The organism is Ornithinibacillus halotolerans (genome assembly GCF_014637405.1).
GTDB lineage: Bacteria > Bacillota > Bacilli > Bacillales > Amphibacillaceae > Ornithinibacillus > Ornithinibacillus halotolerans.
Window position 1 is genome coordinate 1 of the sequence record NZ_BMEY01000029.1, and the last position, 41,670, is coordinate 41,670.

Sequence of the window (41,670 nt, forward strand, 5' to 3'; positions counted from 1 at the left end):
AATTAATAGAGGAGGAGCTCTGGTTGCCTTGAAAATTTGTGGATATATTTTTCTTATAATACGTGGTATAATTTTCATAGAAAAAGTATGCCTTTCTATTTGGTTGTTTTGTTTGGCGATAAAACAACACCATAAAATAGAGCATACTTTTTCTTTTTTTGTGTATTATTTATGAATCTTCATTACATTATTATGGGTTTGGGTTTTTAGGTTTTGAGCCATCGCAAAGCGATTTCGTTCTTCTTGCGCTTCAATCAGTCTCTTTAAATGCTTTAAATGATGAGAATTAAGGAAAGAATCTATTCCTCCCTAACTGACCAAAAATTAAATCATTATTAAGAAGAAGTAACCTATTCTAAGCTTTATTGATTGGAAGAAGGTTACTTTTTTCTTTATTTGCAGAAAGAATTTAAACCTATATGTAGCATAAGTACCGTCCCCATGTTCAAACTTTTAACTGTGGACGTATCCCATTTTGTGATTGAAAAACAAGTGCAGCGGACGGCGTGGTGTTTGTTGATGGGGGTAGAACGAAGGGAGTGTTTGTTGGTGGTGGAGGCCAGTATTATCTAATTTAAGTTAAAATCATAAACCCAGTTAGTGTCAATTAAATGGTATGAGTCCTGTTAAGTATCGAACTCATACCATGCTAATTGCTTTATTATTGATGCCTACCTTTTTGGGTATATTTATGCTTCCCTTATTGCTAAAATTCATATGCGTAGTGACAAGCAACTAATTGCTTATTTACTTTACTCTCAAGTTCTGGCTCCACTTCCCGACATAAATCTGTTGCTAACGGACATCTTGTACTGAATCGGCAACCTTTTGGGGGATTTATAGGACTTGGTAAGTCGCCTTTTAAAATAATACGTTCTCTTTGGCGCTGCTCCCTTGGATTAGGTACTGGAATTGCTGATAATAGCGCTCTTGTATAAGGGTGGGCTGGATTTTCATATATATCTTTTGTATCACCCAACTCTACAATTTTGCCGAGGTACATAACAGCTACACGATCGCTAATATGACGTACCACCGATAAATCATGAGATATAAACATATATGTTAACTGATACTCTTCTTGTAAATCTTGGAGCAAATTAACAACTTGAGATTGCACTGATACATCTAGAGCAGATACAGGTTCATCACAAACTACAAATTTTGGATTAATGGTTAAAGCACGAGCTATTCCGATTCTTTGTCTTTGTCCTCCTGAGAACTCATGTGGATACTTGGAATAGTAATGTGTTTCTAATCCAACACGTTCTAATAAAGATTCAACTTTATCCTTTCTTTCGGCTGACGAACCAGCTTTATTTACTCTCAACGGTTCACCAACAATTTCACCTATCTTTAACTTAGGGTTCAATGAGGCGTATGGATCTTGAAAAACAATTTGCATTTGTCTTCTAAAACTTTTTAGTTTCCCATCGCTGAGATTAGTAATATCCTGACCATCAAAAACGATATTACCTGAAGTAGGTTTTTGTAGTCTTATAATATTTCTACCCAATGTAGACTTACCACAACCTGATTCTCCAACTACCCCTATTGTTTCTCCTTCTCTTATATTGAAAGAAATCCCATCAATTGCTTTAACTTCTTGACCTGAGCTTTTAAAGAAAGATCTACTTACCGAAAAGTATTTTTTTAAATCCTTTATTTCTATTAGAGTTTTTTCATCTTCCGGAATTACTACCTTTTCTTCAGCAAGCAATTAAATCACCTCTTTCTTTTTTAGCTCTTTATAATTCCAACATGCTACTTTCCTACTCTCATCAATTATTTCTAATGTCGGTTCCGTTTCTTTACACAAATCAGTAGCAAAAGGACAACGCGGATGAAAGCGACACCCTTTTGGCAAATTTGTAGCATTTGGAATTGTACCCTCTATAGTTTTCATTCGTTCAATTGCACCATCGACCGAGGGCATAGCTTCTAATAAACCGAGTGTATAAGGATGCAATGGTTCCTCAAAAATTTGCCATACATCTGCTTCCTCAACAACAGCACCAGCATACATAACTACGACCCGATCCGCAACATCCGCAACTACTCCAAGATCATGTGTTATAAATAGAATAGACATATTGGTATCTTTTTTTAATTCCTTCATTACCTCTAGAACTTGGGCTTGTATCGTTACATCAAGTGCAGTTGTTGGTTCATCTGCTATAAGCAACCTTGGATTACAAGAAAGTGCCATTGCAATCATAACCCTCTGTCTCATACCACCTGATAATTGATGTGGATATTCATGAATCCTTTGTTGAGGGGATGGTATTCCAACTTTCTCTAATGCTTTAACAGCATATTTTAGTGCCTCTTTTTTACTCATCTTCCTATGATAACGCAGACCTTCTGATACTTGATCTCCAATGGTATACACAGGATTCAACGAAGTCATAGGCTCTTGGAATATCATTGCCATTTCTTGCCCACGGATATTACGCATCTCTTTAGAAGACTTTTCTAATAGATTCTCTCCGTTTAACAATATTTCACCTGTCTCAACAGTACTGATTTGTTTCGGTAACAATCCCATAATACTAAGTGATGTAACACTTTTTCCTGAACCGGATTCTCCAACAATACATACAGTTTCTCCTTGATTAATTGAAAATGTAGCGTTGCTAACTGCTGTTAATTTTCCATTTTCTGTTGAGAAAGAAACAGTTAAATCTTTTACTACAAGTGTTTCATCAGACATAGGATTATTTCCCCCTTGATTCAATCGGCATGGACTCTGTAATTAATTGTCCTGGTTCAGTTGGCCAATAGCGGTGACCAAGTGCTGCAATATATGAATTATCTTCAGGACAATATATTTCCTCCACAACCTTCCCAAATAGGTTCATAATTGATCCAATTTTATCACCTTTATTTAGAATATCTCCAACATTGCACTCTGGAACGAATAACCCACCTTCTTTTGTAAAAACAAAGGAGGCATTCCCAACAATCAAATATTCATCCAGTTTCGGTGGTTCACCAGGAATCATTTCATAAGCTTGCATAGCGTACTTGATGGATTTCTTAAAAAGCTCTTCATGTTGTTCCGTTACGTTTCCGCCACCACATTCAACAGTAACAGTAGGGATGTTTAAATCCATCACACTTGCAGTGATAGTACCTCCAGTTCCTGATTCTCCTTCAGAGCGCCAAATAAATTTCGACCCTAATTTCTTTGCTAAATCCATTGATTTTAAAGCTGTTTCCGTTTTATCATCATCAATAATGACATAGTATGGTACCTCTGCTCCGATTCCACCTGAATGGAAATCAAGAACCACATCTGCCGTTTCACGGATAACTTGAATTAACTCATAAGCTAATCTATGACTATATGAACCGTTTGGGTCTCCAGGAAAAATACGATTTAAGTTGGCACCGTCTAACGGCGAAATGCGATTCCTATCTTTAAAAGAAGGAAGATTGACAACTGGAACCCCAACAAATGTTCCTTTTAAACTATTAGTATCTAACTCTTGAAAGTACCGAATAATAGAAGCCGCACCACCATACTCTTCACCATGGATACAGCCATGCACCCATAGAGTTGGTCCATCTTCTTGTCCTGCAGCTACTAATACAGGGATGAGAAATGGACTGCCATCTGTATCTGTCCCTACTTGAATATACCCTTTCTTTTTTTCACCCTTTATAACTTCAACTGTACCAACTTTCATTAATTGAATACCTCCTAATGATAATTTTCGGGAAATCTAGTAATAAACACTAGATTTCCCTTCCATCTTTAAGTAGACTAACAGTTTAAGAATATGTTTCTGCTATTAGTCTCCCCATCTCAGTTGGCCAATAGCGATGGCCAGTAGCAGCTAGAAAAGAATTGTCTTCCTTACAACGAATTTCTTCTAGTACTTCACCATGTAAATTAATAATCGTACCAATTAAGTCACCCTTATTTAATTTCGAACCAGCTTCACAAGCAGGAACAAACAATCCACCAGCAGGCGAGAATATAAAATCACCTTTTGTATATACTTCATATTCGTCAAATTCAACTGGGTCCCCATCTAACATCTCTAATGCTTTCATTCCATTTTTAATCGACGTTTTAAATAGTTCCTCGTGTTCTTCCGTGACTACTCCGCCACCAACCTCTACGGTAACCGTTGGAATGCCAGCATTCATCACATAGTCTGTAACCGTCCCATTAACAGAGTTGGTTGAATCGGTTACCCATACAATCTTTGTTCCCATACGTTCAGATAACCAGCGGGATTTCTTGGCAGCTTCACTATCTCCACCTTTACAAATTGTAAAAAATGGGCAATAAAGAGCAATTCCTCCTGAATGTAAATCAAATAGGTAATCTGCATGATTAATGATCAATTCTTGTATTTTATCAGCCAACCTCAAACTATACGTACCATTTGGATCTCCTGGAAATACACGATTTAAATTTGCGCCATCCAATGGAGAAATGCGACTACGGTCTTTATAAGATGGTAGATTCACAACTGGGACCCCAATAAATGTTCCTTTTAGACTATCTACATTTAACTCCTGAAAAAAGCGAATGATAGATGCAGCACCCCCAAATTCATCTCCATGGATACAACCTTGCACCCAAACAACTGGTCCATCTTCCTTTCCCGTGGCTATTAGAACAGGGATTTGAAACGGTGAACCATCTATATCACTTCCAAATTGTATATATCCCTCTGTCTTTTCCCCAGGTAGAATTTGCGCTGTTCCAATTTTATTCATATTTCTCCTCCTATCAGTTATTTTTTGTAAAATGCATCCCGTACGATGATGTACTCATCTAATCGCGGGGCAAACCCTTGTACTCCTTTTCTTACCCCTACCATATGAGGTTCATAATATAGAGGGAAAGTTGGTTTTTCTTCATATAATATCTTTTGTATTTGCTTAAATAACTCTATTGCTTCTTCATCATCCATGGTTTTAATTGCTTCATCCATCAAAGCATCTACTTCTGAATTGGAGTATCCACCTTCTGCAGTATCAGAGTAATAATATCCTTTCCAATGTGTTAGTGGGTCAATTGTCAAGTCAGCAACACCAATGTAATAAATGTCATATGCCAATTCATCCATCTTTGGAACGTAGGAACTAAACTCTAGCGTTTCAAGTTCAACATTTATTCCTGCAGCTTCTAGCATCCCTGCTGTTGCTTCGACTATTTGTTGGTCCATTGCATAACGGCCGACAGGTCCACCCATTTTTATCACTGAACCATCATAACCAATTTCATCTAGTAAAGCTTTGGCCTTTTCAACATCTGCTTCTGGAATTGATAAACTATCCTCGAATCCAATAGTACCTGGTGGGGAAACCGATGAACCAGCAATAGTATTTCCACCAAGGATGTTATCTACTAGTGCTTGTCGATCAATTGCTAAAGAGATTGCATCTCTAAATTCTTGCTTAGCCATCCATTCATTGGCGTAATTAGCAACAAACATGTTAACACGTAATGTTTCAGTAATGTGCATTTCTAGATTCGGATCATCAGATACTGTATTTACTTTATCCGCTGAAATATTTTCTGCAATGTGTATGTCTCCTCGCTGAAGAGCTGCTAAACGGACAGCATTCTCAGGCATGATACGAAACTCAATATTCTCTGTCACACCTTTTTCTCCCCAATAATCGTCAAATCTAGTTAGCTTAACATTATTATTAGCAACATACTCTACAACCTGATAAGGACCTGTCCCTACAGGCTCTACATTAAAACGATCCCCTAAATCTTTCACCGCATTTGGTTCTACTATAGGAACTTGAGTCAAAGAACTAAGCAATCCACGAGTAGGTGTTTTCGTTTTAATGTAAAGAACATAGTCACCTTCTGTTGTAATTTCATCGATTTCACTCAACCATATGGTCATTGGTGTATTAAATGAAGGATCCAGTATAGATTCAAAGGTAAATTTAACTGATTCAGCAGTTAAAGGCTCTCCATTATGGAATGTAACACCTTCTCTTATAGTAAACTTCCAAGTTAAATCATCCACGTTTTCAAAGGACTCTGCTAATATACCTTCAATTGATACTTTTCCATCTTCTATTTTTCTAAACACTAGCGGCTCAAAAATATGAGAGTTAATACTATACCCTGGTCCTGACCATGTTTTACGAGGATCGAGCGATGTAGGGTCTGCACCAGTACCAACAATTAGCGTGTCTGTTGCAGCAGTCTCTCCTCCATTAGAATCATTGGAATTAGATTCATCACCACATGCAACTAATAGTACTGCAAGTAATAGGGAAAAAATAAACGGAATAAATAATTTTTTCTTCATAGAAATACCTCCTCGTTTATATTTATTCAAAACAAAAGTCGTTACTCTACCCCACGCCCCCTCTTTCGTAAAGTTTACTTGCTATATATCTTTATATTGCAACTATAATTAATCATTTTGGATCGAGTACATCTCGTAACCCATCACCAAACAAATTAGCACTTAATGCAACGACCATTAACATTAATCCAGGAAAGATTGCAATCCACCATGCGTCAGTCATATATTCTCTTCCATCTGCTAACATGCCTCCCCATGTAGGAATACTAGATGGTACTCCTAATCCCAAGAAGCTTAAGGAGGATTCTGCTATGATTAACGTGGCAACTTGAAAACTTGCCACAACGATAAATGGTGAAATAATATTTGGTAAAATGTGTCTCGTCAGTATAGAAACAGTGTTTGTCCCTGCCGCTTTTGTTGCTTCGATGTATTCCAAATTTTTTATTGATAATACGGAGCTTCTAACTACCCTTGCATAACTTATCCAACTTGTAATCGAAAGAACTAGTACAATATTGATTATGCTTGGTCCTAATACTGCTACCATAGTAAGAGCAAGTAGAATAAAGGGAAATGCTAGCTGAATATCTACTAATCTCATTAAAAGATTATCAACACGTCCACCAATATAGCCTGAAACGAGACCAACAATTAGTCCTATTAATCCTCCTATAAATACAGCTCCTAATGCTACCATGATAGAAATACGTGACCCATAAATTAAACGACTTAAAACATCTCTCCCTAATTGATCCGTTCCTAAAAGGTGAACTAAACCTTCTGCATTTTCCCAACCAGGTGGCATAAGACGTGCTGTTATATTCTGGGTGTTTGGATCCATGGGCGCCAGTACTGGTGCTAGTATCGCTACAATGATAGCTATGATGAGCAAAAGAAACCCAACTAGAACAGTCTTTCTTCTGGCCAATCTTCTTAAGAACAATCTCATTACACCACTACCTCCTCTATGAATCTACTACAATTCTTCTATCAATAATTACGTACAGAATATCAATAATAAGGTTGATTAGCACAAACACAATCGCAGCAATAATGATGAGTGACTGAATCATTGGGTAATCTCGAAATTGTATAGATTGTACTGTAAGGAACCCTAAGCCTGGCCATGAGAAAATAAATTCTGTGATAATAGCTCCACCTAACAATTGCCCTGTCTGCAAGCCTATCATCGTAATGGTAGGAATTAATGAATTTTTCAATACATGTTTAAACATTACAATCCTACCTGGTAAACCTTTTGCATGTGCAGTTCGTATGTAATCATTGCTCAATACATCTAATGTACTTGAACGCATTAACCTAGCTATTAATGCAAGTTGGTAAACTGCTAAAGTAAAAGCAGGCAAGATAACGTGTGCACCTGTTCCATAACCTGAAGTTGGTAGGAGATTTAATTGTACAGCGATGAATAATATTAACATCATACCTAGCCAGTAACTTGGTACAGATTGCCCTAATAGTGCTAGCACACTAACAACACTATCTATGAAGGTATTTTTTCGTGATGCAGCTATTAAGCCCAATGGAATCCCTATTACAATAGCAATTATCATAGCCCAGAAAACAAGATACATAGTTGCAGGTAAGTGAGAAAGAATCAATTCCATTGATGGAAGGCCCCTACTGATTGAATCCCCAAAGTCAAAGGTTAACATTTGCTTAATATACTCTAAGTATTGAAGAATAATAGGTTCATTTAATCCCATCTCTTCACGCATTTGTTCAATTTCTGCTTCTGTAGCGTTTTCTGATAACATCATTGAAGCTGGGTCTCCCGGAATAATCCTTAATAAGACAAAAGCTATGGCGGAAGCACCTATTAATACAATGAAGGCTTGTAATACCCTACGGACAATAAATCTCCCCAACTTGTTCACCTCGATTAAATAGTTTTAGTATTATTTAATTATTTTCAATAAAATTAAGTAATACTTGATTTTTATGATAATTTTTAATAAATATTACACTATATTATTTTAAATTGCAAGTATATTTTAAATATTTATTAAAAAACAATTTTAAAGAATATATAATACATATTAGATTAGAAAGTTGATTTTGCTTTCTATATTTTACCTTTCTACAATCCTTGCTTTAATTATTATTAGAAATAAAAAAAGAGCCTCAATCTAACTTGAGGCTCTCTCTACTCTTGTTTCTGGTCTGTATTTATAATTGGAGGACTAGCCGCCCATAGAGTAACTGCTCTGGCATTTGATTCATTTACCCATCCGTGTGGAAGACTACCTGGGAAATATATACTATCACCTGCTTCTACTTCATAGGACTCATCCCCAAGTAATAACGTTAACTCTCCTTCTAGAATGTACCCTACTTCCTCTGTCTCATTAACATATAGTTGATCACTACGACCACCTGGTTCAATGATAATCATATGCATTTCAATATCTTTTTTAATATGACTTGGACTTAATAAATAAACTTCTGACTTTTCAGAAGGACTATGAAGTTTTATTCTATCACCTTTTTTAACAATAAAATCTTCCCTTTGCTGAGTTGGTTCCTCAAAAAAACTAACTAATGGAACCCGTAAGACTTCACTAATCTTTTTTAAAGTATTTATCGATGGATTAGCAACATCTCTCTCTATTTGACTGATAAAACTTGGTGTACAGTTTGATAGCTCTGCTAACTCTTTTAATGACATATTTTTTTCAGTTCTTAATTCCCGAATTTTAATACCAATATTCACAATAAACTACCATCCCTTTCACTTACTTTACCCATATTACTCTCTTGTTTTTCTCTCTAAACCATTTATTATTTAATAACACTTTAATTTTAACACTAATTTTATAAAAATAAATAATTATTAATTTTTTTAGAATTTGATTTTATTATTAAATAATACTTAAACATTTGCATGGTAAAAAATAAGTGCTTGTAATTCACCTATTTAAAGGTAACTTACAAGCACTTTATAGAAAGGGGAGATGCGATTATAGTTTTTCTCTTGATTCAACAGGAATAGATTCTGCCATTAACTGTCCTGGTTCAGTCGGCCAGTATTTATTTCCGACTGCTGCAATGTACGAGTTATCCTCAGGACAAATTAATTCTTCTACAATCTGACCATATAAATTCATAATGGAACCAATTTTGTCTCCCTTATTTAGATAGTCACCTACCTTACATGCAGGAATAAATAATCCTCCTTCTTTTGTAACAAAGAACGTTGCATTACCAATAATAGTGTATTCCTCCTGTACTGGTGGTTCTCCTGGTAGCATATTACATGCTTGCATGGCATATTTTATAGCTTTTTTAAAATCACGCTCATCTTCATCAGAAAGGGTACCACCACCACACTCCACTGTAACAGTAGGTATTTTCTCCTGTACAAGACTTGCTGAAACAGTTCCACCAGTACCTGCTTCGCCTTTTGCACGCCAAATAACCTCTGATCCCATCCTTTTCGCAATTCTCATTGATTCTTTCGCGGTATCGGATTGGTCATCTTTAACGATCATATAAAAAGGTACATTAGCATCAAGGCCACCAGAGTGAAGATCTATAACAACATCTGCTGAATCTTTCATTACTTCTAATAATATATGTGCTAGCCTATGGCTGTACGTTCCATTTGGATTTCCCGGAAAGATTCGATTAAGATTTTCCCCGTCTAATGGTGAATTACGGTGGCGTGCTTTAAAAGCTGGTAAATTTGTTACTGGCACACCTACAAACGTACCTGATAGCTCACTTATTTCTAATTCATGAAAATAATTGATAATAGATGCTGCTCCTCCATATTCTCCACCATGAATACATCCATGGACCCAAAAAGTAGGTCCCTCTTTCTCCCCTGATGCGATTAATACAGGTATATGAAAAGGAGTACCATCGATGTCAGTACCAGCTTGTATACTCCCCATTGTTTTTTCCCCTGGAATTACCTGAGCTGTTCCTATTGTCTTCATTTAAACTTCCTCCTCATTTTTTATATTAATTTATAGTAAACTCCATATGTAGTTGACATAAATAGAGTATCTGTATCTGTACTATAATTACGATTACGGTATTGGAAAGTGTAAAACACTATACTTTCCTTTTTCACCTTGAGGTAAATAAAGCATTACTTCCTAATTTATTTATTCAGCATTTGAACATGAAGATGAAATGAGCATCCGTTTGGTGGATTCATTGGACTAGTAAGCTCCTCTTTCAAACACGATACATTTAAGTATCTTTTTCTAACATTGCCTCTTTTTAAGTATAATTTAAATATTATAGACAATCATACAATATAAATTAAATAATTACAATATTTAATTTATATTTAAATTATATAATATTCAGTATTATCTTGGGGTAACTGTAATGACAGGCTTTTTCCCGCCATTTTTAGAACTATCTTACTTACGTTAGATTTAAGTAATAATTCATTTGCAATTTAGAGATTACTTACATGTTAATAGATAATAGAAAAATAAACTGAGTAGTAAGACCATATACTCTCTCTTACTTACACAGTTTATTCTACACTCAAAAAAAGTGAGCGTGGGGAAAGTCACAACGCTCACTAACTTATTTTACTGTAATTAAATAGAAGAATTTTCAATGAAGCTCTCTCAATCTACTGCTTCCAATATCCATATTAGTAGCTCTGGCTCAAATATCATTGGTTCCTGATATTCTTCTTAAAGGGACATAGGGACAGGATCCTTGTCTCTATATCCATTAATAAACACAAGAACATTCTCTCTGTTTTATATCATAATTTCGGGACGTGGTGCCTGTCCCCATGTCCATTATTTAAAAAATATTCCTGCTTTCATTTATATAATCGAACGAACCTGGGAAAAAGGGGCATATCATTGCATGAATTTTTCATTTTAATCATAGATTTTCATGTGATGTTGAATCGTTTCTAAGTGATGATGTGAGTTGTTATGAGGCCCTAAGTGGGGATGAGATGTCGGGAAAGAGCCATGGTGCCTATCCCCTTGTCCATAAAAAAAGACACCCTGCTTAAACAAGATGTCTATGGCTTGTATTCTATTCCACTTTCTATATATCTTTCTACAAATTGGAATGCTGCATCTAATGTGTGAACATCATAATTATCTTGTCGTTGTCTCCAATCTCCTGGTACATGGTGATGATGATGTGGTTCTGTATTAACTCTAAGTTCTTCAGGTGTACTTGGATCGTTGTGAGGATCATTTCCCCAAGCTGATATATGGCTGAAAAGCTTACCTTTTTTTGGAATGATGATTTTCCATTTATATTGATACCTTGTCACTAAACCATCTTTATATTTCTCATATGCCTCTAGTCCAGTTATTCCATGAACTGGATGTTCTTTCAGCGGAAATAAAATAGAAAGTTTATTATTTGTCTGTTTGTAACTATCAAATATAGAATCACGTTCTCTTAAGTTGACATAGTTTTGAATAAATGGGCGTATTTATCGGTGATTTCTTCAATATCGGCAGGATAGAGTTTGATAGATTGGTGAATGTTAGATTGTAGGTTTTTGCTCAAGTCAAATGTCCTCCATCAACTTTGCCAACAACATTTCTTTTTCGTCTTCTAAATCTTGCCAATCATAATAATCCGCACGATCTTCCATTTCAACGATATTATAATCTCCAAATGCTTCCTGCCAAGTTCTCACTCCATACTTTAATTGTAGCTCTAATAACTCTTCATTGATTTCACTAATACGCTCTTTAGGAGACTGATTTTGTAGTTTTCTTTTTTGTGCTAACGCCTTCACTTTAATTGTATAGGATGTATCTTTCCATAATTGTATCGCATGTTTGGGAATCTTTTTATGACTATTTGTATCTACTTCTTCCAATCCTTGTTTTATATATTTGTTTATTGTTACTGTCGATACACCAAGCTCTTTTGCAGCTTCCGTTGGAGTCAATAGATAATCTTTATGATAGTTGAATGTGATTTGCTTCCCACCAATCTCATAGTACCAATACTCTAGATTGTGTTTAAACTTTCCGAATTCGAAGTCAGAACAAGGGTTATTTATTTCGTCAAAAACAGTTAGCCAAGCATTTAACTTTTGGAGATTTTTTTGTGAACTGACATAAGAATGATTGTAATCAACAGGCTTGATCTTAATGTCTGTTAATCGATCATCAAAAATGTCTCTCATTGTAACGATTAAATAATTCAGAATATAACTCGTTTCCTTTTCAATCTTGGCTATATTATTACTATGAAATGCTTCATGGATGTCTTTTTTTGTCTCTTCTAGAACAGCTACACTCATAAAATCCATCCTCCCCTCACCTCCATTATAGTTATTGGTTTATGATAAATCAATATAGTTAATTAACGATATATGATTATCATTAAGATATTATAACCATTCCCATAAAAATTAGTTCCTATTCATCAGAAAAACAAACATCATCAACACAGCCAAACGCTTCATTCGGTAATCTGATGGAAGGTTCCCTCTTATTCGATGTTTAATTTGTTTCTAATTGAAGATGTAGGTTGTTATGAGGCCATATACGGGGAGAAGAAAGGGGACATCGAGTACGGTTTAATGTCCCTAGGCAGATTATGGTTCAAACTCAAATTTTCAGATAAGTCAGCTTATTACCTATGAATTAACACGAGATTATGGTTTAATAAAATTTGTATTCACTAAAGTACTTATAAAATATTGAGTAGGTGTTTATATGGATATTTTCTTTCAAATTCTAGTAAATGTTATAATACCTGTCTTTTTCTTAATAGGTGTAGGTGCTATCCTTCACCGAATATTTAACTTCGATATCAATACGTTATCCAAGTTGAATATGTACTTATTTCTGCCTACATTATGTTTTGTGAATATCTATGAAAATAAGATCGAAGGCGATACATTATTATATATTTTCATATTTTTAGTCTTACAATCTGGCGTTCTAATGATATTAAGTGCATGGATATCAAAGATAGCTAAATTTGATAGTGGAACTACTTCCGTTTTTAAAAATAGTGTTGTACTGATTAATTCAGGAAATTTTGGAATACCAGTTAGTCAACTTGTATTTAGTCATAACCCACTGGGAGCTTCTATTCAAATTACGGTGATGATATTTCAAAACCTACTTACCTATACATACGGTTTATTCAATTCGATTTCAGCAGACAGTAATAATAGATTAAAAGCAATTGTTGAATTTTTAAAAAATCCGGTGATCTATGCCTTTATATTAGGTCTTGGTCTACATGCACTGAATGTAAAAATTCCAGGTTTTATTTGGGTACCTATTAACAATATCTCTGATGCCTTTTTGGCAGTGGCACTTATCACATTAGGAGTTCAAAGTGCTTTTATAAAAATTAATCGCTTTCCGTTACCATTAATACTTAGTTTATTTGGTCGCTTAATCCTTGCGCCAGCAATAGCCCTTCTTATTATTTTTGTTTTGAACCTCGAAGGCACAACAGCACAAGCATTGTTTATAGCTAGTTCATTTCCAACCTCTAGAAATAGTGCTCTTCTAGCCTTAGAATATAAAAATTCTCCAGAATATGCTGCTCAAACAGTATTAATGTCTACGATATTTAGCATGATTACTGTATCAATAGTCGTTTATTTATCAACGATACTATTTTAAAGAATGCATTCGACAAAAACCAACAAACTTCGGGAGGTGTCAGGCACCTTCCGAAGAGGCACCACTATAAAAAATATGGATAGTCCTCAATTGAAAATTTCTATTTTACCCCCCTGGGTTCTTTGCCTATAATCAAAATGAGAGCGCTATCAAATTAAAGGGGGATATACAATTTGAAGAAAAATCTATTTCTTATCGCAATATCATTAACCATATTATTAATACTTGGTGCATGTAGTGATAGTAGCAGTGGAACAACCGATGGAGAGTGGACTCCTGAAAAATCCATTGAGATTGTAGCACCATCTGGCGCAGGCGGTGGCTGGGATACAACAGCTCGTATGGCTGCAAAGGTATTTGACGAAGAAGGAATTATTGATCAGAACATTGGAGTAGTCAATAAAACCGGTGGCGGAGGAGCAGTTGGTTGGGCTTATATAGCTAACTATGATGGTGACCCATATCACCTATTTGTTGCATCTCCACCAATCATTGATGTGCCATTAAGTGGACAATCGGAGTATGACCATACTGATTTTACGCCAATTGCAAACATCATTGCAGATTATGGGGCGTTTGTCGTTAAAGCAGATGCAAAATGGGATACATTACCGGAATTATTTGATGATCTGAAAGAGGATCCTTCGAGCATAACAGTAATTGGATCGTCTTCCCCTGGAAGTATGGACCATTTACAGTTTGTACGTTTTGCGAAAGCTTATGGTGTAGATGTTAAAGATATTAAATATGTTTCAGAACAAGATGGTGGAGAATTGACTGCTCTTCTAAATGGAAGTGTTGACGTCTTCTCAACTGGGGTTGCAGAAACAGTTGAACAAGTTCGGGCAGGAAATGTAAAAGTACTTGCTGTGACTTCCGAAGAAAGACTTCAAGGTGATGTTTTCTCTGATTTCCCAACGGCGAAAGAACAAGGAATTGATGAGACATTTGTAAACTGGAGAGGTTTCTTTGGACCACCTAATATGGATGAAGAGGCAAGAAAATATTATGAAAATGCCTTTAAGGAACTTAGTGACAATGATGCATGGAAAGAAATCCGAGCACAATATGGTTGGGATGAAATGTTTATGGGAAGTGAAGAGTTTGCGAAATTCTTAGATGAGCAACTCGACGTTACGAAAGAACTCCTAGATGAACTAGGGCTGACTGAATAAGAACATAAAATCTCACTTAATAAGAGGAATGACTTATGCATTCCTCTTATTTAAATGGAGGGAAAGTTAATTGATAAAATCAAAAAATAAGCTAGCAGCAACTATTATCTTCGTCATATCCATTGTATATATGTTTTTCGCAATTAGATTACCTGCGTACGATTTAGTACCTGTTGATTCGGATGTCGTTCCCTATGTATTAGGAGTGTTACTTTTAATATTGTCTATTATTCTATTTTTTGAAAAGGATCCTAAGAGCGAAGACGAGGAAGGCGCTATTAAGATTGATAAAAGCGCATTAAAGATGCTTACCTTCATTGCTGTAATTTTTATTCTATATGCTATTCTTTTTGAAGTACTTGGATTTATCGTTTCATCCACTTTATTTATATTTGTTAGTAGCCTTGCTCTAGGGTATAAAAAGACAATGGTAAACGTTATTGTTTCCATTACTACTCCTATTGTATTTTATTATATTTTCGACTTACTACAAATTTCATTACCTAAAGGGATATTACCATTTTTGTAGGAGATTAGGGGGAAAAGAATGGACATTTTAAATGGCATATCGCAGGGACTTCAAGTAGCTTTAAGTCTTGAAGGAATATTATTTGTATTAATCGGTGTCCTAATAGGTACCTTAATTGGGATGATTCCAGGACTTGGTCCAATTACTGCTATAGGTGTAATGATTCCAATTTCTTATGGGATGGATATACACCTTGCACTTATTATGATGGCAGGAGTATATTATGGAGCTGTATTTGGCGGGTCAACATCTTCTATCCTACTAAATGCTCCTGGTATTGAAGGAACTATTGCAACTTCTTTTGATGGTTATCCAATGGCTCAACAAGGAAAAGCTGGGAAAGCATTGGCAATTGCAGCTATCTGTTCTTTTGTAGGTGGGACGGTTGGAATTATTTTATTAATGTCTTTAGCACCTGCATTAGCTACGGTCGCAATCGCCTTTGGACCAGCTGAATATTTTGCCTTAATGCTTCTAGCACTCATGGCGATTACAAGTCTATCGGACGGATCCATGTCTAAGGCATTAATATCAGGAGTATTAGGTTTTATGGTTGCCACCGTAGGGATTGATGGACAAACAGGAACGCCTCGATTTACGTTTGGAAATATTAATCTATTAGATGGAATTGAATTTTTAGTTATCGGTCTCGGATTATTTGCGATTGCAGAGGTAGCTATCTTAATTATCAATCGGAATAATAAATCGCAAACAAAACTGCATAAAATTGGCTCCCTTCGTTTAACAAAGCAGGACTTTAAAGAAATGAGAGGACCAATGTCTAGACAATCATTAGTTGGATTTCTAATTGGTGTCTTACCAGGTGCAGGTGCAACGATTGCCTCCTTTATTGGATACACATCCGAGAAAAAACTAGCGAAAAAACCAGAAGAATTCGGAAAGGGATCGGTAGCTGGGCTAGCAGGACCGGAAACAGCCAATAATGCCGCAACTAGTGGAGCATTTGTACCGCTGTTAAGTCTTGGTATTCCCGGTTCTGGAACAACCGCTGTCATGTTAGGAGCATTTCTTGTCATGGGAATTCAGCCAGGACCATTACTTATGACAGAACAACCGACATTGTTTTGGGCAATCATTATTAGTATGTATATCGGAAATATTTTTCTATTAATCTTAAATCTACCATTAATTCCGTATATATCCAAAATATTATTAATACCACGTCCGATGTTAATTTCTTTAGTTATCTTTTTCTGTGTGATTGGAATCTATACACTAAGCTTTAACGTATTTGATTTATATTTATTACTATTCTTTGGTGTTATTGGATTTTTGATGAAATTAGTCAAGATTCCACCTGCCCCCTTCATCCTAGCATTCATTTTAGGAGATATGATGGAGCAGTCACTTAGAAAGGCACTTACTATTTCAAATGGTAACTTATCCATTTTTGTTGAAAGACCAATTGCAATGTCTCTATTAATTGTATCTTTATTATCGTTAGTTATCCCACCATTATTTAGGTACTTCAAGAGAAAAAATGCAAGTGCATAAAGAACAATTAAATTGGTTGCTAACTATTTTGCAGAACAGTCTTTTACTGGAGGAATACAATTGAAGAACATACTACTAATTACGTTAGGTGGAACAATTTCTGCACAGGGAATGAATAGATTAGATTTAAAGGACTATACATCCGGTTCAATTCAAGGGGATTTTTACTTGGAAAATATCCCTGAGATAAAGGACATAGCCAACATTGAGGTACTGCCTGTTGATAATGTAAGTAGTACACAAATTAATGGTACACATTGGATCCAACTAAAAAAGGATATTGAATACTATTTAAATGAAAAAGAATTTGATGGAGTTGTCATCACTCATGGGACGAATACGTTAGAAGAGACAGCATATTTTCTACATTTAGCGGTTAACACTTCTAAACCCATTGTTCTTGTTGGCTCACAGCGACCTTACACAGCTATAAGTTCTGATGCGCAGTTAAATTTAATCCATGCAATTAGAGTGGCAGCTCATCCAGACTCCCATCAAAAAGGGGTACTAGTAGCATTTAATAATAAAATTCATAGTGCCAGAGAAGTAACAAAGGTTGATACGTATGATATCGATGGCTTTCAATCTGGGGTAATGGGATGCTTAGGATATATTGATGCAGCACATGAAGTTGTATATTACCGTAATCCTTTACGAAAGCATACGATCTATTCCGATCTATCAAAAATAGAAATAAATGATCTACCAAAAGTGGAGATTGTTTATTCTTATGCTGGTGCTAGTGGCGAGATCATTAAAACAATAGTGGAAAGTAATAAATATCAAGGAATTGTTATGGCAGGAACCGGTGCTGGGAGGTTTTCCAAGCTTGAAGAGGAAGCACTAAAAATTGCGGTAGAAAAAGGAATGCATGTCGTGCGAAGTAGTAGAGTTGGGAATGGCAGGGTAATTGATATTCAGCCGTATGATCAATTAAGAGCAATTAGTGCTGATAACTTAAATCCCCAAAAGGCCCGAATTTTACTTGCCCTCGCATCACTTGTATATTCTGATAGAGAGTCGATTCAAAAGTTATTTTATCACTATTAAGTTCTTGGCGAGATGAGGGATTCTAAAAGGGCTCTAGTATAAATCGAGTCCTTTTAGAATGTATTCGTGTAATCAAATGTTAAGTCAGAGGTGTGCTCTTTTAAGTATTCTAAAAACTCTCGGACAGGAGGAAAATGTAATGTCTTCTTCCGACAATATGCCCATGTATCGCGTTTCACTAACTGATGATTAGAGTCATAGAGATTTTGTATCGTTAGTTCTTTTTCATTCATTAAGCAGATCCCTGGTAAGATGGTGTATCCAAGTCCTACACGAGCCATTTCCTTTGCAGTTTCTAAGCTGTGCACACTCATGGATATCTTACTTGGCTTCGTAAATATGTCCTTCCACCATGCCTCTACAATTCCCTTTAGATAGCTATCCATCTCATATTCAATCCCCGGATGATTAGGTAATTCTACTAAATCTATTTTTGTTTTTGATACGATATTAATAGGTTCTGAAACTAATAAATACTGTTCCTCTTCCCAAACATGTTCACCTCTTAAAATCGCAATATGTACATCCCCAGCTGTGAAGTGCTTGAATATTTTCGAGCTTAATCCTGTTATTATTTCAAAATTAACCTCCGGATAAATCGATTGGAATTCCTTCAGTATGGTCGGTAAAATATATTGTCCAAAAGTAGAAGCTACGCCGAGTTTTATCGTACCACGAATGCTTTTCTCCATTAGTTGTATTTCATCGAGAGTCGTTTCGATATTTCTTAAATTTTCCTTTGCCATCTTGATGATCAGTTCACCTTCTGGGGTTGGAATAAGACCTGATCGATCACGAATAAAGATTTCCGTATTGAAGAATGTTTCAATTTGTCTTAGTTTATAGGTTAGATTTGGCTGTGAAATAAATAACTTCTCAGCTGCCTTTGTCATATTTCTCTCTTCGTCAAGCATGAGTAATAGTGCATAATCTTTTTTATACATAAGAAGGAATCTCCTTTATATTGTTTTACTTTTGCACTAGTTAAATAAACTACCACTTTAAAGGGGCCCTTACATTATGGAATAGCAGTTAAGTGATTGTATACTCCATAGCCAAACTAGTTATCTTCATATATACTCCAAAAATTCTAAAAATACAACTAAATTGCGTGGTTTTGGGAGTTTGGATGGTGGAAGAGAAGGCTATTTATTTTTAAAACTACTTTCGACAAAAACCAACAAAATTCGGGAGGTGTCAGGCACCTAAACAAATTGCAGTTTATTTTCTAATTCAATTCATGTAAGAATCTCAACTCTTGGCCCTTTAGTTACGCAATCAATATGTACATCAGCTTTAATTGTTCCACCAAATGTATGGTTAGATCCAAATGCAACATGAATCGTATCATATGCCTTTTCGTCTTCTAGTATGTTTCCGGTTATACGTGCAGCGTAATTCGTTCCTATCCCAAGTTCAGCAAGCATTCGTCCATCTCCTTCACCTAATAGAGACAATAATAATGCTCCCTCTTTACCAGTGGCAGCAACAAGCTTTCCCTCTTTAACAGTTAAAACAACAGGAGAACTTAATAACCCAATCCCTGCTATCGAACCATTAATTTCTATTTTCCCTTCAGCCTTTCCTTCCACAGGTGCTATAAAAGCTTCACCAGATGGTAAATTACCAGAATCAGCTTTCTTTCGGAATACTCCTGTACTTGGAACACCACTACGTCCATCAACTGGGATATCCAGTTTAAAATTAACGCCAGTGTAGATGGTGACCGAACGTGCAGTATCCAACTTCTCGGTCATTTCAAGTGTTTCCTTTTCCACAATACTATAATCGGCACTCATAGCACCATGAAGGAACATATCTTCCGTAATACCAGGCATCGTTATGACACTAATTCCACTTTCATTCGCTTTTCTACGTGCGACCGTATGGGTGAGTGAATGTTTCGTTAAACAAAATACTAAATCATATGAAAGCATAGCATTTGCTGCATCGTCTGGGGGTTCCTCCCCTGACTTTCTTCTATCTTCCATAATATGTAGAGTTACATTCCATTTATCGTTTTTCAATGCATCAGCAAATTTTTTCCCTAAATCTTCTGTACTATGATCCGTTAAGACAAAAATAGATATATCTTTTTCTACAGAGAAATTATTCTTCATTAGCGTGGATACTACTTCTTGAAATGTTCCCATTCCTTCTTCCTCCCCTTCTTTGTGTTACGTATACGCTAGATAATACAAATATTAAAGCAATAATGGTTCCTTTACCAAGCGATTCATCTAACAAGGCCACGCCAAGGAATATAGTAGTAATTGGCATTAGAAATGTTATCAATAAAGCAAAAACTGGTCCTCCGCTTTTTACTAAATAGAAAAAAATCACATTTCCAATTCCAGAATTAAAAACTCCGAGGATGATTAGAGCTAATAAATTTTTTGAATCACCTAATCCTTGGTAGCTTGATGGCTGTACCCATAGCATAAAAATTCCGGCAAATATACACCCTACCAACATTGTAACAAAAGATAATGTAAATACAGAAACATGCGTTAAAAATTTTGTAATTAGAATCGAAGACAGCGCATAAAAACATGCTGCAATTAAAAGCAATCCAGCACTACTATATTGAAACCCTACCTGAGGTCCACCACCCAAATTAAATGAAATAATAATCCCAGTAAAGCCAATGATTACTCCTAAGAGCTCCTGCCAACGGATTTTAACCTTTAAAATAAGAATACTAAATAGCAATCCAAATATAGGACCCGTTGCATTCAAGACAGCACTTATAGTAGTATCTAACCCTTGTTGGCTATAACTCATTAATATCCAAGGAACTCCTGCATTTAATAAAGCAATTCCTAAAAGGATCGGTATCTTTTTAAATTCTTGTTGATCTCGTTTCCATATAAAAAACGGCAGCAAAGCAATCCCGCCAAATAAACAACGGAAAAATACAATCGATACTGGGTGTAAATCAGGTAACACTATTTTTGTAAAAAAAAATGTTGATCCCCATAATAAACTCAACACTAATAGAGCAATAATTGGCATAAAATCACATCTCCAAATATAGATAGATCCGGTAGAACCGGATCTAATTTAAAGAACATATTCTGCTGCAATTCGTGCGGTTAATGTTCTTGGAAGGATAACTGGCCCTCCAAATACTTGTTTTACCTCTTGTTTTTGGATTTCGTTATAGCCCATACAATCCAAAACAATTACGTCTGCACCCTTTTTCTTAAGCTTTTCTCCCGCTCCCTTTATATCGCTTTCTTCATACGGAGAAGCTACTTCAACAAAGATATCCATTTTGAGATTTTTCCATTTTCCTATTAGGGATTCGCGTTGTTCCTCAAGTGGGATAATAAGTCCCAGATTCCCATTTTTTTGAATTGCTTGTAGAGAGTGACTTAGTACCTTATCAGGATAAATAATGGGCTTGGTAGTCGTTAAAGTTGGAAAGTCACCAGTACATAGCATAATGATAACATCCGCTTCCTCTTCCAAAGCTGTTAACTCCTGCTGTAGTAAAGGGAGGAGCTTATCTTTTGCTATTTTCACGCTCTTCCCATTTCGTAACCTTGAAATATATGTTGTACTAGAGAGTTCTGGAGCAATTTCTTCCAAAGTTTCCTCTGTTAAACTATCTAATCCACCACGTTCTATTATTTGAATCTCGTTTCCTAAAATGGCTTGAATAGAAGGTGTCACATCTGTACGTGGAGATTGGCCGATTGTTAAAACTCCTACTTTACCATTTACCATCTACTTGTTCCCCAATGTTTGTAAATGTTTCATAGAACCATATAAAGATTCTAAGTGATTAAACTCTTTTACATCATAGAATTCAAATTGTTTTTGTGTATATTCTTTGGCTACTTCTACACAAAAGCGAACTGCTTCTGCAATATCTACTTCATGACTAGCTCCTGTCCCACAACCAGGAACAGCTGTCTTTGCTACAATAGCCACACCTACAACTGGTGCATCGGTAGCAACTGCTGGTTGAAGTATACTATTAATATGGTAGACATCATTACCATATGGCGTAATGTCCTGAGTAGTAACAGCAAATGTAACAGGAAGGTCACCAGTTGTCATTTCCATAATTCGGACTAAATCATCATTAAATTTAAGTATATAACCAGATTTAACGGTTGGAGAAATAGCAAAACCGCGATGATTAAATACTTTATTTCCTTTTGTAGTATCAATAGACAATACCGCATCCATCTCAGGTGTCACTTCATATTGATTCATCGTTAAAATATCAACTGGTGACCCCATAAAATCAACTGGTTCATGCGGCTCAGTTGGAGCATTCGGACAAATATGTGTTGTCACGCAAACATCACCAGGCAAACGGTCCCCCTTGGTAGCCATAGTAGAAAGTTTTAATGCTGTTGCAACTGCTGCAATCGCACCATCTCCATCAGAAACCAACCCGATACGGCTAGGGCGAGCACCAAGTCCCCCTAGTCTACCTACAATCCCTAAGGTAGGTGCATCTCCACCAACCAACTTTCCATTTGTACCCTTGATAACAATTTTTACAAAGTCAGTTGATCCTTTCTCACCTTTAACTGTTTGATATGATGCTTCTACAAACTCATTTCCTTCAAAAAGTTCGACTATCATTTGTCCATTCGCACTGGAATCATCAACTAATTCCATTACTTCCATTGTATATTTTAATGACATGAACAATCCGCTCCTTTAGATGATTTCCTTTTGAATAATTGGTTCTATATTTTTTAGTAATTTCTCATTGAACATGGTAGAGCTTAATAATAGATTTTCCTTTGGTACCGAAATAACAGCAATATTAACTCCTTCTCTCATTTCAGCACTAACGATTGGCATCCCTGTATCTACATCAAACGTCATAAGTAAGTCTGGGAACGTTCCTTTTCTTACTCCTTGAATTTCTGCAGTCATATATTCATTCCAAAACGTTAACTCTAAGTCGTCTACACGAACAATCCCTACATCAAATCCACCCTGTTCCTTTAATTCAAATTCACTAACTTTACCGGAATGTATAACACGGCCTTTCAAATGAGAAGCTACTGCTTCGATACGATCTGGTCCTTCAGGTACAGAGAAAAATACTTCACCTAACTCAATTGCTTGTGTAATTCCTCCGACTGCAGCATGTTCTTTAATGTAGTTAACATTAACCGGATTTCGGCATACTGCAACCATTCCACCAGCTAATACGGAAACATTTCGAACTGTGTTGGAGGAGATATCTAAATTGCCAATTACGGAACCAGCAACTCTTTTCTCCCCTTTACCACCGGCATACGTTTGAAGAGATTCATATCCTTCCACTTCCGATAGATTCATAGAACCCATCGAACCTGTTGGATGTGCACGCCCATTACTCGGTGCATCAATAACAGGTAACCCAACTGCCGCCGCTTGTAACCATCCATTAATAGTTGTTGCTGCTCCATTTTCATTTGTCATTAGTGCTTTTAGCGGATGACTTAATTCCTTTTGCATCCTTTTCACTGTATCTACCAATTGATCCGCATCAACATATATTTCTTTTGCTGATGGAGCACCAACAAGTGAAACACATGCGACATAATCTTCAGGTGATAAATCATCAACTGTAATTAATTCAGGTGTTCCTAAGGTGAAGGCTTGTTCTGCTTTTTCTAGACCATCTTTAATCCAGCCACCACCACCTCCTCCTAAAATACAACCACCATACACGGCATGTTTTGCATCTTCCAAAGTTAATAATCTTCTCGTCATACTATCCGTCTCCTTTTACTTTGCCTTCCAAATGGAAGAGAAGAAACTATAAATGGCGTCACCGGCAATAAATCCTGCAGCCATAGTGAACATGGTATTTTCAGATTCTGGTCCTTTAATTTTCAGTACGATAACTCGGATTAATATACCAGCTAGCACAGCCCATCCTGCAATAGGATTTGTAATTAGTAGACCGGTAGCTAATAGAATTCCCATTTGTCTTTTTGAACCACCAATTAATTGAATAATTGCTCCTGGGATGGCCCAAAGTAAAAGCAACATACCTACGTTCCCTGATAAACCTGACTCAATGGTTACCGCATACGTTCTGTCAACCGGTGGAACTAAATCCTGTTCAAAGAAATTATTAGCGAACAATGCAACCATGACAATTGCAACACCAAATCCAATTAACGCACTCTTCAACTGTAATTTACGTCCATACAGTTCTTGTTGAACTGTTGCCCCCTTACGTAGTAGATAACCCGTTTTCAAGTCATATCCTAAATCTGCAAAAGCAGGACCAGTTGCTGCTGTGTAACCCGTCAATAATGCTAATGCAATTGGCGGAAACCCTAGTAGCATTCCAACAATAAGAGAAATTAATGTTACAGCAAATGCTGGGAACCACCCAGAGTGCATGGCAGCAATACCTACAATAATTTCTGTGACAATAGCTGCAGCAGCAGCAAATAATACAAAAAGAACAACTTGTAGGAAAGACATCTCAGCAAGCAATCCACCCATTACAGCTACAATGGTTGCTCCCACGATGTATAATGCGAACCCTAACCCAAATCCTTTTTGCATATCTTTTTCTGTACGGGTATATTCATGTTGTTCTCCAGATTCCCGGGCTTCTTCTTTCTTCTTGTTTCTTATCTTGATAAAAGCTGAAATGAATTGGAATAGCGCAACGACACCTGCACCAATCATCATTCCATGTGGAATATAATAATCACCTAGACTAACTCCAAAAAGCGGATCCGCATATCCCGTTAGTAACAGACCAACGCCAAACATTGTTAAAGCCCATATATTACCTATAAAAGCAACACCAAAGGCCGACATAGATATTCCTAAATAAGATCCTGCTAATCCACCGAGAATTCCTACTCCTAAGATTTTTGCTTTTTTGCCACCTTCATCACCAGCTTTTAATGCTTCCGCTGTAGCTACACCTGGTGGCCATGTTTCATCTGCACCAAAGAATTTCGTATCAAATACTTTGTAAAGTACAAATGCATCAATCAATAATGCCATCCCTGCACCTATTAGCATTGGAACAATAAGTTCAGGTAGTCCCATTACATATGGAATACCAACTGGAATTAACAAACTATTTGCTGCGCCAAACGTTGCAGCTGAGATAGAGGTTTGAACCAAATTTTGATTTTCTAGAGAACGATACTTGTAAAATATTTGCATTGGAATTCTTGCTATAAGCATTGCAATCAATGCACCGATAATCGATGTATTTGGAGTTATCCCTAATGAAGTTATTAATTGCATACCGATAATGGCACCAAAAACAGAAATTAAGATTGAAAAAACGATAAACGATAAATCAAATGTTTTATTGTTCACCTTGTTTCCCCCCTTTTATTATTTGATAAGCTATTCCTTGAGCCTCGACCAAATCGATAACAGGAACAGCTATTTGATTTGCTAAATAATCCTTTAATCGGATAGTAGAAAAACCGGTACAAGCAAACAAAATAGTATCTGCACCAGTATCCACAACATTTTGTACTAGTCTGAGCAGTTCCGCCTTAGCATCTTCTCTAAATAAATCCGTTGTCTTTCGCAGAGTAGGAGAGAAAGAATAGGAGTAATATTTCTCCCCTAATTCTTGTTTCATGCGTAAAGGTGGTTTATCAGTTATCCCAATAATACCGACCTTACTTCCTACCATACTTGCTGCATGAGCACCACATACTCCTGCGCCAAGAACTGGTATATTAACATTTCTTCTTGCTTCCTCTAAAGCTGGATCAGCAGCACAACTTATAGTAAGTACATCTACCTTCCCTTCATCTTCCATTTGTTTTGCAAGTTCAATAATTTTAGGTATTGCTATTTCTTCTGAACTATCATCATAAATTCCATTTGGTTGTGATGGAATACACCTTGAAATCGAATCTAAGTGATAAAGCTCTTGTAGTCGCTTTCCATGTTCCTGTAAAACATCCTCTTGATTTGTGGTTAACACACGGATTATCCCTATCATACTAGTCCACCCCTTTTTTTAAATTATAAATTTTTAGATAATTATAGGGAATGTAAAATCTGAGAAAGATATTGTTCAAAACATTTCTCACATTAGTACGAATTTTTATGTAATACAAAAAATACCCTATGGTAACTAACCACAGGGTCTCTAATTTAAATTATGATAAATCCTTTAACATCAAGCAAAAACGTAAAATAAATCGATTCATGGAATCATCTAAATCCATATTTAATAGTTCCTCAATTCGCTTTATGCGATATGTCATGGTTCTACGATGAATAAATAACGACTCTGAAGAACGAGTAACATTACCATTTTCATCTAAATAAACCTTTAGTGTTTTTAATAATTCTCCTTGATCATTCTCCAGAGGATTTAGGAGATTTCGAGCATATTTTACCGAGAACTTATCGTTAGTCAGCTTTATTAATATTTCATAAATTCCAAGTTTATCAAACGTATATACGGATTCTCTCGGTTTGATTTTCATCCCAATTTCCATTGTTTTGCGAACAGAATTAAGACTTTCTATAAAGCTGGTCGGCGTTTTCATATAAGGGCTTATTGCTATACGAATATTCTCATTCGCCTCTTTTTCATTTTGTTTTTTTATAATCAATGACCACTGATCAAGCATTTCTGGATAAGATTTTTCATCACCGAAAATTAAAGCAAAAAAACTATTATGTTTTTCAAAAAGTACTACTTCAGAATGAGAAATCTGATTTACTATATCTATCAACTTTCTTCTTACTAAACTAGTATAATCAATTAAATAGGAGGAGGAATAATCAAAAATGGCCAGCCAGCTCGCTTCAAATTGTACAATGCTAATCACCTTATTTGAATTAGCGGATTCTAATTTTTGAAATAATCTATCCATCAATTTCACATCATCTAGCCGCTCCCGCTGCAGAAACAATTGATCACTTAAAAATAACTTACTAAATTTATTACTTAATTCCGATATTCTACTAGACTTATCAAACATAAAGTCATTTGTATATGGAACATGCATAATAGCAAACACTTGGTTCTGAGATGTTAATGGTATTAGAAGTCGATTACGAAAACCATGTATTTTAAATACGGAAAATCCTGTTTGTAAGAAATCCTCCGTCCAAGATTGAATAATCTCTCTAAAAGACGGATAATCTGGAAGAGAGAAAATCGTCGTACTTTTTCTCCATCCATCGGAAAGAAAACCCTCTGAAGCATATAAAAGTCTTCCTTCTAGATCTTCAATATAAATATTGCTTTTTACAATGTCTTTCATTTTATTTAGTATTTCTGGAATAGATATGAGATTTGAATTTCCTATTTCTAATAACGGATTTAGTATGAAATCCTCTTTTTTCCGTTTCTCGTTATATATTTTTTCGTACAGAGGAGTTAGTATTTTAATATAGGAAACATCTTTAGGAATTGATATGATAGGAAAATCATTTTCATTTGCCATATCAATTACTTGTTTTGGCAATTCCTCAATAAAACGACCGAGTTTTATAACAATTCCAGAAGCCTTTATATTAATCAAATCTTTTACAACTTTAATCTGTTTTTCGGGTTCGTCCTTTATTGAATAAAAAGCCGTCATAACCAAAACACCAGGAGTGATCCAGTCAGAAACCTCAGGAACTTCCATGACTTCAACATAATTTACGTTACGATTAATTCCCTGAACACCTGCTATTACTACACCTTTTTGCAGTTCACCTATGTGTAACGTATCCTGAACATTCATATCATTCACTCCTTTTTTACTATATTAATCTATTATACGATATATTGTCGAAATTCGCGTCGGTTTTTAATGTAAATTCATGCAATATTGGAACAAAGAGCCTGTCCCCACGCCACTCTCCATTCGACAAATTCCAACAAACTTCGGGAGGTGTCAGGCACCTAAATACCATGTCCGTCCCCCACCCCAATTTGATAGAATCGCAAAACTCTAGTATAATTTCCTAAATCAACCAATCTACACACAAAAGGATGAATGCCATGAAACGACTATTTAATCTGTTTATCATTCTCATGATGAGTATTATGCTTACGGCTTGTGCTGGAATTGATTTATTATTTGATGATGAAATCGAATCTAATCAGGGAGCGGAAGAAGCAGATTCGAGTAGCGATTTAAGCGAAGATGGTTATTACACAAGCAAGGAAGAAGTCTCCCTTTACATCCATACATTCGGTAAACTTCCTAGGAATTATATTACGAAGGCTGAGGCGCGTGAGTTAGGCTGGGAGGCTAGTGAAGGAAATCTTTGGGAAGTAACAGATCAGAAAAGCATTGGCGGAGATCGATTTGGCAACAGAGAGGGAAATCTTCCAGATAAAGAAGGAAGACAGTACTTCGAAGCTGATATCAATTATGAAGGTGGCTACCGTGGTGCAGAGCGCATCGTCTATTCTAATGATGGATTAATTTACTATACCGCGGACCACTATGAAACATTTACCTTATTATATGGAGATGAATAAGATGACACTTGTTACATTGGATGGAAAAACCATGCAGAAAAAAGAAGATGTTCATGCCTACTTAAAATCAAAGCTGAATCTACCTGAGTATTACGGTAATAATCTTGATGCCCTGTGGGATGTTTTGAGTACCTTAGATGATTCAATGGAGATTCATTTTATTCATTCTAAGCAAATGCTTGAGTGTCTTGGAAATTATGGAACAGCACTTTTGAAAGTGTTTGAAGATGCAGCAAATGAGAATTCGAATATTAAATTTAGAGTAATATCTTAGTTTATCGGCGCCTTTCACTTCCCGCTTTTTATAAATAAACAAGTTCTAAAAAGCTATTTGTATTAAAACGTATTTCGTTCTAATACAAATAGCTTTTGTTTATTCGACAAAAACCAACAAACTTCGGGAGGTGTCAGGCACCCAAATCTTGCATTAAACTGTAAAATTAATCATTACTTTTCAAACCACTTCATAAACTCTTTTTGTGTTAACTCTTCAACTATTTCTACTGCACTCCCGCCTAAATAATCATCTGATAGTATCTCGGTTTTATAGACTTGATATTTTGATCCATCATTTACTGATGGTGTTACATAGTATAACGAACTACCATCCACATCCCACTTCAAGCCATAAATATCTTCAAAAGCAAAGGAAGCACTATGACTTTGTTTATTTAAATCCATTTCTAGATGATATATATTGACTCGCGCATTATCAGCGCTTCCACTTATGAAAGCAACCAAATTTTCGGTGGGAGACCATGCAATTCCATGAGGCCTCTTATAGCCATCATAGTCACTTCCATACCCAATATTATCCGATAAGTTTATAACATCCCCTGTTTCCAAACTAATAACATAAACCTTAATGCTGCCATCTTTAGCTTTAACATCATAACTTAAATATTGTTTATTGTAAGAGAGTTGAAATCCTCGAATGGTACTTTCTTTATCAGGAAGTTCCACTTCAAAGATATTATTATTACTATTAATATGTAATACTCCATCATTTACAGAAAAATTATATCCGTCCATTTCAATAGTTTCATTATTATTTTCATATTCAATTACATAACGGTTATCATAATAATTTATTTCCTCAGAACATCCCATTAGAAGTATGGAAATCAGCAAAAATAATATGATATTTAATAAGATCCTTCTCAAGCAGTTCAACCACCTTTATAAAATTTAGTACTTTATATGTAAAATATAGCATAGCTTCAATGAATATTGGTGTCTGACACCTCCCGGGTTTTGTCACTAAATGTCGAACAGCAATCGAAACCCCATCAAAAAAAGCTATTTGATTGCGAGGGAGAACCTACCGCAATCAAATAGCTCTAATTCATTCGACAAAATCTAACAAACTTCGGGAGGTGTCAGGCACCTCCCCCACCAAAGCCTCCAAAAAAGCAGTCTATTTCTCCAACCACTCATCTACTGTTTCTGGATTGGCTTCTACCCAGTCTTCTGCCAACTCTCTTAATGACTTCCCACTATCCAAATCCATAATCCATGTTTCCACCATTTCTAAAGTCAGTTCCATATTTGAGAACAACTTATAAGCTGTTGGTGATTCTTCTTTCAGACTTGGTGTAACGGCAATTTGAACATCATCCATTTTCCATGTATTAAGTGGATCCTCTAAGAATTTAATGTCAAAATGAACAAACATTGGGTGAGGACGCCAAGCATTAAATGCAATAGCTTCTTTATTTTTAATCATGCTATCTACTTGTGCAAGCATGATGGCAACACTACTATTCTGTATGATAAAGTCGTCCATTCCATAAGTTTCTACCATTTCTTCTGTCGTCAAAGCCATACCACTACCAGGCTCAATTGCATAAATTTCATGATTAAAAAGCTCTGGATTATTAGCAACATCTTCAATAGAATTAATATCCTCTAGATAAGTTGGTACACCTATTCCCATAGGCATATCCGAGTATAACGTACCAGCTATCTCAAACGAACCGCCATACTTTTCGATATAATCTTTATGTAAATTTGGGCTCCAAACATCGATAAAAGCATCTATATCCTGACCTGAAAGAGCTTCATATAAGATTCCTACTTCAGCTTCTTCAATTTCCACTTTAAAACCTTCTTGTTCCAAAATGACTTGTGATAAATAGGCAGGTACAGTCGAATAATCATATGGATCTAACCCAATCTTCAACTCTGTTTTCTCATCTTCAAGGTCGTTTCCTGGTGCTTCATTACTTGCATCGTTATCTCCCCCACAAGCCACCAGTAAAAGCGACACCATTACTCCAATCAATACTAAACTAAATACGTGTTTTCTTGAATTTTTAAAGATACAAAATCTTCCTCTCCACTTTTTTTAATAGACGTTTTCCATAGTAACACATTACCCGAAAAACTAAAAATATAAACTCTTCTGACTATTGGGAATGTTTGAGAGGAAGACATTATTTTGTTCACTTCATTATTATAAATAATTGCAAAAAATCCTAATAAAAAATCGGCTATTTTCTTCTGATCTGCTGCTCAAAATAGACACCCTTCGTAAACAAGATGTCTATGGTTTGTATTCTATTCCGCTTTGAATGAAATAGAAAGAGAGGTAATAGAAATGAACAAAAGTAGAAAATTAAAACTGCAATCAAACTATACTCCGTATCCTATTAATGATGAAGATGATGAAGTATATAGAAATGGTATTTTTCAAATTAATATTACTAAAATTATCGAGCAAATCCGTAGCGGAAAACTACTCCCTGAAAAGGAACAAATACATGTCCAAGACTGGTTTAAAACACACTTCCATGGTTCCATTAATGAGGACCATTTACCCTCTGTTGATGTCACAAAGACAATTATTCAAGCAGAAATTAGCCCTGATATGTACACGATCATGGGCGGAAACCACCGGGTGGAAAAGGCCTATCGTGAAGGTACTCCATATATCGACTCTTTCAAATTAAGAGTAGAGCAGATCCTTCCTTATTTTAAAGAAACTCGAGGTTATGAGACGTTTGTGGGGTACTGGAATTCTAAAGTGGATGACAAAGAGCTTGGGACAAACAGCTAGGAAATAAGCTCACCTATGGTTAGGATTAATATATGCAGAATAATCATAAATAAGCGCAAGAACCGTCCCCATGCTTGTTCACAGCGCAATCAAGGATTGCTGTTTCTTTAATGGATTGTTAGGGCGAGTTGTGTAATAGTTATGCAGTGCCTTAAACGTTGGGTTACTCGCTACCAATGGCCTTACTGCCATATATAGGGATTTACGCAGTTTCTTTCTACCGCGTTTGCTAATTCTGGTTTGACCTTTAAATTTTCCAGAGCTGTGTTCTCGCAATGAGAGGCCTGCCATATTTACCAGTTGTTGAGGATGATTGTATTTCGTAATATCCCCTACTTCTGAGAAAAAGGACGCAACTGTCGTTGTTCCAAGCCCTTTAATGTCTGTCATTTCCTTGGCACCAGGGATTTCATTTATTAGCTCGGCAATTTCTTGATCCAGCTCTTCTAGCTGTTGATTGTATAATTCATATTGATCTAAAAGGCTGTGTAATTCCTTCTTGGCAAAACGTAGGCCGATATATCAATTAATCGTATATGTAAATGACACGCACCTAGTAGGTGAATGGCGATCAGATGTGCCTTCCTTGTATAAGTATAAAGTATATGAGAAGAATCATCTATTTACCAAGGAATATTGGGGCGGATATGTTAGGCATAATCGAATCCATCGAAAAGTATTAAATCAGGATGGAAAGCTAGTGAAGGATGAATTTGTTACTGAAAATCATGCTATTATGATGTATGAGCCATTGCTTGAAGAGCCAAAGACAAATAAATAAGCACCCAGCATGATGCTATGGGTGCTTGGATAATTCTAATGTATTAATCCACTAATCCCATCCGAAAAGCCATCGACACTATTTGCGTTCTGTTCTTCGCTTTTAACTTTATCATGAGATTTTGTATATAGTCTCTAATCGTATATTCGCTTAAAAAAAGAAGCTCAGCCATTTCTTTGTTTCTATAACCTTCTGAGAGCAGATGTAAAATAGCTAATTCTTTATTAGTCAATTCTAATGGATATTTAAAACCTCTACCAAGCTGTCTTCTAGATAGATACATCCCTAACCGCTTTCCAGCAATTTCTAATATATCAAGGAATACTTTGGTACATTCAAAACTCTCTCCGCGCTGGTCTAATGTAAGCCAACCATATAATTGTTGTTCGTAAATGATTGGAATAAAGATGATAGAAGAAAGGTTAAACCATTCAATGGCAACCTGTTGCACGTAAGGATCTGGCTTCTTCAGGAATAATGGTCTCTTGAGTGAAAAAACCGGCTCTGCTTCAATGTTCCCCCGTAATAACTGTACTTTTTCTAATTCCTCACCTATAACTCCTGAAAACTCCTTTAACCAAGGGTTATAACTGATAAACACACAACGTTTAAACCCAAAAATTTCTTCTGCTCGAGTTATTAAATATGGTAAATCATCGGTACCGTTACATTGTATAAGATTTTCATTAAAAGCATCTAATTGCAACATATATTTTTGCTTTTCTTCCAATACTAAGGGAGGATTCTCTATCCATTGCAGGTAATAAGTGATAAATTTACTTTGCAAATCTTGATGTAATTTTACTAATTCTACCTTATGTGGATGATTTTGATGTGAAACTACATTCTGAAAAGATCCCATGAAAATTTCTAGAAATACCTGTGATGATGTAACGGGTATATCGTTACTATGCATTTGTATCCAATGGGATAGATCTTCTTCTTTAATCTTTGTATTCTTTAACTGGGTTAACAAGAATAATGAAAAAGCTGATATCATATTCTTTAGTTGCTGTTTAACTACCTTATCTAAGTCGTTGTTTTTCTCGATAAGCACCATGGCATTACGCATTAGTTCATCCCGATAGATTTTATTAAATAACAAGTATTGGAATTCTATTTTTTTCATATTTCACCTACATTTGTATAATAATTACGTATAGTTTTCCCTATAAATATAGGTACATTATGGCATAATAGTCCTATAAAATTAAAGAGTAAAGTCTTATTACTATAGACTATCTAGAAAAACAAAGGAGAATGAACATGAACTACAAAAAAGTAATGGTTGCAGGTAGTGGTGTGTTAGGGAGTCAGATTGCATTTCAAACTGCATTTTTTGGATATAATGTAAATGTATACGATATTAGTGACGATGCTATTCAATCAGCAAAAGAACGTTTAACGAAATTGAAAGCGGTTTATGCAGATTATTTTAATAGTGAAGAGAAAGCAGAAGCTGCATACGGTCGTTTATCCTTCAGCATAGACTTAGCAGAATCTGTTTCGAATGTAGATTTAGTAATTGAAGCTGTACCTGAAGTAGTACAAATTAAACAAGATTTTTATAACAAGCTTGCCGCTGTGGCACCAGAGAAAACGGTATTTGTTTCTAACTCGTCTACCATGTTACCAAGTCAATTTGCTGAGTTTACTGGTCGTCCAGAGAAATTCTTAGCATTACACTTCGCTAACACTATCTATAAGAATAACACTGCAGAAATTATGGGACATGCAGGTACTGACCCTAAGTATACGGAGGAAGTAACTGAATTCGCACGTACAATTGGTATGATTCCATTTGTTGTAAAGAAAGAGCAACCGGGTTATATCTTGAACTCTTTATTAGTACCTTTCCTAAATGCTGGTCTATCGCTTTGGGCGAATGATATTGCAGAGCCACAAACTATTGATAAAAACTGGATGATTTCTACAGGCGCACCACATGGTCCATTCGCTATTCTTGATATAATTGGTATGGAAACACCGTATAACCTAAATTTAGCAAAATCAGAATTAGATCCGAATTATAAATTAATTGCAGAGAAATTAAAAAAAGAAATGATTGACCAAGGTAAAATGGGACAAGCAACTGGTGAGGGTTTCTACACATATCCGAACCCAGCATTCCTAGAGGCGGATTTCTTAAAACAAAACTAATCAAAAAAGAACATAGGGACGGTTCTTGCGCTCATAATCTAAATAGAAAACACAAAAAGAAGCATGAGAACCGTCCCCATGCTTCATTCATAATTGACCAAAAAGAAAAAACCCCAACTTACTAGGGGCTTTTTAACGGATTTATATATATATTTTAATTTTAAAATCTTATAACATAGATTAAATATGACACCAAAAGACAAATCCATTGTAAAGATGCAAGGAAGAATAAAGTTTCTATTGCATAGTTTGGATCACTAAGCACTAGAATCATAATAAAAGGAATCATTAATATGGAAATGATACCTGATACTATAAGACTTTTAGAAAGTACACTTACTTGATATTCATCGTATTTTTTTCTTCTTTTAATAAAAATAAAAACTATGATAATACTTGTTAAAACGATTATTAAGTACCCTATAAATCTCATATTACCTGATTTAATAAAGCTGGACCAAGCGTTCCAAAACAAGACATTAAGAGTTTGTTGATGTGAAAGCATTCTTAAAAATTCTATATGATCCGCAGTAAAAATAAATACAAAAGAATAGAATGTAGATATAAGACCAATAAATAGTACATTTACAACAGGTTTTTTTAATAGATTCATTTTCGGTCACTCTCCCTAAACTCGAATAGTTCCTCAATCGACATATTAAAGAACTTCGCTAAATCATAAGCTAGCCAAATTGAGGGATCAAACTTGTTTTTTTCAATTGCATTAATTGCTTGACGTGACACATTTACCTTCTCACCCAATTGAGCTTGAGTTAAACCTAAACTTTCTCTTAACTCTTTCACCCTATTTTTCAATCTTCACTCCTCCTATGTAAGGTTAACCTTACATAAAAAATAACAGAATACATTTCCTCTGTCAAGTAAACCTTACATATTTTTTTAGTTTTTGTTATTAACTCCATCCTCTCAAAATCCTTCCTTCTATATTAGAGGGAATCAACCGCTCTGCCATAACAGGGAATATAACGTTACAAAAAAAGCTTAGGAAGAGTTTTACTTACACTCTCTCAAAGCTTTTATTTTTCCACATTAAAGAATCCATTACTTGAGTCATGTTATCTTACTTATTTTCATTACTTTATCTGCATTAACGGAATAAGTAATTCCACTATCCGTTCGTATCCACTATCTTTGGATGCAAGCCATCTCTCGTATAGGTTGTCAGATTTAAATGATTAATCCCACTTTCTCAATACAGATCAATGACAGGCAGACTTTATAATGCTCCAATCTCATGTGTCGCATCAACAAATTGTAAAAGGCTCATTCCCTTATCATTTGTCATTCCCTCGTTGTAGTTATAATTTCGCTGAGGAGGAGTAATCAAATAGATATTAATACGTGGATTCGAGCCTAAGATATACTCAATTAAACGCTGATAGGCACCGTAAAATGTCATGATGTCAAAGAAATTGCCAACTTGTGAAATCTGTCCCAAATCCCTACCCCTAGCATAAACATTTGTTCCACCTAAAATCGTAACAATATCATATGAGGAATAGTCGATACCAGTACCTACCAAGAACACAGGGACAGTTCTTGCGCTCATAATCTAAATAGAAAACACAAAAGGATGCTCGAGAATCGTACCTGTGCTCCACTCTTCCAAAAACAAAAGAAGAACCATTTCATAAAAAATGATTCTTCAAACTTGTACTACCTCTTATCTTTTTTTGTCCTAATTTGACCACGGTAATCCTTATAAATTTCTCTTAATCCTAATTTCTCTGCCTTTTCATAGATTCTTTGCGTCCGCTCATGTGATTGGTGAAGGGATTGATTTCTTCTTTCTAATAAGTCCATTTTCTTTTCTGATGTAATCATGAATCCCCCTCCTTCTTATTTATGTTTATTCTATCATAATAATGCGCCAACGCACACATATCAGCGTAAAATCTTATCGACCGTTCGTCATCATGGGTAAATCCATTCTTATGTTCACTTTGAATATTTAGTACCCCAAAAACTTCGTCACCAATTTTTATGGGTACTCCAAGGATGGACCCATATTCATGCTTTGGTGCAATTTCCCCTTCAAAGAATTTACTATTCTTAATATCGTTAATTAATACTGTTTGACCATATGACCACACATGTCCCGCAAACCCCTCATTTTTTCGAAATTTACGTTTTCTTGATGATGAAGTATATAGAAATGGTATTTTTCAATTTAATATTACTAAGATTTTGAAACATATTCGTAATGGAAAACTACTCCCTGAAAAGGAACAAATACATGTTCAAGACTGGTTTAAATCCCGTTTTCATGGTTCCATTAATGAGGACCAGTTACCCGCTGTTGATGTCACAAAGACTGTTATTCAAGCAGAAATTAGCCCTGACATGTACACGATCATGGACGGAAACCACCGGATGGAAAAGGCCTATGGTGAAGGGATTCCCTATATCGACTCTTACAAATTAACAGTAAAGCAAATCCTTCCCTATTTTATAGATAGTCGAGGCTATGAGACGTTTGTGGCGTCTGGTATTCTAAAGTAGATGACAAAGAAGCTTGGGATAAACTGCGAAGGAAATAAGCTCACCTATGGTAGGATTAATATATACAGAATAATCACAAATAAGCGCGAGAACCGTCCCCACGCCCCACGCTTCCACCAAATGATAGGGTTACGACATTTTTTAGCCCCACGCTTCCACCAAATGATAGGGTTACGACATTTTTTATAAACACTATAAATATCATCAAACATGACTATTTTCTGTAATTTATTAGAGAAGTTGTCCATTCGCCGCTGGTACATTAAATCCCAATATGTATCATAATCCTCTACTGCTAAATAGGAATCTTTTATACAAGAATCCGCTTCCAGATGCGGATAGAAGTATTCATCGTCAGATTCATAGTTTAATATAGGCTGTAGTTCATCTTCTAATTGTTTAGGATTCAGATGGCGAAAAAAATCAGACTGACGTTTTTTAATAAAATGGATCAAATAACCAATATTGTCTCCTACATCCACACTTTCCTTATTCAATAACTTTTTCTCTACTTCTTTGTATGCTTTTCTCACTTCATTGCTTGGAATCCCCATCGAATAATTTTCAAATTTTGGAAGTTTTATTTTCTCCCTCCTAGATTCCTGTTTCGTTTATGGGGATGTACCCCTAGTACTCGTGTCCCCACGGACATTATTTCACTACATATAAGATAGGATATTTTTATAGGGTAGTAAAGGAGACTCGTTCTGTTTTACATCAAAATTAGGGACACTCTATTTCAATATTTTCACAGAAAATAAGTAGCATAGCTACTAAACTTTTATACCAATATGATATCTACAAATTCTACTAATATGGGATATAAATGATATACGTATAGAAGTATTGCAATGGTGATGAAAAAAAAGATATGACATGATAGCTAGCTATATGTCATCCACAATAGTTGTTTTTATATTGTGTTTTATATTGTGTTTTATATTGTCCTGAGTTGAATTCGTTTAATTTAAATTATTATTCAAAATATATTAAGATTAAAGTAAAGTATAAAAAACGTGTTACCTAGCTTTTTAAGGGGGAGAAATTATTGGAAAAAGTTGTATCATCTGAACTTTGGAAGACCGTATTATGTAAGAATGTAATAAGGATAGATTTTCAAGGAGGAAATAAGTATTGCAGAAATAATAATTGTCAATGCGATGAATTAGATATACCATTCGAAAACCTTTTCGAATTTTATGCACATATCTTTTCTATATTTGATCGAATGAATACAGAATATCTAGCAAGCTATTTAATTGATAATTTTGATCAATTCAATATACATTTTGATTCAGTTAACAAAACAATTGAACGATATGAGGATGCCTTTTATTTTCTGGAAGCAGATGAACTTAGCATGAGTAAAGATTTATTTAAAGATATTAAAATGATTTTGCAGGATTCGACTACCACTCAATTATTATTAGTAAAACTTTTCTCATTACTTATAGCAATAGACCGGCTATTTGGTAAATTAATACAAGAACGTCCAGTTGAAGAGTTGTATACTTTGTTTCCACATGTAACTTCCTCAGGAATTCTAGTACATAAGATTCCTTCTAGTGTCCAGGAAAACTTTCATGATATAGAAAATGAGCTAACTACTGAATCACTAAACGACCCTAATGAAAGTATAGTATATCAACATATACGAAATGTAACCTCAATCTCGATTGAACTAAGTTACGATAGTAGATTTGTTAAGCTTCAAGAGAAATATAACCAACCGCTTTCAGAAAAAAGGCTCGAGGAAATAAGCATTGGTTTTATTCCAATTGAATTGGAATTTAAGAATTATCAATTTGATCGGGATAACAAAACGGAAAACTTAGAATCTTTTAACGTAAAACACTTTAAATCCTCTCACTATAGTGAGAGTCTTATAAATAAATTCGTAACACTATTGAAATCAAACTCAGATTTTATAATCTCCTCAGAGTTAAACACAGAATTAAAAGTCCAAAACAGACTTAAAGATGAACTAAAAAAAGAAAATTATATGACAAGCTTAATATTTCCAGGTACCTTTCATGTTAGAGGTAACGAAGTAGATTTAGAGTCGCTTTTTAACAACAGTTATATAAACTATTCCCAAACATTAACATGCAAAGGCGAAACCTTAGGAAACGTAATAAAAACAAATCCATATAAAGAAATCTTTAATGGAGTAGAGAAAGTAGAGAATATATCTCCTGGTAGAGAAATAATATTCTATGATACACATTTAGGTCGAATTGCTGTTTTGATTTGTGCAGATTTACTCAATGATAATTTGATTTATACTATCACTAGATGTGGTACGAATATCGTCTTTGTTATGGCAATGCACAGTAACCCGTCTGGCGGCCAATTTGAAGATTATATACATAAACTAGGGAACGTTAGTAAATCAATAGTTATTATTTGCAACTACCCATTACCTAAGGATAATTCACAATCTAATGTAGTAACAAAATATGTATATCTTCCAAGCAAAGGCATTAAACCCTGGAAATCATGTTCCCATGAAATTGAAGTTAAGAAAATGGGAGATATACTAAAAAAACATTGCAAAAATTAATACAATAATATAAAATTTAAGAAAATGAACTGTTAATGAACTATTGGAGGCGGTTATATGTTTAAGGAAAAATCTATGGAAGAAATACTAAAAATCATTGATAAGACCGGTAATAACCTAAATTCCAATCAATTCAAAGAAGCAGAGATAAAACTATACTTAATTTCGAAAATTATAAACGATAATCTGAATAAAAATTCCTTTAAGAATTTAGAGGAAATCTATAAAGAAATCGAATTACTCAAAGTAGACAAGGAAAGTTTGGACAAAAAAAGTTACTTACAAGGGAAGATCTATACTATTACTGAGACCTTATCCCATAGCTTAAAGGAACATAAAACTAATCAAAAAATATTAAGCGTTAAAAATAGCAAGTGGCATAGGGACTTTTTATACACAATAAAGGAAAAACGTTATGTTACTAATTCTGAATTATGTAAGATCTATAACCTAAAGAAGAACAACACAAGTAATATTCTAAATAACCTAAAAAACAAACTACTCATTAATTCAGTCAAGATAGGTCGGAATATCTATTATTCCATTACTTCAGAGGGTTTAGTTATTTGTGATAAGTTAAAGTTAACTGAACCAAATTATTCTTTTAGCTATGATTATAATGATGATGAATCAAACTTTAATGATACCTATGTAGATTTAGTTAGAGACAATCAAGTCTTATATTCAAGTGAGGAGAGTTTAAGGGAATCTAATAATTATAATTCTGTTGTTATAGATTCAATTCAATTAGTCGCAGAGACTGAAAAATACTACGAAATTACAAAGGAGAGTGCTCTTTAATGGATGAAAATGTAATTAGAAAGATCTCCAGTTGGTTAATTAGTTTAAATGATAATGAAATTGAAAAAGTATTGAAAAGTTTAGATAGCAGCTCAAAGGAATTCTCAAAATATATAATTAAAAACCACCCTAATATAAACGATGGTCTACAAAATTTATTCAAAGAAGTTCGTAGTATGCTAAAAGAAAATAAATACGAAGAAGCAATCATAGATGAATTAACATCTAAAGGAATTGACATTTATTTTTCTAAAAAAGTAGTTAACCATTTAAAGAAACAATTACAGCCTCACTTTGATGCTTCGGCTTTAAGACAAGTATCTTTCGAGAAATATTCAGATATAGTAGATAAAATTATAATGAAAATGCTCGTGGAACGATACTACAGCTCTCCCATTAAATTAAGTGAGGAGCTTGAAGGGGATATTGTAAAAAAAGAGGATATTATTAAGTCCTATAAAGTAATTATGAACATATTATCTGTATTCTTCTTTAAAAATCTAGGATTTTACGAACTTTCCAATCTTTGTAGAGATGTATTTGGATTTGACCAAGAACGATCAAATTATTTAATAAATTACTTGAAACAAAAAGAAATCTTTGATAAAATCGAGTCCTATTTTCTCTTTGAAAGGATTAATAATTTAGTCCAAAGAGAAATTAGTAAAGCACAAGACTAATACTACATTTATAATATAAAAATTTATTAATTATTACCTTTAATAAATGTTTTTTATTATGAATCAGATGAGCGGTTTGTATAAATAATTTTAACTATCGTTTGTGAAAGATAGAGCCACCGTTTGTAGAGTTGAAATAAACTAATCTTCAATTGTTCTCTTTATCCAAATGAGACAGTGTCAAAAACAGAATTTTTTAATATTAGATGTATACCTTATTCTTTATATTTTATGGAAGCAATTGGGTCCAGAAAACCAATCACAAAGGGATTTCCATGATATAAAATCCATACACCACAAAATTTACTCGATTTATCAGTGAACAAACGAGGCTGGGACAAAACTAGCCAGAAAGTAATAAAAAACTGGTTCCAAGCGATTGAAAATTGCTTGGAACCAGTTTTTTTGAAATCATTTCCATTTCCTAAACTAGATTTGCCGTTTTTGGCGGTATA

General features: G+C 35.0%; 43 protein-coding genes and 2 pseudogenes. 14 read left to right on the plus strand and 31 right to left on the minus strand.

Going from position 1 to position 41,670, the window contains the following annotated elements; genetic code table 11:
* Nucleotides 1-706: 706 nt before the first annotated feature.
* The 11 genes from IEV35_RS18670 to IEV35_RS18720 all read right to left on the minus strand — a co-directional run bounded on the left by IEV35_RS18670 (nucleotide 707) and on the right by IEV35_RS18720 (nucleotide 12,579).
* A complete protein-coding gene (locus tag IEV35_RS18670; RefSeq protein WP_188386174.1) occupies nucleotides 707-1,720 on the minus strand; it encodes an ABC transporter ATP-binding protein in 1,014 nt (337 codons plus the stop codon).
* The gene (locus tag IEV35_RS18675) at nucleotides 1,721-2,713 is read right to left on the minus strand and encodes an ABC transporter ATP-binding protein (RefSeq protein ID WP_188386175.1); all 993 of its coding nucleotides are present in this window, start codon (nucleotides 2,711-2,713) and stop codon (nucleotides 1,721-1,723) included.
* Nucleotides 2,714-2,717: 4 nt separating this feature from the next.
* Nucleotides 2,718-3,692: a succinylglutamate desuccinylase/aspartoacylase family protein gene (locus IEV35_RS18680; protein WP_188386176.1), complete on the minus strand. Its 975-nt coding sequence runs from the start codon at nucleotides 3,690-3,692 to the stop codon at nucleotides 2,718-2,720.
* Between the two features lie 85 nt (nucleotides 3,693-3,777).
* Nucleotides 3,778-4,737, minus strand: a complete 960-nt coding sequence (locus IEV35_RS18685; RefSeq protein WP_188386177.1) for a succinylglutamate desuccinylase/aspartoacylase family protein — start codon at nucleotides 4,735-4,737, stop codon at nucleotides 3,778-3,780.
* A 17-nt stretch (nucleotides 4,738-4,754) separates the two neighbouring features.
* Nucleotides 4,755-6,299 (minus strand): ABC transporter substrate-binding protein, encoded by a 1,545-nt coding sequence (locus tag IEV35_RS18690; RefSeq protein ID WP_188386178.1) that lies wholly within the window; start codon nucleotides 6,297-6,299, stop codon nucleotides 4,755-4,757.
* Nucleotides 6,300-6,411: 112 nt separating this feature from the next.
* A complete protein-coding gene (locus IEV35_RS18695; protein ID WP_188386179.1) occupies nucleotides 6,412-7,251 on the minus strand; it encodes an ABC transporter permease in 840 nt (279 codons plus the stop codon).
* A gap of 16 nt (nucleotides 7,252-7,267) precedes the next feature.
* On the minus strand, nucleotides 7,268-8,191 hold the full coding sequence (locus IEV35_RS18700; protein ID WP_188386180.1) for an ABC transporter permease: 924 nt from the start codon (nucleotides 8,189-8,191) through the stop codon (nucleotides 7,268-7,270).
* 278 nt (nucleotides 8,192-8,469) lie between these two features.
* A complete protein-coding gene (locus IEV35_RS18705) occupies nucleotides 8,470-9,036 on the minus strand; it encodes a helix-turn-helix domain-containing protein (RefSeq protein WP_188386181.1) in 567 nt (188 codons plus the stop codon).
* A 247-nt stretch (nucleotides 9,037-9,283) separates the two neighbouring features.
* Nucleotides 9,284-10,264 (minus strand): succinylglutamate desuccinylase/aspartoacylase family protein, encoded by a 981-nt coding sequence (locus IEV35_RS18710; protein ID WP_188386182.1) that lies wholly within the window; start codon nucleotides 10,262-10,264, stop codon nucleotides 9,284-9,286.
* Between the two features lie 1,064 nt (nucleotides 10,265-11,328).
* Complete coding sequence (locus tag IEV35_RS20255) at nucleotides 11,329-11,589, minus strand: DUF6516 family protein (RefSeq protein WP_229740810.1); 261 nt, start codon at nucleotides 11,587-11,589, stop codon at nucleotides 11,329-11,331.
* A 243-nt stretch (nucleotides 11,590-11,832) separates the two neighbouring features.
* Nucleotides 11,833-12,579 (minus strand): helix-turn-helix domain-containing protein, encoded by a 747-nt coding sequence (locus IEV35_RS18720; protein WP_188386183.1) that lies wholly within the window; start codon nucleotides 12,577-12,579, stop codon nucleotides 11,833-11,835.
* Between the two features lie 418 nt (nucleotides 12,580-12,997).
* On the opposite strand from IEV35_RS18720, the gene IEV35_RS18725 reads away from it, so the two are divergent.
* The 5 genes from IEV35_RS18725 to IEV35_RS18745 all read left to right on the plus strand — a co-directional run bounded on the left by IEV35_RS18725 (nucleotide 12,998) and on the right by IEV35_RS18745 (nucleotide 18,193).
* On the plus strand, nucleotides 12,998-13,924 hold the full coding sequence (locus tag IEV35_RS18725; protein WP_188386184.1) for an AEC family transporter: 927 nt from the start codon (nucleotides 12,998-13,000) through the stop codon (nucleotides 13,922-13,924).
* Nucleotides 13,925-14,097: 173 nt separating this feature from the next.
* Complete coding sequence (locus IEV35_RS18730) at nucleotides 14,098-15,099, plus strand: Bug family tripartite tricarboxylate transporter substrate binding protein (RefSeq protein WP_188386185.1); 1,002 nt, start codon at nucleotides 14,098-14,100, stop codon at nucleotides 15,097-15,099.
* A 70-nt stretch (nucleotides 15,100-15,169) separates the two neighbouring features.
* On the plus strand, nucleotides 15,170-15,628 hold the full coding sequence (locus tag IEV35_RS18735; protein WP_188386186.1) for a tripartite tricarboxylate transporter TctB family protein: 459 nt from the start codon (nucleotides 15,170-15,172) through the stop codon (nucleotides 15,626-15,628).
* Between the two features lie 18 nt (nucleotides 15,629-15,646).
* Complete coding sequence (locus IEV35_RS18740; RefSeq protein WP_188386187.1) at nucleotides 15,647-17,143, plus strand: tripartite tricarboxylate transporter permease; 1,497 nt, start codon at nucleotides 15,647-15,649, stop codon at nucleotides 17,141-17,143.
* 60 nt (nucleotides 17,144-17,203) lie between these two features.
* The gene (locus tag IEV35_RS18745) at nucleotides 17,204-18,193 is read left to right on the plus strand and encodes an asparaginase (RefSeq protein WP_229740811.1); all 990 of its coding nucleotides are present in this window, start codon (nucleotides 17,204-17,206) and stop codon (nucleotides 18,191-18,193) included.
* A gap of 53 nt (nucleotides 18,194-18,246) precedes the next feature.
* Here IEV35_RS18745 and IEV35_RS18750 read toward each other — a convergent pair whose 3' ends face one another.
* From IEV35_RS18750 to IEV35_RS18790, 9 genes are all read right to left on the minus strand, one after another.
* The gene (locus IEV35_RS18750; protein WP_188386189.1) at nucleotides 18,247-19,137 is read right to left on the minus strand and encodes a LysR family transcriptional regulator; all 891 of its coding nucleotides are present in this window, start codon (nucleotides 19,135-19,137) and stop codon (nucleotides 18,247-18,249) included.
* Nucleotides 19,138-19,431: 294 nt separating this feature from the next.
* The gene (locus IEV35_RS18755; RefSeq protein WP_188386190.1) at nucleotides 19,432-20,346 is read right to left on the minus strand and encodes an aminopeptidase; all 915 of its coding nucleotides are present in this window, start codon (nucleotides 20,344-20,346) and stop codon (nucleotides 19,432-19,434) included.
* Complete coding sequence (locus IEV35_RS18760) at nucleotides 20,303-21,208, minus strand: DMT family transporter (RefSeq protein WP_188386191.1); 906 nt, start codon at nucleotides 21,206-21,208, stop codon at nucleotides 20,303-20,305. Before IEV35_RS18760 ends, IEV35_RS18755 begins: the two co-directional genes overlap by 44 nt.
* 48 nt (nucleotides 21,209-21,256) lie before the next feature.
* Nucleotides 21,257-21,925 carry an AroM family protein gene (locus tag IEV35_RS18765; RefSeq protein WP_188386192.1) on the minus strand — a complete coding sequence of 223 codons (669 nt, stop codon included), beginning with the start codon at nucleotides 21,923-21,925 and terminating at the stop codon, nucleotides 21,257-21,259.
* Nucleotides 21,926-22,861, minus strand: a complete 936-nt coding sequence (locus tag IEV35_RS18770) for a DUF1177 domain-containing protein (protein ID WP_188386193.1) — start codon at nucleotides 22,859-22,861, stop codon at nucleotides 21,926-21,928. It lies immediately after the preceding gene.
* Nucleotides 22,862-22,876: 15 nt separating this feature from the next.
* Nucleotides 22,877-23,926, minus strand: a complete 1,050-nt coding sequence (locus tag IEV35_RS18775; protein WP_188386194.1) for an S-methyl thiohydantoin desulfurase family protein — start codon at nucleotides 23,924-23,926, stop codon at nucleotides 22,877-22,879.
* Between the two features lie 15 nt (nucleotides 23,927-23,941).
* Complete coding sequence (locus IEV35_RS18780) at nucleotides 23,942-25,513, minus strand: OPT/YSL family transporter (RefSeq protein WP_188386195.1); 1,572 nt, start codon at nucleotides 25,511-25,513, stop codon at nucleotides 23,942-23,944.
* Nucleotides 25,503-26,156, minus strand: a complete 654-nt coding sequence (locus IEV35_RS18785; protein ID WP_188386196.1) for an aspartate/glutamate racemase family protein — start codon at nucleotides 26,154-26,156, stop codon at nucleotides 25,503-25,505. The genes IEV35_RS18780 and IEV35_RS18785 overlap by 11 nt, the downstream gene beginning before the upstream one ends.
* Nucleotides 26,157-26,316: 160 nt before the next feature.
* The gene (locus IEV35_RS18790; protein WP_188386197.1) at nucleotides 26,317-27,903 is read right to left on the minus strand and encodes a PucR family transcriptional regulator; all 1,587 of its coding nucleotides are present in this window, start codon (nucleotides 27,901-27,903) and stop codon (nucleotides 26,317-26,319) included.
* Nucleotides 27,904-28,163: 260 nt separating this feature from the next.
* On the opposite strand from IEV35_RS18790, the gene IEV35_RS18795 reads away from it, so the two are divergent.
* Together IEV35_RS18795 and IEV35_RS18800 are read left to right on the plus strand one after the other, a co-directional pair.
* A complete protein-coding gene (locus IEV35_RS18795; RefSeq protein ID WP_188386198.1) occupies nucleotides 28,164-28,649 on the plus strand; it encodes a ribonuclease domain-containing protein in 486 nt (161 codons plus the stop codon).
* A 1-nt stretch (nucleotide 28,650) separates the two neighbouring features.
* Nucleotides 28,651-28,923, plus strand: a complete 273-nt coding sequence (locus tag IEV35_RS18800) for a barstar family protein (RefSeq protein ID WP_188386199.1) — start codon at nucleotides 28,651-28,653, stop codon at nucleotides 28,921-28,923.
* A 173-nt stretch (nucleotides 28,924-29,096) separates the two neighbouring features.
* Here the strand turns inward: IEV35_RS18800 and IEV35_RS18805 are convergent, their stop codons facing one another.
* Both IEV35_RS18805 and IEV35_RS18810 read right to left on the minus strand, forming a co-directional pair.
* Nucleotides 29,097-29,813: a TolB-like translocation protein gene (locus IEV35_RS18805; RefSeq protein WP_188386200.1), complete on the minus strand. Its 717-nt coding sequence runs from the start codon at nucleotides 29,811-29,813 to the stop codon at nucleotides 29,097-29,099.
* Between the two features lie 253 nt (nucleotides 29,814-30,066).
* Complete coding sequence (locus IEV35_RS18810) at nucleotides 30,067-30,903, minus strand: glycine betaine ABC transporter substrate-binding protein (RefSeq protein ID WP_188386201.1); 837 nt, start codon at nucleotides 30,901-30,903, stop codon at nucleotides 30,067-30,069.
* A gap of 345 nt (nucleotides 30,904-31,248) precedes the next feature.
* Between IEV35_RS18810 and IEV35_RS18815 the strand changes: the two genes are divergently transcribed.
* Entirely contained in the window at nucleotides 31,249-31,707 is a 459-nt protein-coding gene (locus IEV35_RS18815) for a hypothetical protein (protein ID WP_229740812.1), read from the plus strand.
* An 81-nt stretch (nucleotides 31,708-31,788) separates the two neighbouring features.
* Here IEV35_RS18815 and IEV35_RS18820 read toward each other — a convergent pair.
* Nucleotides 31,789-32,226: pseudogene (locus IEV35_RS18820) on the minus strand (transposase); the annotation flags it as partial.
* On the opposite strand from IEV35_RS18820, the pseudogene IEV35_RS18825 reads away from it, so the two are divergent.
* Nucleotides 32,225-32,488: pseudogene (locus tag IEV35_RS18825) on the plus strand (VanW family protein); the annotation flags it as partial. The pseudogenes IEV35_RS18820 and IEV35_RS18825 sit on opposite strands and share 2 nt — an antisense overlap.
* A gap of 43 nt (nucleotides 32,489-32,531) precedes the next feature.
* On the opposite strand, the gene IEV35_RS18830 reads toward IEV35_RS18825, so the two are convergent.
* Entirely contained in the window at nucleotides 32,532-33,617 is a 1,086-nt protein-coding gene (locus IEV35_RS18830; RefSeq protein WP_188386202.1) for a response regulator transcription factor, read from the minus strand.
* Nucleotides 33,618-33,754: 137 nt separating this feature from the next.
* Here IEV35_RS18830 and IEV35_RS18835 point away from each other — a divergent pair, with 137 nt between their 5' ends.
* Nucleotides 33,755-34,648 (plus strand): 3-hydroxyacyl-CoA dehydrogenase, encoded by an 894-nt coding sequence (locus tag IEV35_RS18835; RefSeq protein ID WP_188386203.1) that lies wholly within the window; start codon nucleotides 33,755-33,757, stop codon nucleotides 34,646-34,648.
* A 160-nt stretch (nucleotides 34,649-34,808) separates the two neighbouring features.
* Here IEV35_RS18835 and IEV35_RS18840 read toward each other — a convergent pair whose 3' ends face one another.
* The 5 genes from IEV35_RS18840 to IEV35_RS18860 form a co-directional block, all read right to left on the minus strand.
* Nucleotides 34,809-35,261 carry a hypothetical protein gene (locus IEV35_RS18840; RefSeq protein WP_188386204.1) on the minus strand — a complete coding sequence of 151 codons (453 nt, stop codon included), beginning with the start codon at nucleotides 35,259-35,261 and terminating at the stop codon, nucleotides 34,809-34,811.
* Complete coding sequence (locus IEV35_RS18845; protein WP_188386205.1) at nucleotides 35,258-35,464, minus strand: helix-turn-helix transcriptional regulator; 207 nt, start codon at nucleotides 35,462-35,464, stop codon at nucleotides 35,258-35,260. Before IEV35_RS18845 ends, IEV35_RS18840 begins: the two co-directional genes overlap by 4 nt.
* Before the next feature lie 421 nt (nucleotides 35,465-35,885).
* Nucleotides 35,886-36,107: an SGNH/GDSL hydrolase family protein gene (locus tag IEV35_RS18850; protein WP_229740814.1), complete on the minus strand. Its 222-nt coding sequence runs from the start codon at nucleotides 36,105-36,107 to the stop codon at nucleotides 35,886-35,888.
* 218 nt (nucleotides 36,108-36,325) lie between these two features.
* Nucleotides 36,326-36,493: a hypothetical protein gene (locus IEV35_RS18855; RefSeq protein WP_188386207.1), complete on the minus strand. Its 168-nt coding sequence runs from the start codon at nucleotides 36,491-36,493 to the stop codon at nucleotides 36,326-36,328.
* Complete coding sequence (locus tag IEV35_RS18860) at nucleotides 36,490-36,831, minus strand: GAF domain-containing protein (protein ID WP_188386215.1); 342 nt, start codon at nucleotides 36,829-36,831, stop codon at nucleotides 36,490-36,492. The genes IEV35_RS18855 and IEV35_RS18860 overlap by 4 nt, the downstream gene beginning before the upstream one ends.
* 25 nt (nucleotides 36,832-36,856) lie before the next feature.
* On the opposite strand from IEV35_RS18860, the gene IEV35_RS18865 reads away from it, so the two are divergent.
* Entirely contained in the window at nucleotides 36,857-37,171 is a 315-nt protein-coding gene (locus IEV35_RS18865) for a hypothetical protein (RefSeq protein ID WP_188386208.1), read from the plus strand.
* 44 nt (nucleotides 37,172-37,215) lie between these two features.
* On the opposite strand, the gene IEV35_RS18870 is transcribed toward IEV35_RS18865, so the two are convergent.
* Entirely contained in the window at nucleotides 37,216-37,725 is a 510-nt protein-coding gene (locus IEV35_RS18870; protein WP_188386209.1) for a hypothetical protein, read from the minus strand.
* A 494-nt stretch (nucleotides 37,726-38,219) separates the two neighbouring features.
* Between IEV35_RS18870 and IEV35_RS18875 the strand changes: the two genes are divergently transcribed.
* The 3 genes from IEV35_RS18875 to IEV35_RS18885 are packed head-to-tail and all read left to right on the plus strand — an operon-like array spanning nucleotide 38,220 to nucleotide 41,215.
* Nucleotides 38,220-39,734 (plus strand): carbon-nitrogen hydrolase family protein, encoded by a 1,515-nt coding sequence (locus IEV35_RS18875; RefSeq protein WP_188386210.1) that lies wholly within the window; start codon nucleotides 38,220-38,222, stop codon nucleotides 39,732-39,734.
* Nucleotides 39,735-39,791: 57 nt separating this feature from the next.
* Nucleotides 39,792-40,535, plus strand: a complete 744-nt coding sequence (locus IEV35_RS18880) for a winged helix-turn-helix domain-containing protein (RefSeq protein ID WP_188386211.1) — start codon at nucleotides 39,792-39,794, stop codon at nucleotides 40,533-40,535.
* Nucleotides 40,535-41,215 carry a hypothetical protein gene (locus IEV35_RS18885; RefSeq protein WP_188386212.1) on the plus strand — a complete coding sequence of 227 codons (681 nt, stop codon included), beginning with the start codon at nucleotides 40,535-40,537 and terminating at the stop codon, nucleotides 41,213-41,215. Before IEV35_RS18880 ends, IEV35_RS18885 begins: the two co-directional genes overlap by 1 nt.
* Before the next feature lie 215 nt (nucleotides 41,216-41,430).
* Here IEV35_RS18885 and IEV35_RS20260 read toward each other — a convergent pair.
* The coding region (locus IEV35_RS20260) for a hypothetical protein (protein WP_229740816.1) at nucleotides 41,431-41,670 on the minus strand (240 nt) is incomplete at its 5' end.

Bases quoted from the DNA above. Each gene is read 5' to 3' on its own strand.
- IEV35_RS18675 (WP_188386175.1), bottom strand. From the start codon at position 2,713: ATGTCTGATGAAACACTTGTAGTAAAAGATTTAACTGTTTCTTTCTCA.
- IEV35_RS18680 (WP_188386176.1), bottom strand. From the start codon at position 3,692: ATGAAAGTTGGTACAGTTGAAGTTATAAAGGGTGAAAAAAAGAAAGGG.
- IEV35_RS18685 (WP_188386177.1), bottom strand. From the start codon at position 4,737: ATGAATAAAATTGGAACAGCGCAAATTCTACCTGGGGAAAAGACAGAG.
- IEV35_RS18690 (WP_188386178.1), bottom strand. From the start codon at position 6,299: ATGAAGAAAAAATTATTTATTCCGTTTATTTTTTCCCTATTACTTGCA.
- IEV35_RS18695 (WP_188386179.1), bottom strand. From the start codon at position 7,251: ATGAGATTGTTCTTAAGAAGATTGGCCAGAAGAAAGACTGTTCTAGTT.
- IEV35_RS18710 (WP_188386182.1), bottom strand. From the start codon at position 10,264: ATGAAGACAATAGGAACAGCTCAGGTAATTCCAGGGGAAAAAACAATG.
- IEV35_RS18720 (WP_188386183.1), bottom strand. From the start codon at position 12,579: ATGAGTGTAGCTGTTCTAGAAGAGACAAAAAAAGACATCCATGAAGCA.
- IEV35_RS18725 (WP_188386184.1), top strand. From the start codon at position 12,998: ATGGATATTTTCTTTCAAATTCTAGTAAATGTTATAATACCTGTCTTT.
- IEV35_RS18740 (WP_188386187.1), top strand. From the start codon at position 15,647: ATGGACATTTTAAATGGCATATCGCAGGGACTTCAAGTAGCTTTAAGT.
- IEV35_RS18750 (WP_188386189.1), bottom strand. From the start codon at position 19,137: ATGTATAAAAAAGATTATGCACTATTACTCATGCTTGACGAAGAGAGA.
- IEV35_RS18755 (WP_188386190.1), bottom strand. From the start codon at position 20,346: ATGGGAACATTTCAAGAAGTAGTATCCACGCTAATGAAGAATAATTTC.
- IEV35_RS18760 (WP_188386191.1), bottom strand. From the start codon at position 21,208: ATGCCAATTATTGCTCTATTAGTGTTGAGTTTATTATGGGGATCAACA.
- IEV35_RS18765 (WP_188386192.1), bottom strand. From the start codon at position 21,925: ATGGTAAATGGTAAAGTAGGAGTTTTAACAATCGGCCAATCTCCACGT.
- IEV35_RS18770 (WP_188386193.1), bottom strand. From the start codon at position 22,861: ATGTCATTAAAATATACAATGGAAGTAATGGAATTAGTTGATGATTCC.
- IEV35_RS18775 (WP_188386194.1), bottom strand. From the start codon at position 23,926: ATGACGAGAAGATTATTAACTTTGGAAGATGCAAAACATGCCGTGTAT.
- IEV35_RS18785 (WP_188386196.1), bottom strand. From the start codon at position 26,156: ATGATAGGGATAATCCGTGTGTTAACCACAAATCAAGAGGATGTTTTA.
- IEV35_RS18790 (WP_188386197.1), bottom strand. From the start codon at position 27,903: ATGAATGTTCAGGATACGTTACACATAGGTGAACTGCAAAAAGGTGTA.
- IEV35_RS18795 (WP_188386198.1), top strand. From the start codon at position 28,164: ATGAAACGACTATTTAATCTGTTTATCATTCTCATGATGAGTATTATG.
- IEV35_RS18800 (WP_188386199.1), top strand. From the start codon at position 28,651: ATGACACTTGTTACATTGGATGGAAAAACCATGCAGAAAAAAGAAGAT.
- IEV35_RS18815 (WP_229740812.1), top strand. From the start codon at position 31,249: ATGAACAAAAGTAGAAAATTAAAACTGCAATCAAACTATACTCCGTAT.
- IEV35_RS18830 (WP_188386202.1), bottom strand. From the start codon at position 33,617: ATGAAAAAAATAGAATTCCAATACTTGTTATTTAATAAAATCTATCGG.
- IEV35_RS18835 (WP_188386203.1), top strand. From the start codon at position 33,755: ATGAACTACAAAAAAGTAATGGTTGCAGGTAGTGGTGTGTTAGGGAGT.
- IEV35_RS18840 (WP_188386204.1), bottom strand. From the start codon at position 35,261: ATGAATCTATTAAAAAAACCTGTTGTAAATGTACTATTTATTGGTCTT.
- IEV35_RS18855 (WP_188386207.1), bottom strand. From the start codon at position 36,493: ATGATTACATCAGAAAAGAAAATGGACTTATTAGAAAGAAGAAATCAA.
- IEV35_RS18870 (WP_188386209.1), bottom strand. From the start codon at position 37,725: ATGGGGATTCCAAGCAATGAAGTGAGAAAAGCATACAAAGAAGTAGAG.
- IEV35_RS18880 (WP_188386211.1), top strand. From the start codon at position 39,792: ATGTTTAAGGAAAAATCTATGGAAGAAATACTAAAAATCATTGATAAG.
- IEV35_RS18885 (WP_188386212.1), top strand. From the start codon at position 40,535: ATGGATGAAAATGTAATTAGAAAGATCTCCAGTTGGTTAATTAGTTTA.